The organism is Lysobacter tyrosinilyticus, assembly GCF_054779815.1.
In genome coordinates this window covers 229,684-282,632 of sequence record NZ_BAAGXN010000013.1, presented here as the reverse complement: position 1 = coordinate 282,632, position 52,949 = coordinate 229,684, and the positions used below count along the sequence as shown (strand labels likewise).

Genomic DNA, 52,949 nt, shown 5'->3' with positions numbered 1-52,949 from the left:
CACCGGCCGACCCTTCACGTTGAGCTTGAGATCGGTGCCGTTCGGATTGGTGATGTGCACTTCGCCGCCTTTCGCGATCGCCGCCTTCACCTGGTCGCCGCGCGCCTGCAGGTCGGTGTAATCGAGATTGACGCCGCTCCAGAACGTCTTGGCCAAGTCCTCCTCGCTCATGCCGTAGCGCTGTGCGCGCCACGACGTCGGATACAGATTGTTGCCAACCTCGACGGTGCGCACCTTGCGCAGGAACTTCTGCATCACCGGCTCGTCGACTTTGGCGCGCGCGGCCAGCCGCTTCGGATCGGCGCCCTCAAGCAGGTTTTCCGTGGCGTTGTTTCCGAGCGTGATACTGACGTTGGCGATATCCGCCAGTTTGCTGCCGAGCGCGTCGGCCTGCGCGTCGTACTTCTCCGGCACGTCGAAGAACATGCGCTTGCTGAGGCGATCACTGCTGTATGTGATCAGTGGGAAGCCGCCGGCCTTGCGCACGTTGACGGCGATGTTCTCCAGCAGTTCGGCATCGCTCGGTCGGCCGGAAATCAGCACCACTTCGCCTTCCTTCACCGCCGCGCTCTGGGTAACCAGGCGCTGCGCGAGTTGTTCAAGATCGGTGTAGGCGGTCTGCGTCGGCGCGGCAGCCGCCGGTGCCGCGGCGGCGGGAGCGGGCGCGCTGGCTTCCGATGGCGCGGGCTTCTGACAGGACGCCAGGGCTGCAACGATGGCGAGTGCGAGGATCGGCGATTTCATGGAAGGCTTCCAAGGCGCCCCGGGGTGGGGCGAGCACCCGGACAAACGTCGCGCTGTCGCCGTATCGGTCACCGTCCGTCAGGAGCGCGCAGTCGCGTCGCGTGAATCTCGATGGCGCTTGGCAAAAACCTCCGTGCCTACCTGATCGGGTGATATCGCCACATCCACCCCCAAAAACGACAAAGGCCCCGCAACCCGGGGCCTTTGTTTTCACAGCGTTCGCGCTCGCTTACTTGCGCTCGGCCGCGCTCGCATCGCGTGCGGCGCGGAACTCCGAATCCTGCGCCCAGTTCGGCCACTGCTTCGAATTGGCCAGACCGCTGCCCAGCGTGTAGAGGATCTGCAGGTCGCGCGCCATGCCGGTGAACGACCAGCTGGCTTCCCATTGATCCGCCGGCTGGTGGTAACGATCGCGGGTATAGACCTCGCCTGCGGCCTTGCCGGCGGCGACGCCGCCATCGACCCAATCGTCACCGGAACCGAACGAGATCGCCGGCACGCCGCGCTTGGCGAACGGGAAATGATCGGAGCGGAAGAAGTGGCCGGCTTCCGGCTTGGGATCGGGCGAGTAGCGCACGTTCCACTTCGAAGCGGTGGCGACGAGCTGGTCGATCAGGTCGAGCTTGGCGCTGCCGGAGATGTTGAAGTCGCGCGCCGGGCCGTGCGGATCCAGCGCATCGGTGTTGATCACGCCGACGGTCTTGGCGAGCGGATACACCGGGCGCGATGCGTAGTACTCCGAACCCAGCAGGCCCTTTTCTTCTGCGGTGACGGCGAGGAACACCATCGAGCGCTCCGGCTTCTTCGATGCGTGGGCGAAGGCACGGCCCATTTCGATCAGCGCCGCAGTGCCGGTCGCGTTGTCGATCGCGCCGTTGTAGATGCGGTCGCCCTTGGCATCGGGCTGACCGACGCCGAGGTGATCCCAGTGCGCGCTGTAGATCACATACTCGTCCTTGCGCTTGCTGCCTGGCAGATAGCCGACGACGTTCTGCGAGGTGATCACTTTGGAGTCGACATCGTAGTCGGCGCTCAGCATGGCGCCCTTGATCTCGACCGGGTGGAAGTCGCGCGTCTGCGCCTGCTTCTTGAGCACCTCGAAGTCGAGGCCGGCGCGCTTGAACATGTCGACCGCGACGTCGCGCTGGATCCAGCCTTCCAGCGGCGCATGCACTGCATGCGGATCGTCGCGCACCACGTCGAACATGGTGTTGGTGTTGGAGTTCTTCACCGTGGCCCAGCCGTACGAGGCGCCTTCGGTCTCGTGCACGATCAGCAGACCGGCGGCGCCCTGGCGCGCGGCTTCCTCGTACTTGTAGGTCCAGCGGCCGTAATAGGTCATGGCCTTGCCGCCGAAGTCGCCCTGCCCGGTTTCGAAGTCGGGATCGTTGATCAGGACGACGATGATCTTGCCCTTGAGGTCGACGCCCTTGAAATCATCCCAGTTGCGCTCCGGCGCCTTGACGCCATAACCGGCGAATACCAGCGGCGCGTCTTTGATGGTGACGTGCTTGTCGCCATTGAGTGCGGCGCGCACGGCGATCTGCTCGCCCTGGGTCAGCGCCTGCGCCTTGCCGCCTTCGCTGAGCGACAGCATGGGCGTACCGGTGATTTCGGCGCGCAGCAGCGGCACGGCCTGGGTCCAGGTGCGCTTGCCGTCCTTCTTGTCGCCGCCGGGCTGCAGGCCGGCGGCCTTCATCTGCGCGGAGACGTAGGCGACAGTCTTGGTCTCGCCGGCAGTGGCCGGACCACGGCCTTCGAACTCGTCCGAGGCGAGCGTCTTGACCTCTGCGGACAGACGCTTGGGATCGAAGGCCGGTGCCTTCGGCGGTGCGGCCAACACCGGTTGCAGCGCAAGCGCCACGGAAAGGGACAGCAGGGAAGCGGCAAGCGGTCGGTTCATGCGGCACCTGAAAGGAATGGGGCGAAACAGCAGCCGATGTTAGCAGCGGCGCGGTCGGCGCCAGGCGATGACTGACGGCATAGCCGTACGCCAGATTCGGCATGGTCCTTCTTGTCCCGCATCACATACTGCTGGCCACTACATCGCGCCGCTACAATCGGTCCGGGCTCGGGGAAGCCCACCCGGTTACCGGGTTCAATCGCATACAGGGGATTTCAATGATTCGTCGCATCTGGCTGGCCATCGGGCTGGCCTCGCTGTGCTTCACCGTTTCCGCCAAGCCGGCACCGCTGCCGGTACCGCTGGCGCAGGACCTGCCGGTGGAAGTGGTACTCAACCAGCACGAACTCGCGGTGGAAGTGCCCGCGACTGCCGCCGCGGTGGGCATGCAGTTCGGCCTGATCGGCGCGCTGGTCGGATCGGCGGTGCAGAACGCGCAGGTCAAGAAGGCCGAGGAGCGCGTGGTGCCGATCCGCAACGCCCTGCTCGACTACAAGTTCAACGAGCGGGTCGAGGCGGCACTGCGCGCGAAGCTTGCCTCGGAGGGCCTGTCGCCGAACCCGGTGATCAAGATCATGGCGACGCCGTGGGATGCCGTCGATGCCCAGCAGAGCAAGCAAGACATGCCGCTGCACGCGATGGTGATCGTTCCGAGCTACGCGATCGATTACGACTTCAACACGTTGTCGGTGTCTCTGCTCGCCCAGCTGGTCGATCGCACCGTCAAGCCGAATGGCAAGGTCAAGACGAAGTTCCTGGTCTCGCGCAACTACGCTTTCCGCTTCCCGCTGGCCGGTGCACTGGGCGACGACAATCCGCAGCGTTGGGCCGGCATGGGCGCAGAGCGCCTGGGCGCGTTGCTCGACCAGGGCGTCAACCAGGCCGCGGACATGCTGGTCCATGACTTCTCGCCTGCCGGCCGCGCCGATCGGGAGCAGAAGATCAAGAAGGAAAGCGCCACGGTAAAGGGCATGACCTATCCGGGCCACGCTGTCCGCCAGACCGACGAATGGGTGTGGGTGCGCACCGGCAACGGCATGTTCGCGACGCTACAGGGCTACCAGCCGACCGACCCGGGCGTCATGCCGGCAGCGAGCACGGAAACGGCGGCGACTGCCAACGCATCGGTTCCGGTTGCTCCCGCAGCCGCGACACCGGCAGCACCGGCATCGGCTCCGCAAACCGGTGGCAAGTGACATGCGTCCGAGCCGTGCTGCTGCACTGCTCGCACCGCTGCTGCTAGCGGCCTGCCACGGCAAGGTGGTGCGCGTGGACATGGACGCCGCTCGCCTCGCCGCACCACCGACGTCTGCCAGGAATGCGGTACGACTGGCCTGCCCGTACCAGTTGCAGGAAGTAACCGACGCGCGCACCGGCGGCGGCGAGTCCGGCGGACTGGGCTGGCATGCATTCAAGTTCAGCGATGCCGCGCAGGCCATCCGCAGCCAGCTGCTGGCTTCAGGCTTGTCGGATGCTGGGAATGACACCGGCGATGCGCCGGCGGTGAACGTGCGTATCGCGCAGCTCTATCTGGCGCAGAACCTGACCACCAAGATCCCGGTCGCGGTCTACAAGGTGGATGTGGGTGGCGCGCCGGAGTTCGTGGTCCGTTCGCAGTCGGCATCGATGAACTGGAACGGCACCCAGAACGAGGCCTATGCCGCCTTCGCTCGGGTGCTCGCCGACGTGAACCAGCAGCTGGTTCACGAGCTCAACGACCGCTGCAACGGCAGGAGCTGACCTCCGTCCGTGAAGCACGAAGGCCGGTCCGCAAGGACCGGCTTTTTTGCGCCCGTTCAATGCCGCCACGATCTTCTTACGGATTCGTTACGTCGCTCGCATGTCCAGCTCACGCCGTCGCCACATTGCTGAGCAAAACGCATGCAGCGCACGTTTTTTCACGAAATGTGGCCGCCGCGTCGGTCTAGGCTGCGTTGATTGCTATATGCAGCGCAACGGGATCGATCAATGCGCACGCCCGGTCCGACAATCCATTCGTCCCGCATCCTCCTGGTTGCGATCGCCCTGTGTCTGACGCCACTGCTGGCCTTCGCCCAGACCGACGGACCCACTAAGGCGCGAACACAGACCGATTCCACCCAATCGACTCCACCGGCGCCGTCCGCGCGAAGGTCCGGACCGCACAGGACCAGCCTCATGGGCATGGTGATGGCGACCCTGATCGAGTCGGCGGAGCAATCCGCACGCCAGCGCCGCGGCGCCGCGCAGCAAGCCGCCGCCCTGGATACTGCACAGCCGCAGGCAAACACCCGGGAAACCGTGCGAACAGATCCGACTTGGGCCAGACAGAACGAGGAAGCCATCCGCAAGCAACAGGTGGCTGTGCAAGCCGAAGAGCCGCTTTGACCGATCCGTTTTGATCAATCCGTTTTGGTCGGTCCGCCTGGAGCCGGCTTTACGCAGGCACTCGTCCGAACGCATGAAAGGCTTCGATGGTGCGCGCGATGCCCGCATCGTCGACATCCAAGTGTGTCACCAGGCGAACGCGCGGGGCATAGCCGATCGACAAGCGGATGCCGGCGGCCTCCATGCGCTGCTTGAGCTCCGCCAGGCGCGGCGCCGGCACGTCGAGAAACACCATGTTGGTGTGCTGCGCGACCACGCTGATCCCGGACACGTCGCGCAGACCCGCCGCCAGTTCCGCGGCGCGTCGATGATCATCGGCAAGCCGCGCGACGTGATGGTCGAGGGCATATAGGCACGCGGCGGCCAGCATGCCGGCTTGGCGCATGCCGCCACCGGCCACCTTGCGCCAGCGCCGGGCCTCATCGATCAGTGCACGCGTGCCGAGCAGCACCGAGCCCACCGGCGCGCCGAGTCCCTTCGACAGGCAGACCGAGACGCTATCGAAGTGGCGAGCGATCTCGCGCACGGCAACGCCGTCGGCCACCGCCGCGTTGTAGAGCCGCGCGCCATCCAGATGCAGCGCCAAGCCGTGGCGATCGCATAGCGCGCGCGCCTCGCCGAGATATGACCGCGGCAGCGCGCGGCCATGCCAAGTGTTTTCCAGGCATAGCAGGCGCGTACGGGCGAAGTGCGGATCTCGCGGCTTGATCGCCTGCTCGACCGTTTCCAGCGGCAAGGTGCCATCGCCGGCCTGCACGATCGGCTGCGGCTGGATCGAGCCGAACACGGCGGCGCCGCCGCCTTCGTATTTGTAGGTGTGTGCATCCATGCCGACGATGTATTCGTCGCCGCGCTGGCAGTGCGACAGCATCGCGAGCAGGTTGGCCTGGGTGCCGCTGGGCGCGAACAGGCCAGCTTCGAAGCCCAGCTCATCGGCCAGACGCTGTTGCAGCGCGTTGACCGTGGGATCTTCGCCGTAGACATCGTCGCCGACGTCGGCGCGCAGCATGGCTTCGCGCATCGCTGTGGTCGGGCGGGTCACGGTGTCGCTGCGCAGGTCAATCCAGTTCATGGGTGTGCATGTGAAGGGAACCGGCGGGCAGCATACCGGCAGGATGCGTCATGCCGTGCGTCGGTTAATGGGCGAATGCCGTCGCGATGGCGCCGGGAGGGCCTATGCTGTGCGCGCCTGGGAGATACCGATCATGAGCACCCAACGCGAATACGACCCCGACGACAACTTCGCCCGCGCCTTCGACCCGGAAGCGGATATCGACGAAGACGCCGCCATCGAAGCGTTGGCGTGGCAATTGTTGCTGCTGATCAATCCGGACGACGAGGATTCGGCGATGCAGCAGTTCGCCGCCTGCCGCGACGCGCTGGACGAAGGCACCGAGGCCGCCGAGGCCCTGCGCGACGTGATCGACTGGAAGGCCGGCTTCTATGTCGAAAACGAGGATCCGGGCGGCCTGATCGAAGTCCTCGACGAACTCGCCTCGCGCTTCAATCTGCGCATCGACTGGGGCGTGGACGACGCCAGCGACGAGGATTTCCTGTCCGACGCGGAAGTGCCGGTCCTGATCGGCACCGCGTTCGATCGTCTGCGCGAGCATCACTACACCTTGTGGACCTACGAAGCCGGCGGCGAGCACCATGCCGGCTTCATCACCCGTCAGCGCGACGACGAGTCGCTGCCGGTCGTTGCCACCGCATTGGGTCTGCACGTGCGGCCCGGCGCGGGGTGATTTGATGATCTTCTCCCCGCCTGCGGGGAGAAGATGCCCGAAGGGCAGACGCCCAAAGGAAGCACCCTTGGGGTGTGAGGGGCGGCGAGCGCAGCGAGTTGCTTTTTAGACAACGCCAAAGGCAACAGCAGCTCGCTGCGCTCGCTCCCCCTCACCCGCCCTTCGGGCCAGCCTCTCCCCGCCAGCGGGGAGAGGGACGCTGATTAGATCAACCCGCCAGCTTCGTCAACATCCGCACCCAGTGGTCGACATCATCGTCGAGTGCCTTGACCGGCAGGCGCTCGTCGCGACCGTGCGCACGCATGTCGTCAGGAACCACACCCCAGGAACCGTCGACGCCATAGATCGGAATCCCGTGCACGCGGAACGGGCGCGCATCGCTGGCACCGGTGCTCATTTCCGGGATCACCGGCGCCTTCGGGAAGTGCGCGTGCACGCTGTCGGTGTAGGCCTTGAGAATGTCCGGGCGCAACGGCGAATCCAGCGATGCCGTGTTGTCGTCCAGGCGCGCCACTTCCACCTTGGCCCCGGCGATCTGCTGCAATTCGTCGCGGATCGCATCGGGCGACACGCCAGGCAGGATCCGGCAGTTCACCGTCGCGCGCGCCAGCTGCGGCAGCGCGTTCGGCGCATGCCCACCGGTCAGCATCGTCGCCACGCAACGGGTCCGGGTGAGCCCGACCTCGCCGACATCGGCCTCGATCACATCCGCGGCGGCGCCGTCGACAGGATTCTTGAGCCAGGCGCGCATCGCGTCGCCCAGCGCACCCTGCTCTGCCTTTTGCCGCTCGCTGAAGTAGGCGCGCGTGGTCGCATTGAGCGCGGGCTCGAAGCGGTATGCGCCGAGGCGGTTCAACGCCGCGGACAACTCATAGATCGCATTGTCCGGACGCGGCTTGGAACTGTGGCCGCCGGGATTGCGCGTAGTGAAGGTGTAGTCCGCGTAAGTCTTCTCGGCAGTCTGGAAGGTGAAGCCGATCGCGCGTCCGTCCGGCGCGAAGCCACCACCGCCACCGTCGGCGTTGAGCCCGTATTCGACATCCAGCATCGGCTTCCACTCGGTCGCGCCGAGCACGGCACCCTTGCCGGTCGTCTCTTCGTCGCCGGTGAAGAACACGATGATGTCGCGCTTGGGTTTGAAGCCCTTGGCCTTGAGTTCCAGCAACGCGGTGGTCACCGCGACCACGCCCATCTTGTCGTCGCTGGTGCCGCGTCCGTAGAAGTAGCCGTCCTTCTCGATCAGCGTGAACGGATCCATCGACCAGTCTTCAGGCTTGGCTTCGACCACGTCCATGTGCGCCATCAGCATGATCGGTTTGGCCGTCGGCTTGCCTGCCGCCGGCCAGCGCACCACCAGTGCCGCCGTGGCGTTGTCTGGCGTCGCGTCGTAGGGCAACACATGGATGTCGCTATCGGCCCAACCGGCGGCCTTGTAGTGGTCGGCCAGGTAACGCGCGAGCTCGGGCACCTTGCCGCGGCCGGCGACCGTCGGGACGGCGATCGAATGCTGGAACAACTCACGAGCCTTCGCCTGCCAGGGATCTCCCTTTGCGGCAGCAATCCCGGTACTGGCTAACAGCGCGGTGGCGAGCATCACGGTACGCATTCGTCGACCTCATTCGATGGAAGGGATGCGCCACCCTGATGCGAAGGCACGAGTCGGCGCAGGCAAACCAGCCGAGTATTGCCACTGCCGCGCGCTCCACCCGTGCCGAACGTCATTCCGGCGCGACTTGCGTCTCGAATTTCCTGACACGCCGGTTCGGGCAAGGTCGCGATGAGTCGAATCGCCTGGATCCGTTCAGGTGGTGCATCATCGCGACTCCTCCATGCCGCAGGTTCCCCCATGCAATTCCTGATGCTGGTCTATACCGACGCCAACCTGATCGACACCATCCACGAAGGCGAATTCGACACGATGATGCGCGGCTGCTTCGAGCACGCCGACGAATTGCGCGCCGAAGGCAAGCTGATCGGCTCGCAGCAGCTGGAGTCCGCGACGACCGCGCGCACGATCCGCAGCCGCAACGGCCGCACCACCGTGATCGACGGTCCGTTCGCCGAGACCAAGGAAATGCTCGCCGGTTTCAACATCCTGGAAGCGGACAGCTTCGAGGAAGCGGTGCGGATCGCTTCGGAATTCCCGTGGTCGCGTTTCGGCAGCATCGAGGTGCGCCCAGTCCGCGACATGAACATGGTGCGCCAGCGCGTGGGTGCGGCGATCCCGGAGACCAGCGGGGCCTGAGCCATCGCTTCGCGACGGCACCACGTAGCGACCCCGCAAAACCGGACAACTCGCGCTTAGCCCGAGCGGGGGAGTGACAGTTCGCGGGGCGATCTTCGCAATGATTCCAGCGCAGTGCGGCTGCCTGCTGCACGCGCTTCGACTTGCGAGGTGATCGATGAATCTCATCTATTCGCATAGCTACGCCAGCGCGCGCGCCTTCGCCCTGCACCACGAATTCATGCCGGGTGACTGGAAGTGGCTGCAGGATGCAGACATCCTGCGACAGAACCCGCGCGCCGATGTGTTCAAGGTCGAGCGCTGGGAAACCAATCCGCACCGCAACCAGATCGACGAGGCATTGAAGCGGGCGCAGAAGAGCCATCGACTGGGCTCGTTGGTCGAGCCTGACGCGTACGGCGGCAGTCTGGGCGTTTCCAGCTCGTAGTAGCGCGATTCGTGCGGCGCGCACGCTGCCTGTGCGTCAGGGCTACACGATCCTGGCCTGCGTGGCGGCGTGCACCGTGGTGAAGCTGCTGCCGGGCAACGCACTGTTGTTGAAGTTCTCGCCGGTGTTCTGGCTCGAAGCGGTCGCGGTGGTGGCGTTCGGCGTGTCGTGGCTGACCAAAGACGAGGCGATCCGGACAAGTAGGCGCCGCGCCGCCTCACTAGTCACGCGGGCACAAAAAAACCCGGCCGAAGCCGGGCTTTTCGTATCTACGCATCCGCTTGGGATGCGCGGATCAGTTGGTTCAGACCGCCTGGACGGCGTCGGCCTGGAGACCCTTCTGGCCGCGGGTCACGGTGAAGCTGACCTTCTGGCCTTCCTGCAGGCTCTTGAAGCCCGTGGACTGGATCGAGCGGAAATGCACGAAGACGTCTTCGCCATTCTCACGGCTGATGAAGCCGAAGCCCTTGGCATCGTTGAACCACTTGACGGTACCGGTTTCACGGTCGGACATGTTGCTAACTCCTTGAACAATAGAAAGCGCCGCGGATGCGGCAGAAGCTGGTTGCAAGGAGAAGCGGGTACAACGATGTAGCAAACGTCCGGCGTCGAGGCCGGCACCTACAGCATCGGGCCACGATTCAGTGACCCTTACGAACTCAGCGGAGTGCAAGTTACCGGTTGGCGCGCCGCAACGCAAACAGAACGGCCCGGTATTGTTCAGTTTTTGCCTTTTCCCTTCCTGACTGGCCCGCTCGAGCCCCCCGAAGTCGGGGCCGACGCTAGCGGCAGCCGATCAGGACCCTGATGTCGGAGGCCTGAGACAGCAGGTAATTTGCCTGTGTCGCGGGGACCAGGCGGCCGCGTTGCGCCGACACCATATTGCTGAAGCCCTGGAGTGCCTGGCAGGCGCGCCCCGTGTGGCCGGCGGCCAAGGCCGCGATGGCCGCATTCAACTTCGTACGCAATGCAGCCGCGGTCACGACGCCCAGGCTGTCTAGGTCGTCGCGCAGGGCGCTGAGCGCCGTCGCGGGCGAGAACGCCTGCCGCAGCGCCAGGTTGTGATAGCCCCCGGCGGCGATCGCGCTAACGCCGCTAAGGCCCGCCGGCACGCTGGCCTGACCGTCGCTGTCGAAGCCCCAGGCCACCACGGTTCCGTCGGCGCGCAGGACCAGACAATGCTGGATGCCACCGGCAATGGCGACGACGTCGGTAAGGCCGATCGGCACCGGTCGCGGATTGTCGAAATCGCCCCAGACCACGACCGTCCCATCCGACCGCAACGCCATGCTGAGCCGGTTTCCCGCGGCGACCGCGACTACGCCGTCCAGGCCCGGCGGAATGTCCAGTTCGCCGTCGCCGTTGTCGCCCCATGCCACCACCGTGCCGTCGGACTTCAGCGCGAGGCTGTGGAAACGGCCCGCGGCGATCGCGACCACCCCAGTCAGATCGCTCGGCACCGAGCTCTGGCCAAAGACGTTGCTGCCCCAGGCGACCACGGTGCCATCGGATTTCAGCGCCAGGCTGTGCAGCGCGCCCGCGGCGATCGCCGTAGCGCCCGTGAGGCCACTCGGCACCTGGGCCTGTTGGTCGTCGTTGCCGCCCCAGGCGACCACCGTGCCGTCGGACTTAAGGGCGAGGCTGTGGAACAGCCCGCCCGCCACCGCCGTGACGCCGGAGAGTCCGGCGGGAACGTTGGCCTGGCCGAAGGTATTCGCACCGAAGACCGCGACCGTGCCATCGGTACGCACGACCAGGCTGTGCAGGTGCCCGGCGCCAACCGCGATCGCATCCATTTCGACAGGAACCCCGGTCTGGCCATCGACACCCAGACCCCATGCCACGACTCTAGCCTGCGCAAAAACGGAAGTCGGCAACAGCAGAAGACATAGTGCGAACAGCAGATGACGCCATTGCCCGATCCGACATCCGTTCACTACCAACCCCTCCGCAGACACGACGAATGGCATCGATGCCTGCCTGTTCGGCGCCCGGCAAGATTGCGGCGCTGTGATCAGGACGACGCGAGAGGCTTGCAATACCGGTCATGCGCGCGCCGACACGGAAACTGAATGCGAATTTTTCCGAGCCACGCTGCGCTTCGCTTCATCGGATATCGAATGATCCGCATCGCGTCGGACTCGCGTTGCTGCGTTCTGCGCATCGCCATTCAAACGCATTCATTGCACGGACAAACGATGGGTCGCCGCGGCTCAATTCGGATTGGCACGACGACATCGCCTCGTATCACGCCGCGCGCATGCTGATGCGGCCAAAAGATCTGGAAGCAGGTGCGCAGTCGGCGGAAGTGTGAGCACCCACACCTCCGCCGTGCGCATTGATTCACTTCGACTCGAATTACTTCTGCACGTCTTTCAGTTCGATCACCAACGTCCGCGACGTGTTCTTGCCTGTGTTTTTCGTGTCGTGGGTGACCGGATCGCTCCAGCGCACTTCGCCGGGCTTCGTATTCAGTGGTTTGGTCGAGCCGTCCGCCAGTGTCTGGATCGCCGTACCGCCGGTGATGGCTATGACCAGATTGTCACCGTGCGAGTGCATCCCCGTAGTGCCGCCGGGGGGCAGGTTCACTTCTATGACGCGCACCTTGTCATTGTCGAGCACTACCTTGGCTTTATTGCCGGCGGTGACAGCCAGGTCCTGGGCGTGGAGCGGCGCGGACGCGGCCATCGCCAGAGCGAACGCAATCAACAGGCGGGAACGGTTCATGGCGATTCCTTCTCTGCACGCGGGGACCGCAGTTAAGGCGCCCTACCGGCCTATGGGCCATCCCCCGCAAGGGGGATCGCTCCTTCATCGCTTTGTCACGAACACCCATCCCGCGCTGAAGTGATCGTCTCGTGAAGCCGGATTGTCCGCGCCGGTTCAGTGCGACCTGTGGAGACTGCGAACCCTCCCCCAAAGGGAGACCATCAAGGAGGTCACGCATGAGTTCGCATCGCATTGCTCTATCCGCTCTGCTCGCCAGCGCCCTCGCCTTCGCAGCGCCGCAGGCGCGCGCGGGCTCGGACATCGATTGCAAGCTCGATTACAACCTCACCGGTTGGTCGCTGGTGTACAAGCACACCACGGGTACCGGCCAGGTCACCTGTAACAATGGCCAATCGATGCCGGTGCGCGTGAGCGCCAAGGCCATCGGAATCACCGCCGGCAAGTGGCAGATCGACAACGGCAAGGGCCGCTTCACCGACGTGCACAACATCCGTGAGGTACTGGGTCATTACGCGCAAGCCAGCGCCAACGCCGGCGTCGTCAAATCGGGCGAAGCCCAGGTGCTGAGCAAGGGCAACGTTTCGCTGGCCCTGGCTGGCGGCGGTGAGGGTGTCAACATCGGCGTCGACATCGGCGCGTTCACGATCAAGCCGATGCGCTGAGGTGGCATGACACTCGCTTAGCAACTGCTAGTTGAAGCAGCGCACGAAGAAGGCGGCCTTGTAGCCGCCTTCTTTTTCTGCGAGCCCGTATCGGCCGTGCTGCGATGAAGGCGGTCATAGGTGACCGCCTTCTCTCGGACCTCAGTGCGCCTGTTGCCCCGGTTGCGCGGGCGCGACGTAATGCTTGCCGTCGAAGCGCCAGGTCTGCGCGGTCGTGTTATCCGACACGCACTGCGCGGATGCGCCTTCCTCGCTGTCATCATCCACCCGATGACGCGTCGCCAGCTCCAGATCCGCCAGGCCATGGCTGCGCTTGTTGCCTACACCGATGCTGGTGCTGGCCGAAGCGACGGCGTTCGGGCATTCGTCGCTCGACTCGTTATTGCTTTCGCTCACGGTCGTGGTCAGTACCGGTTCGAGCTGGTGGCCCTTGGGTAGATAGAGCACCAGCCGCGTCTCGCTGTACGCGCACTGATAGCAATGTGCGGAGTGCTCGATGCTCAGGCCGAAGGCGCGCCGGCCTAGCGCGAGCCGATAGCCGTCAGCGTCGATGCTCAGGCCTTCGAAGCGGATGGCATCGGACTCGATCGCCGCGGGCTCGTGGCGCTGGGCGAGGATGCGGTCGGTGCGCACATCCATCACCACCAGGTCTAGGTCGTAGGCGGAGTCCTCGTTCTCGGCCTGGCCGGTGACTTCCTCGCCCTTGCGATAGCTCAGCGCGACGATGGCGCGATTGCGATGCGTTGGATCCAGGCGGCAGGCCGTGTTGTCATTAGGGAACTCCGTTTCCATCGGAAACTGCAGCGCCTGCGCAGCGCGGCCGATCATGTCTTCGGGGCAGGCCAAAGGATCAACCGGTGGCAATGTGGCGATGCGTTCGCGCTCCTCTGCCACCTCTTGCGCCGCACGTTGCGCGTCGCGACGCGCCACCTCCGCGCACAGCTGCCAGGGATCATTCCGGGTCGACTTCATGGCCCGGCAGGTTTCGGCCACAGCCTTCCATGCCTCTTCGTGCAGCGGGCCATCCTGCATCAGCATCGGGGCGATCGACTCCAGCTCGCCCATGGCGTGATCGCGGCTGCGGCTCGCCGCGCGATAGCGATCCGCCAGCCGCAGTGCGTCGAAGCGCTCGCACGCGCCATGGCCCAGGCGGATGTTCTCCATCACATAGCCCTGCCAGAACGTCGCCGGGATGTGTTCCATGTCGAAGCCGGCCACCGCGCAGCCCTCGCGCTGGGCGTAGCCCGCGCCCAGGCTACGCAGCTGCGCGGCTACGCGCGGTTCGAGCCTGGCGTCGATCCATTGCCAGGGATTGCCGTAGTAGCGATCCATGCTCCAGTTCCTGCGGTACGCCTTGAGCTTCTCGATGCGCGCGAGCAACACGGTGTAGCGCGCCGCCTGCTCGAGCGTTCGTTCGAGCTCGCCGGTCGGCCACGCCGCGGGCTCTTGTAGCAGTACCGGCAGCTTCAGCGTGACGAACAGATTGCGGCGCAGCGCTTCGGTTTCCGGTGCGTACAAGGCTTGCAGCTCGCCATCCGAAGGCTCGTCGCGCGAAGGCCGGACCGGCGGCAATTCGATCGGCGCGGAAAGATCGAAGGACGGCTCCATCCGTTTCAGGAGCTCCGGCAATTGCGGATTGCGCCGATCGAGCGCGAACAATGCCTGGTAGAGCAGCATGCAGCTATCGGGGCCCGGGCGGCTGCAGCCATCGGTGAGCAGGGCGTCGGTGAACTTGCGGCGCAATACTTCCGCCATGGCCGCCAGGCCCTTTCGGTTCGGTCGCGTTTCGGAAAAGAACGCGCCTTCCGGTAGACATTCGCGGAAGCCGTCCCAGCCCGAGTAGTTCTCCCATTGCCATGGCCCCGGATTACGCATCGCCCACAGAGCGGCATCGCCCTCCGCGGCCCACACCTCACGCGGGAAGCACGCGAAGATCGTCGACAGCGCCATCGCCTCCGGCGTCCAGGTCGGATCGGGCTCGTAGCCGATGCCTTCGCTGTTGGGCGCGGCCTTCGGGTCGACGTAGTAGGCGCGCGGCCAGATGCGTTCCCATAGCGCCGCCGCGTCGGATGGGCGGCGGAACGACAGCAGGTCCCAGGTCGCCGCCTGGTTGAGCAGCACGCCGCGCGTGTGCTCGGGAATCTGCGCGAACGCCGGCATCGTCAGCATCGCCGACAACCGCGTCGGATCCAGCGTGCGCCAATGCGCCGGCAAAGGTTGGACAAAGGTTTTGCGCGGCCGGCTGCCCACCGCCGTCGCTTCCGCCACGATGGCGTCGAATTCGGCTTGTGGCAGCGCACGTACCGGCGTATCGGCGGTGAACCTCGGTGCGGCGCCTTGCGCATGCGCGGGCCACGTCGACACGTAGCCCAGCAGCAACATCAACCACAGCGAATGCATGCGGCCGCCGCAGCGGCCCGTTCCAATTGTGTCGCGACGCATCTGTCCCCTGTCTTCGCGCGGCAACAGAACCACGCGCCCCGCGTCGATGGTACGCGTCGACGTTGTCGATCAGTAGGCCTCTTGCGCCGCGCCCAAACGTGCGGCCGCTTCGGCTTCACGCCACCACGGCGTGCCCGCGTGCGGCGCCGACAGATCCAGGCGTTCGCCCATGTGCGGCGTGGCCAGCGCGATCCCGCGTTCGCTGCTCAACGCGAGCACCCGCTCGAACGGCTCGGTCCAGCCGTGCATCGCCAGATCGAAGGTGCCGTTATGCACCGGCACCAGCCAACGCCCGCGCAGATCCTGGTGCGCCTGCACGGTCTGCTCGGGTTGCATGTGGACGTATGGCCATTGCGGATCGTAGGCCCCGGTTTCGAGCAGGGTCACGTCGAACGGTCCGAAGCGGCGACCGATCTCCTTGAAGCCGTCGAAGTAGCCGGTGTCGCCGCTGAAGAACACACGTAATGCCGTTGGCTTCGTGTCATCGACGATCACCCACGACGCCCACAGCGTCTTGTTGCCATCGAACATCCCGCGTCCGGAAAAGTGCTGCGCCGGGGTCGTAGTGAACTGCACGCCGTCGATGCTGGTGCCTTCCCACCAGTCGAACTGCCGCACCTTCGCGGGATCCACGCCCCAGGCGATCAAACGGTCGCCCACGCCCAGCGGCGTGAGGAAGACCCCAGTCGTCTTCGCGAGCTGCACGACCGTGTCGCGATCCAGATGGTCGTAGTGGTCGTGCGAGAGGATCACGCCGCGCAACGGTGGCAGATCATCGAGCGCGATCGGTGGCGCGTGGAAGCGTTTGGGCCCCATCCATTGCACCGGCGAAGCGCGTTCGGCGAACACCGGATCGGTGATCCAGAAACCGCCGCGCAGCTTGAGCAGCATTGTCGAATGACCGAGGCGGAACAGGCTGCGATCGGGTGCGGCCTCCAGCTGCGCGCGGGTCAGCGCCAGCACCGGCGGCACGCTCGTCGGCGTGGTGTCGGCGGGTTTTCGGAAGAAGAAGTTCCACATGATCCGCAGGGTCTTGCCGAAGCCATCGGCCGGCTTGGGCACCGGATTGCGGAAGCGACCGGCCGCGGATTGCGGTGAGTCGGGGTAGGCGGCGACGGGCAGATTGGTCTTGGCGGCGGACAGCAGGCAGGCACTCACGATAAGGGCTCCAAACAGCAGGACGGCGCGGCACAGGCGGGCAAGAAAATGGCCGGGACGTCGGTTCATGGGCTTGTTCAGGAAAGTACACCACACAGTGTAGTTTCCATTTTCCGGAAAGTAAACTCTCCGGTGTAAACTTTCACCGTGACTACCGCGACCGCCCCTACCCGCCTGACCGACCGCAAGCGCGCGGCAATCCTCGATGCCGCCGTCGCCGAGTTCCGCCAGTCCGGTTACGAGGCCACGAGCATGGATCGCATCGCCGCCAGCGCCGGCGTGTCCAAGCGCACCGTGTACAACCACTTCCCCAGCAAGGAGGCGCTGTTCGCGCAGATCCTGCAGCAGCTGTGGGACCGCAGCGTCGACGGCCTCGATCTCGCCTACCGCGGCGACCGGCCGTTGCGTGAGCAGCTGCTGGAACTGGTGAAGCAGAAGCTGCGCCTGCTGCACGATCCCAACTTCACCGACCTGGCACGGGTGGCGATCGCTGCCGGCATTCACTCACCCGAGCGTGCGCAGGAGATGGTCGCGCGCATGGGCGATCGCGAAGAAGGCCTGACCACGTGGATACGCGCAGCGGCTTCCGATGGGCGCTTGAAGACGAAAGACCCGCTGTTCGCCTCGATGCAGCTGCAGGGCCTGGTGAAAGGCTTCGCGTTCTGGCCGCAGATCGCCATGGGCCAGCCGCCGCTCACTGCCGTGCAACAGAAGCAGGTTGCGGAAGCGGCGGTCGATATGTTCCTGGCCTACTACGGCTGAGCGCGCGCAACGCCGATCGATTCCGGCCGATTACCGTGGCTGCAACCAGGCCGGCAACAACGCCTGCGGAACGACGCTCACGCTCTCGTCGCAGCTCACGCCATGCGACTTGAGCAGTCGCTGCAGTCTTCCGTCTTTCGCGAGCTCTAGCGTTTCCGTGCAACCGCCGATGTATTCGCCGCCAACGAACACCTGCGGAATCGTACGGCTGCCGGTACGCGCAGCGAGAACCGCGCGGATCTGGCCACCGCGGTCGTCGCGCTGATAGGCCGCCGAATCCAGGTCGACCGAGCGATACGGCATACCGCACTGCGCGAACAGCTTGCGCAGCGACCAGCAGAACTCGCACCACTCCAGCGCGAACAGCACCAGCGGCTGCTCACGATCGGCGAGCAGCTGCGCGACGAAGGCCTCCACTTCGGCCGAAGCCTGGGGCGCGGCAACGCTGTCTTCCTTCGCAGCTGGTGTGGCCGACGGCGGCGCGGGCGACGGTGGCGCATCGAAACGCGCGCCCGGCGTCGAACGGGAAATGTCCCATTCCTCCGCGGACATCTCCGCACCGATGCCTTCGAACAGCGGCGTGCTGAGATAGCGTTCGCCGGTGTCCGGCAACATGCACAACACCGTGGCGCCATCGGGTGCTTCGGCGGCGATCTGTAGCGCGCCAGCGAGCGTCGCGCCCGCGGACGTGCCGACAAAGATGCCTTCGCGTTGCGCCAGTTCGCGTGACAGCCGCATCGCATCGGCGCCATTGATCGCAAGCACGCGGTCGACGTACTTCGCGGCCAGCGCGTCCTCGGTGAGCTTGGGGATGAAGTCGGGTGTCCAGCCCTGCATCAGGTGCGGGCGAAACGCGGGATGGCTTTCGCTTGGCGTGCCGTCCGCAGCGCGCGGTTGTGCGATGCCGCTGCCGAGGATCGGCGAGTTGTCCGGTTCGCATACGACGACTTGTGTGTCCGGACGCTGTGCCTTGAGCACGCGCGCGACGCCCTTGAGCGTGCCGCCGGTGCCGTAGCCGGTGACGAAGTAATCGAGCCGCTCGCCCTCGAACGCCGCGAGAATCTCCGGCGCGGTGGTGCGCGAATGCATGTCGGCGTTGGCTTCGTTCTCGAACTGCCGGCACAGGAACCAGTCGTGCGCCTGGGCCAGTTCTACCGCCTTGGCGAGCATGCCGCTGCCCTTCAGCGCGGCGGGCGTCAGCACCACCTTGGCACCGAGAAACCGCATCATCCGCCGGCGCTCGACGCTGAAGTTCTCCGCCATCGTCACCACCAGCGGATAACCCTTCACCGCGCACACCATGGCCAGGCCGATGCCGGTATTGCCGCTGGTCGCCTCGATCACGGTCTGACCGAGCTGGAGCGTGCCGCGACGCTCGGCATCCTCGATCACGCCGAGCGCGAGCCGGTCCTTGACCGACCCCATCGGATTGAACGCTTCGACCTTCACGAATACGTTCACCCGCGACGGTGCGAGCTTGTTGAGGCGCACGATCGGCGTGCGCCCGACCGTGCCAAGAATGCTGTCGAATTTCGCCGGTCCGGACACAGCTGGCATGGCCGCCTACCTCCGCATTCAGCAGGCGCCCGGAAGCCGGACGCTGCAGCGCAGCCCACCTTCCGCGCGTGTCCGCCGGCTGTCAAATCGCCGGCTTGCCGCCTCGATTTCGCCGGCTTCCACATCGCGCGAATCAACACATCATGGGCCACGCGATTTCTGCGATGATCGCGCGGTGATCTCGTTCATCGTTCCCGCGCACGACGAAGCGCTGTTGATCGGCGCTACCGTGCAGAGCCTGCACGAAGCGGCGCGCATGTTGCAGCTCGAGTACGAGGTCGTCGTGGTCGACGACGCCTCCAGCGATACCACCGCCGCGATTGCCTCATCCCTCGGCACGCGGGTGCTGCGGGTCGAGCACCGCCATATCGCCGCCACAAGAAATGCCGGGGCCGTCGCGGCACTGGGCGCGCGCTTCGTGTTTGTCGATGCGGATACGCAGGTCAACCCCAGCGTGCTCGCCGCAGCCATGCGTGCGCTCGACGCGGGCGCGGTCGGCGGTGGCTGCACGGTGCAACTGGCCGGGCCGCTGCGCTGGTACGAGCGCATGGCGATGGGGCTGGCGATGCCGACATTGCGCTGGACCCGGATCGCACCGGGCTGCTTCCAGTTCTGCACCCGTGCCGCATTCGAAGCGGCGGGCGGCTACGACGAACGCTATTTCGCCGCCGAAGACATCGTGCTGAGCCGGGCCCTCGCCCGCCAGGGGCGCTTTGTGATGCTGCGCGAATCGGTATCCACCTCCAATCGCAAGCAACACACCTACGGCGTGGCTGCGCAGGCACGCCTGCTATGGCGGTTCGCCTTGAACGGCCGCCGCATCCTGCGTTCGCGCGAACACCTCACGCTCTGGTACGGCAAGCGTCAGCACAGTCCGAAGGACCAATGACGTGCATTCACCGATCCCGCGCCGTTAGTTGTTTCGATAGTTCCGACCCATCAGCGACAGCACCAGTCCCACCACGCTGATCGCGCCGATGATCAGATGCATCGTCGCCGCGCCGGACACGCCGGCCAGTGCGAGCGGTTTCATTGCCCCGATCGCCTTGCCCCCGATGAAGTGCAGCACCGCGATGAGGTACATCAGCGGCAGCAGCGCGCGATAGCGCAACAGCACGACGAAGAAAACGAGACCGAGCAGGAACTGCTCCAGTCCCATGCGCGCCATCAAGCCGATGATGTTCTGTGCGGCGCCGGCCGGATACGTATCGAGTGGGATGGTCGAGACCGATTGCGCACCGCCATCGGCACGCACGATGTGCGCCACACCGAGCGCCAGCTTCATCAAGGCCAACGGCACAAACAGCCACAGCGCCGGTGCGTAACCACGGAAGCGGTTGTCCACCACCGCGGGAAAGATCCGAGCCAGCATCTGCCATCTCCTTCAAGCGCGCCTGCGTGGCGCCAGATGATTATTGACACATTCGCGACGCCAATCGCCTGCCAACGCTGCTTCAACTCCGGCAAAGCCGCATGAACGCCCGCACACGACCCCGGTGCTAGAGTGCCTCGTAAAGCCGGCGTCGACAGGTGGCGACGGCAGGTTCAAGGCGAGGAGGCTGCCATGTCCGCCATCCTGGGCCGCGAGGCGCCGTTCCCCGAAAGCCCGGACTCCCGCTACACCCGCGCGCTGGTCGAGCTGACCCGCGCCGTCTGGCATCCCGATTGCACGTTGCTGGATGCCTTCAGCGTGATCTGCAAAACTGCTGCGGATGCCATGCAGGTCGAGCGCGTCAACATCTGGCGCCTGCTACCGGATCCGCTGCGATTGCAATGCGTGCACGCCTACACCCGCTCCACCGGCGAGCACGCCGCGGCCGAAGCGCTGGAAAGCCTGCCGATGGACGGCGAGTACATCGACTTCCTGAAAGTCGTTCGCGCGATCGATGTCGTGGATGTACGTGTCGACCCGAGCACCGCCAGCTCGCGCGGCGCGCTGCGCGAATACCTGCACCGGCACGACATCCACTCCCTGCTCGACGCGCCCGTACGTCTGGAAGGCGAGCTCGTCGGCGTAATCTGCCATGAGCAAGTCGGCAAGATGCGCGCCTGGACGGCGGAAGAGATCGCCTTCGCCGGCAGCATGGGTGATTACGTGATCATGGCGGTCGAAATCTACCGGCGCCATCGCGCCGAAACGCGACTGGCGCACCTGCGCCTGCACGACCCGGTCACCGACCTGCCCAATCGCGACTACCTGGTCGAACGCGTGCGTGAGCGCCTGGCCCTGCAGTTCGATGTCCACCACGCGCCTGCGGTGGTGCATATCCACATCGCCCTGCCCTACGTCACCGCGATGCCGGCGAATGCGCCTACCGCCGAGGATGTAATGGCTGAAGTGGCCAGACGGCTGCGCGCGGTCATCGGCGAGCAGGGTGCGCTGGCGCGTGTCCGCGCCGACGGCTTCGCGATCCTGTCGCATCGCGATGTGCCCGAGCGCGAGGTAATCAAGATTGCCGAACGCTGTGTCGAAGCCGTGCGCAGCGTGTCCGACTGGCACGGCGTGGAAGCCAGTGCCGCAGTCGGCGTCGCCTTCGCCCGCGATCTGGAGGTCGGCGATCCGCGCGTGCTCATGCGCAACGCCGAACTAGCCAGCGAACGCGCGGGCGCACAGGGCCGCCATCGTTTCGAGGTGTTCGAGATCAGCGAGCACCGCGCGCTGGTCGAGCGCCTGCGCATGGAACGGGCGATGCGTGACGCCTTGGAGCACGAGGATTTCGAGGTCCAGTACCAGCCGGAATTCGACCTGCGTTCGGGCCGCTGGGCTGGCGCGGAAGCACTCGTGCGCTGGCGCATGCCCGAGGGATTGTTGGGTGCGGGTGAGTTCATCGATGTCGCCGAGCAATCCGGGCTGATCCTGCCGCTCGGTCGCTACGTGCTGCGACAGGCCTGCCAGGACGCGTGCGAATGGCCGACGCAGGAACCGCCGTTGACCCTGCGCGTCAATGTTTCGGCGCAGCAGTTCGAGGCGCCTGGCCTGGTCGACGACGTCGCCGATGCACTGGCCCAGTGCGGACTGCCTCCGGAACGGCTGTGTCTGGAGGTGACCGAGACCACGCTGATGCATGACATGAACGACGCGCTGCACACCATGGAGCGCCTCAAGGAACTGGGGGTCGGGCTCGCAGTCGACGACTTCGGCACCGGTTATTCGTCACTGGCGTACCTAAAGAGCTTTCCGATCGATGCGATCAAGGTCGATCGCAGTTTTGTCGCCGGCTTGCCCGATGAGCGCTTCGATGTCGCCCTGGTGACCGCGGTCCGCGAACTCGCCCACGCGCTGGACGTCGAGGTCGTCGCTGAAGGCGTGGAACGCACCGAACAACGCGATGCGTTGCGCGACCTGGGCGTGTCCCGCATCCAGGGCTGGCTGTACGCACCTTCGCTCGATCATGACGTGCTGCTGGAGACGCTGGCGCATCCGCCGGCAGCGCAGGCAAGGTCGGCGTGGCACTAGCGCCGCCGCTGTGCTGATGAAGCGTCAGCCAACGGCGCGACGCGGCAGCTTCCAGCCAGGGCGCACGAAGTGGCAGGTGTAGCCGGTGGGATAGTGCTGCAGGTAGTCCTGGTGCTCGGGCTCGGCTTCCCAGAAGTCACCGGCCGGCGTCACTTCCGTCACCGCCTTGCCGGGCCACAGGCCGGACGCATCGACGTCGGCGATGGTATCGAGCGCGGCGCGTTGCTGCTCGGGCGAGGTGTAGAAGATCGCCGATCGATAGGACGTACCGATGTCGTTGCCCTGGCGGTTGCGCGTGCTCGGGTCGTGGATCTGGAAGAAGAATTCCAGCAGCTCGCGATAGCTGATGCGCGCGGGGTCGAACACGATCTCGACCGCTTCGGCATGGCTGCCGTGGTTGCGATAGGTCGCGTTGCGCACGTCGCCGCCGCTGTAGCCCACGCGCGTGCTGATCACGCCGTCCATCTTGCGCAGCAGTTCCTGCACGCCCCAGAAGCAACCGCCTGCGAGGATTGCCTTCTCGGTAGTCATACGTCCTCCACCTGGTCGAGATACGCGCCGTAGCCGGCGGTTTCCATCTGTTCGCGCGGAATGAAACGCAGCGCTGCCGAATTGATGCAGTAACGCAATCCGCCACGATCGCGCGGACCGTCGTCGAACACGTGACCAAGATGGCTGTCGCCATGGGCCGAGCGCACTTCGATACGGATCATGCCGTGCGAGGTATCGCGCAGTTCGCTGACGTTGGCCGGCACGATCGGCTTGCTGAAGCTGGGCCAGCCGCAGCCGGATTCGAACTTCGCCGAAGAAGCGAACAACGGCTCGCCGGAAACGATGTCGACGTAGATGCCGGGTCGATCGTTGTGCAGATATTCGCCGGTGCCCGGCCGCTCGGTAGCGCTCTCCTGGGTGACGCGATACTGCTCCGGGGTGAGCCTGGCGAGCGCTTCGGGGGTCTTGCGGTAGTTGCTCATGGGGGCTCCTGTGCGATCGGACGATCGGAATGAACGCCCGGGGAGGCTTGGAAGCGGGGTACCCGATAGATGGGGCCCGATGGCGGGAAGTCCAAGGCTGGGTATCCGGCCTGGATTTGGTCCCGGGAATCGGCGTCCATTCCAATTACTGCACAAGAGGGCGGAACCGACGCCCGGGATTCGCCACGCGGGATGCGCGATTTGACGCCGTTCAGGTGTTGCGCGAGGCGTGCGCTTCTCGGCGGGAGGCAACAGTCGCGAGCGCGGCGCTATGCTGACGCCCCCTGCAGACACCGCAAGTCCATGACCGAGACGCCCGTTCTGCCCCTGCTCAATGCCGCCGAAGCGCGCGTGCTCGGCTGTCTGATCGAGAAGGAAGCCACCACGCCGGACACCTATCCGCTGACCGTCAATGCCGCGCAGGTCGCCGCAAACCAGAAGACGGCGCGCGATCCGGTGATGACGCTGGAGCCCGGCGAGGTCAACCACACCTTGCGCCAGCTGGAGACGAAGGGTCTGGCGAAGCAGGTGTTCTCTTCGCGCGCCGAGCGCTACGAGCACCGCACCGGCGCCGTCTTCAGCCTGCCCAGGCAGCAGGTCGCATTGCTGGGGTTGTTGCTGCTGCGCGGCGCGCAGACCGTGCACGAATTGCTGGCACGCAGCGAGCGCCTGGCCAAATTCGAAGACGCCGACGACGTGCGTCATCACCTCGAACGCCTGATCCAGCGGCTGCCTGCCTTGGTCGTGCAGATCCCGCGCGGCCCCGGCCAACGCGAGGATCGCTATGCGCACCTGCTGAGCGGACCGGTCGACGTGGCCGCGATCTCCGAGCGCCTGTCCCAGCGCAGCGAAGCGGAAGCGTCGCCGCTGGAAGCGCGCGTGGCCGCGCTAGAAAGCGAAGTAGCGGCATTGCGCGAGGAAATCGCGGCCTTGCGCGGATAGCGCCCTCACTCCGCGCCGCCAACGGGAATGGACTCCACTTCGACCAAGGACCGGTACTCATGAATCCCACTTCGTTGCATTTCCGCATGGCTCGCTGCGGCCTGCTGCTCGCATGCCTCGCCACCGGCATCGTCACCGCCGCGAGTCCGGGCGCTCGCCTGGAAGGCGTCGACACCTCGCACCACAACACCGCGGTGAACTGGACCACGCTGCAGGCCAACGGGGTGCGCTTCGCCTTCATCAAGGCGACGGACGGCAAGGACTACCTCGACCCCGCCTTCGCCGACAACTTCCGCGCGGCGCGCGAAGCCGGGCTGGTGCGCGGCGCCTACCACTTCTACGAAACCGACGACGACGGTGCGGCGCAGGCCGAGTGGTTCATTCGCAACGTCGACCTGCAACCGGGCGATCTACCGCCGGTGGTGGACATCGAACGCATCACCGGTCCGGTCGATGGCGACCTCGACACGCAGTTCGAAGCCTTCCTGTCCACGCTGCAGGCGCATTACGGCCAGTCGCCCATCATCTATACCGGACCCAACTTCTGGGACCACAGCATGCGTGGGCATTTTCCGAATCACCCGCTGTGGGTGGCACAGTACGGCGTGTCCGCGCCGACATTGCCCGACGGCTGGTCGGCCTGGACCTTCTGGCAGTACACCGAAACCTGGCAGCCGCCCGGCACGACGGCACCGATCGACGGCAGCTATTTCAACGGCGATCAAGCGGGTCTGCAGGCACTGCTTATTTCGTCCGCCGTGGCCACCCAGACCAGCAGCCCTGCGCCAACGGCGGACGCGCACTGAGCGCGTCGCGATTCGAGGGGCTGATTGCTCCGCTGCGTGTCGCTCAGCTGCCCGTCGGCACGATGCACGCCGTCTCGACCATCAGCACCACGGTCTTTTCCGGTGCACGCGGGCGATGCCGCAATCCCTTGGCCACGACGAAGCCCTGGCCCGGAGCGAGTTCGACCGTGCGGTCCTCCAGGTCGATCAGGAAGCGACCACTGACGACGAAGAAGAATTCGTCCTCGCGTTCGTGGTGATGCCAGTGGTACTCGCCCTGCAGCACGCCCAGGCGCACCACCGATTCATTCACCGCGCACAGCGTCTGGTTGTACCAGGGGTGGGTATTCGCCGACACCAGCGCAGGCACATCAATCACGTCGCCCGTCGGATACAGGATGTTGAGACGGGTGTCGTAGGGAGAGGGTTGCGGTTCGCTCATGACGGTGCTCGCGCGTGGGTAGCGCAGCGTACTCCGGTTTCCGTTGCCCTCGCCTGCGTCCATGAATGGCGCAATTCGGCGCGACGAACCATGCCTTGCGGCTTTCGCTTCTGCTTACCAACAACGGGATCTGGCGGAGTATCTGAAAACCTCGTGAGCAATGGCCCTCATTCTCCTCGACCTGACGCGCCATCAGCGTCGGCAGGCGAACGCGGCTTGGCCTCGCCGATACGGAAGCGGCAAACGTGGCCACCCCGCACGATGCATTCCATGTGGTGGATGCGATGCTGGGATGCGGCTTCCATGAACGCGATGTCGAAGCGGCACACGTCCGGATGCGCGCGGGCTAACGCGTGGAAGACGCAGTTGTAGGCTTCCACTTGCGTCTCGCCGCCGCGCTGGGTGGCGACAGCTTCGTAACCGAGCTGATCCATGCGTTGCGCCAATGCGTTGGCGACGTCTTCCCGGGTAGCGCCCGGCGCAGGCGCCGGCTCGGCGCGGCCGAGCCCCTGACCGAGGCCGACCAGCATCTCGCGCGCACCGTCTTCGCCGAGCTTCGCGATCACGCCCTCCATCAGCGCACCGGCGATCTGTCCGTAGTTGCGCGGGAACAGCGCGTGCGCCTCGCTGGTGAGGCGGAAGCGCGCCTCCGGTCGGCCGCCGGTGGGACGAGGGGCGATGCGTTCCACCCAACCCTTCGCGATCAACGCGGTGAGGTGCTGTCGCACCGCGTTATGGCTGATGCGCAGGCGTTCGCACAGCGCTTCCACGCCGATGCCGTCGGGCTGCTGCAGCATGTGCCGCAGCAGCGCCTGTTGCGTGGTTCCGAGGTGGCGCAGTTCAGCCATTCGTTCTCGCTCAACTCACTTTGTTCGGAAACTGCTTCGCCAGCGCACCGACCAGCGCGTCGGCGATCACGTCCATGTGCTGTTGCATCGCGGCCCAGGTCCTGGCCTCGGCGGTGCGATCGCCGCGCATCACTTCGCTGATCTGTGCGGCGTGATGCGCGCCGTGTGCGAGCAGCAGGCCGCGCACCGCGTCCTGCGGCAGGTAAGGATTGGCACCGGACAGGAACACCGCGATCTCGCTAGCGTTCTGCGTCAAGGTCGTCATCGCGGCATTGACCGCCGCGCGATTGCCGGCGTGTTCGGCATCGGTCATCGCCTTCACCGCGCCCCAATGGCCAGCGAGCAGCGCGAGCATGCGTTCGCCCGCGGGTTTGCCGTAGAAGCCGGCGACGGCATCGGCCAGTTGTTTCGCGTTCGCGACCACGGCGTTCGCCGCGGCTTCGCTGCGCTTGGCATCACCGGCCTTGACCGCGAGCGCGTAGGCACGGGTCTGTGCGACATGGCCGTGCCACAGCGCGCGCAGCGTTGCCTGCAGCTTGGGCGCAGGCACCGCCGCCGCCGGCGGAGCGGCGTGCGCGCCGTCGTGCGCCTGCACGGCCGGCGGCACCAGCAGGCCGGAGATCAAGAGAAAGGTCAGGTACTTCATGGGTATCGCTCCTGTTCGGTCGCACACCGCGACAGGGGCATTTCGATAGCGGGGGAGCTTATGCACAAGCTACATATGTGTAAAGCTATTTTTACGACACTGAAGTCGATCCCTCGCCCCGCTTGCGGGGAGAGGGACCGCGTCGCGAAGCGACGCAGGGTGAGGGGACGTAAGCGCAGAGCAAAAGCACCCCTCATCCGGCGCTTCGCGCCACCTTCTCCCCGCCGAGGCGGGGAGAAGGGCAAGAACAGTCCTGAGGCGCGCCCGCCTCAGCGCGGCTTCCTCGGCAAGCCCTGGAAGAGCACTGGCGTTGTCTGCTGCATCTTCAACAACGTGACCTGCGTGGCCCGCGCCTTCGACGCATCGATCTCGGCTTGGAACTTCGCGCCATATTCAGTGTTGATCACGCCCTGCACTGCCAGCGACGACTCGTTCGGCTTCGCCAACTGCAGCACGTTGGCTGCGACCACCATCTGGTCGGCGAGCACGGCCACCTTGTCGAGGCACGGCAGGTCCGAGCAGCGCTTTGACCAGAACTCCTGCGCAAGGATCGCCCAACCCTTGCTCGCCTTCTTGGTCAGCCGCATCTGACTTTCGTGCACCAATTTGGGAGCGGCCGCGTTCGCCTTTTCAAACCTCGGCCCCATGACCTGCGCATAGTTCGCATTGCCGTTGGTCTCGACGGTCTGCTTGCCGAACAGGGACAGGTCCGTCCGCAACAGACGGATGCCGGTCTTGCAGATGTCGTCCGCGCACTGCGTCAGCCACTCGGCATCGAACGCTTTCGTTTCGGCATCAAGCTGATTGAGGAAGGCGGCACCCGCACCCGTCGTTTCGATCGCGCCGGTGCGTGCGATGCGGTAGTTGCGCTTGCACACAGTGTCGGCATGGCAGGCGAAGTCCATGCCACCCGGCGGTAGTTCCACCGCGAGCTGCGGGAACCAGATCGGCCAGTCCCAATGATCGGACCACACTTCGATGTCGATGAAGAGTCGCGCATTGATGCCTGGCGTGACCAGGAAGCCCAGGTTGTAGACCGGCGCACCGATGGTGAAATCGCTGACCTGTTCGGCGTTCACAGTCAGTGGGACGACCTGGCCCGTGCTGGTGACAGCCGTGTCCTGGTTGTTGAGGTTGTCGTGCACCGTGAAGCGCAGCGCATCCGAGTGCAGTTCGGCCTTGATCGCGGGGAAGATCTGTCCACCCACGACACCGAAGTTGGCACGTCCACCGGCCAGGTCGAAGTCATCGAAGACCTTGGTCATCGCGGGCAGGTTCTCGCCCGGCATCGGCGCGCGGAACTGGCCATTCGTGAACGGCGCGGGCAAGCCCTCGGTGAAGTCCTTGCCGAGATCGGCGCGGGCGCTGTTGCTGCCGAAGATCGGCACCTTGAACGCCACGCCCGCATACGCACCGACCTGCGCGACCAGTTCCTTGCCGTCGAAGAGCTGCGGCGCAGGTAATCCGGCTTGCGCGTATTCGGCAGGACCACCGTTGATGGTCTGGAAATTGGTGGTCAGCGAAGCGGTGCCGTTGTCGTTGGTATACGTGCCGCCCACCGTCACCGGGAAGCGCAGGCCGAAGCCATAGTTGAAGCCGGCGAAGAGCTCGACGTAATAGGTCTTCTTGCAACCGACGACGCACCAGTTGATCGAAGTCTCCACGCGCTGGCGCCATTCGTATTCGCGCCCCAGGGTGAACCCGGTCAGGAACACGCGCGGCTCGAGTGTCTGGGTGATCTGCGACGGCGGCATCGCCGTCTCGACGGTAGGCGCGGCGGATTGGCCCGACGGCTGCGCCTTGCCGAAGTTCAAGAGCTTGCCGAAGCGGGCCTGATCCACGCTGCCGCGGGTCGGCACGAACATCACCTGCTCGATGCGAGTTTCACCGGAATTGACCACCTCGGCTTCGAGCCGCGCATCATCGAGCGCGGCCAGGCGCGCCGCTTCGGCCGCACCGACCTCGGCGTCGATCGAAGCACGCTGCGCCGGGTCGGCGAGCATCTTTCGCAGGGTGGCGATATCGCCGGTCACCTGCGCGCGCACCTGCACCGCTTTGTCTTCCGCCATGCGCACCGCGTTGGCGCGTTGCCGCGGATCGGCGACGAAATGCGGATCGGCCGGATTGGCGAACGCCGCCGCCCGCGCCTGTGGTGTCATCTGGGTGAAGCAGCGCACGCCGGTATTGGCCAGTCGGGCCGCACGGCCGCGATCGGAACAGGCGCCGGTGTGCAAGCGGTAGCCGAGGAAGCTGCGCACGACCAGTCCCTGATCTACTTCCAGTACCTGGGTTTCATCCGCGGTGACCTGGACCAACTGTGGTTCGTCGCGCAGGCGCTGCGCGACGTTGAACAGCGCGCGCGGATTCGACAGCATCGGTTTGAAGTCGACCTTGCCGGCTTGGAGGATAACGACCGGGCGCGTGCGCAGCGCCGGCAGCGCGTGCTGGCGCGTGACCCGCAGCGATTGCAGCGTCGTCGCGCTGTTGCCGGGTCGCAGCACCACCGCCGATGCCGGCACTTGTGCCGCGATGCCAGGCGGCGGCTCGATGACAGCCGGCGCCACGGCCAGTGTTGCCGTGGGTCGCACCACGCGGCGCAGTTCTGGTTGCGGCGTGCCCCGCTGCTGGGCCAGGACTGGCGGTGCCACTGCGAGCGCGACTGCCAGAGTCGCCATCCATCGCAAGCGTGAATCGATTCGAGTTCCCATTGTGTTTGTTTCTCCCCAGGATGCGGGCGATCCTAGCGGCGGAGCGATACGCGACGCCACCTTCGCGCCAGCACGGAATGGTGCAGCTACCCGAGCTTGCGGGCGCCCAGCCGCCGGTCAAAACTGGCCACCCGTCCCGCGGGAAGCACCATGCACGACCCATGGAACCTGCAACGCTTCGTCGACGCCCAGGCGTCCATCTACGCCGAGGTCGTGGACGAACTGACTCGCGGCCGCAAGAGCAGCCATTGGATGTGGTTCGTGTTTCCGCAGCTACGCGGCCTCGGGCACAGCGCGATGGCCGAGCACTTCGGTCTCGCTTCGCTGGACGAAGCGCGCGCCTATCTCGCCCATCCATTGCTCGGCACGCGCTTGCGCGAATGCGCTCTGCTCGCATTGCGCGCCGGCGGCGATGCCTACGCGGTCTTCGGCGCTCCCGATGATCTCAAGTTCCGCTCATGCATGACTCTGTTCGTGCACGCGGCGCCGGACGAACCGGTGTTCGCGGCGGCATTGCAGCAGTACTTCGACGGCCCCGACGCGCGCACCGAAGCAATGCTGCGCGCGCCCTAGCCCTCACAGGCGCGACGCCGTGATCCGGATGTCCGCATTGCGCCAGGCCTTGGCGAAACGGGCATCGACCGCGCGCGCCTCCGCTTCGCGCTTCTGCGCATGCAGGCTTTGCGCGAGGCCGTACAGCGACCAGCCGTTGTCCGGATTGCGCTGCAGTTCCTCGCGATAGGTGCGCTCCGCGGCGGCCGGCTGGCCGGCGGCCAGCAGCAGTGCACCGAGGGTTTGCCGCGTGGGTGCATGCCATCCGGGAGGCTCGTCGTAGGGAATGCGGTCTTCGATCGCGGCGGCTTCGCGCAGGGCGGCGATGGCGGCGGTGTGATTGCCGCGGGCATTGGCGAGCTCGCCGGCCAGGGTGCGTTCGGCGATGCGCACCGCATGCGACAACGAGTAGCGGTCCCACATGGTCAACGTGTCCATCACCGGATCGGCGGCGGCCTTGGCGAGCTCCTTGAGATGCTGGTCTGCGGCATCCAGCCGGTTCTGCCGCACCGCGGCCATGCCCTGCGCGTAGTGCCAGATCGCGGTGACGTAGGGCAGGTCCGGCGCGGGATTCGGTGTCGCCGCGATCTCGTCCCACTCGCCGAAGCGCACGCGATAGAACCACGGCGTGAGCCAGTACTGCTGCAGTCCGGCGAAGCCCGGCTGGCGCATCAGGTCGGGCAGATCGGTGCGCTGCGCGGTGTGTTCGGCGGCCAACTTCGCCAACGCCTTGCTGCCTTCCATGCTTGCCGCGAACCACAGGAAGTGATGGTTGTGCGGCACGTAGCCCAACGGATAGACACCCCTGGTGTTGCCACGACAGATCGCGAGATAGACATCGTCGGCCTGGATCGCGACCTGGTTGGCGAGCACCGCATCGTGCCAGCGGCCCACGCGCGAGTAGATGTGCGCGGGCATGTGCACCAGGTGGCCTGACCCCGGAATCAATGTGCGCAGATGATCGGCCGCGGCCACGCCGCGCTGCGGATCGGCCGAGGCTTCCACCGCGTGCACGTACAGGTGCAGCGCGCCGGCATGATCGGGATTGCGCCGGATCACCGACTCCAGCGTCGACACGACTTCCGCCGTGTGCCCCTTGGGCTGCAGTTTCGCGTCGTAGTAATCCCACGGCTGCGTGTCCATCATCGCTTCGGCATGAAGCGTGGCCGCGTCGAGGTCATCGGGGAGCTCCGCGACCAGTTTGCGCGTGGCTTCGACATATGTCGCATCGAGCGGCTTGCGGTCCTGCGGCGGATTCTCCGCATAGCGCGCCGCGAGCGCGCGGATGTAGGCCCGCTCGCGCGGCGTCGCCTTCGGCGCCAGCGCGATCGCCTTCTGCAGCCGTTGCCAGGCGGGCGTGTTGTTGGAGGGGTCCATCGCTGCATTGACGTGCGGCCCGAGCACCAGCGCCGCGCCCCACCAGCACATCGCGCATTCGGGATCGAGCTGCGTCGCGCGCAGGTACGAGCGCTCGGCGGCATCGTGGTTGAAGCCGTAGGTCAGCATCAGCGCCTGGTCGAACCAGCGCTGCGCTTCCGGCTTAGTTGTCGTGATCGGAAAGTGGTAATTGCCCAGGCCTTCCAGCAACGTGGCACCCACGAGTTGCGGCGGTTCGGGCGGGGGTGCCGACGCGGTAGGCGGTGCTTCGGGCCTGCGCAGGCAGGACAGGGACGCGGCAGCGGCGAACGCGAGCAGCGAGACGGCGAAGAGACGCTTCATGGCGAAACCCCGGGCCGAGAGGGCTTCGGTTCTACGCCGTCGCTGGTGGCGGGGCAATCCCGAGGCATGCGGTCGACCCTCACCCGAATGGGTGAGCATTCGTCCGCGTACCGCCTCTCCTACCGGGTTCCGACATCGCGGCTCCGAGGATCGTCGGTTCAGCCCGATGGCATTCCTCACTTATGCAGCAACCAAGGTCGTCCCCATCGCGGAGCAAGGGCGGCTACGTGCTCGCCGGCGAACGCTCGATCCCCGAGACCGCGCTCGTCGATGCGGTGCGCGACGACGCCAGCAAGGTACCGGCGATTACGCTCGGCTTCTGGATCATCAAGGTCCTGGCGACGACGCTGGGAGAGACCGGTGGCGACGCCGTGTCGATGTCGATGAACCTGGGCTACCTGGTCGGCAGCGCGATCTTCCTGGTGCTGTTCGTCGGCGCAGTGGCGCTGCAGGTGGCGGCCCTGCGGTTCCTGCCAATGCTGTACTGGTCGACGATCGTCGCCTCGACCACCGTAGGCACCACGCTCGCGGATTTCGCCGATCGCTCGCTGGGAATCGGCTATCCGGGCGGATCCGTGCTGTTGCTCGGCCTGCTCTCGACTTCGTTGTTCGTGTGGCATCGCACCTTGGGTACGGTGAATGTCGCTTCGGTGCGCACGCCGGCTGCCGAGTACTTCTACTGGGTCACGATCATGTTTTCGCAGACGCTCGGCACCGCGCTGGGCGACTGGACCGCGGACAGCGCCGGGCTGGGTTACCTCGGCGCGTCGCTGGTGTTTGGTGGCTTGCTGCTCCTGGTCGCGTGGGCGTACTGGCGCCGGTGGCGCGTGTCGCACACGGCATTGTTCTGGGCCGCCTTCATTCTCACGCGACCGCTGGGGGCCACGGTGGGCGACTTCCTCGACAAACCACAGGCGCACGGCGGATTGGCGTTGAGTCGCTACTCGGCAAGCGCGGTGCTGCTGGGATTGATCATCGTGCTTGTGCTGCTGTTGCCGCAGCGGCCGGCACGCAAGAGCCATTGAGTTCGCGGCGATCAGCTGTTCGTCGGCGCCCGTTAGACCACCACCAGCGACTGAAGCGCTGGTGCCGCCATGGTCGGTACAAACTGGATGACCTGGTAGGCAGCCACGCCATGCACGTGGAAGGGATCCTGCGCCAGGAGCAGCTCGAGTTCCTGCACCGAAGCGGCACTGGCCAGGATCACTCCGCCGTCCCTCGGTTCCTTGCGGCCCGACAGCAGGAACGTGCCGGCCTGATACATGCGCTTGAGAAACTCGCGATGTTCCGGAACGAGCGCGTCAACGGCCTCGATCGGCTGCGTGTAAGTCAGTAGCACCACGAACATGGGAATCCTCTATGTCAGCGCCCTGCGAATGTGTGGCGCGCATGATAGCGGCATGCACCGCAGCGAGTGCTGCAACCCAATCAGCCTTGCTCGATTTCCATGCCGCGCGGTTCGGCGTGCGCCGCTGACTCCGTCTTGGCCGGCACCGGGATGTCACGCAGTCGTGGCGTCGCCGACGCTCTGTCGACTTCCACCACGCCACGCGCGAGCGCGCTGTCGTCCAACTGCCACGGATGGAAGCCCGGGCGCAGATAGCTGCCGATATGGGCCAGGCTGCGCCGAACCATGTGGTGACCGGAAAACAGATGGCGTCCGAACCCGCGCCAGACGGATCGCGAAGTCAGCAAGCGATCCTGATGCAGCAGATACAGCATGCCCGCGGTCATGAGCAGGTAGAACAGCGGCAGCACCAGCGCGGCACCCAGCAGACGCAGGACATAGCTGGGCCAGAGTTGCTGCATCACATCGTAGGCGACGTGCTTGTGCTCGATCTCTTCGGCGAAGTGCCACTCGAACAGCACGCGCAGATCCGGATCCGCGCCTTCGAGCATGCGCTGGGCCAGGAATTCATGGCCGAGATAGGCGTTGACGTGCTCGACGCACGACACCATCGCCAGGCGCATCGGCAGCGGCGTTATCGGTTCGAGGAATCGGTACAGCACTGCATCGGTCCCGCGCACGAACCCGCGGAACCGATAGCCCTGAGCCTCCAGCACGGCCCAGAAGCGATGGTGCCCCGCGCCGTGTTGGCCCTCCTGCTGCAGGAACCTCATCACCATGTCGATGGCGGCGGGATCGCTCAGCCGCGGCATGCACAGCTTGAGCGAACGGATGTAGTAGCCCTCGTTGCCGGGCACCACCAGCGTGTAGGTATTGAGGATATGGGTCAGCGCCGCATCGCCGCCGCACCAGTGCCGGGGCGTCTGTTCGGAGAACGCGGCCGTGAACTTCCTTGGCTGGATTCCGTGTGCCATTCGCTTCCTCCCTGAGGCAGGAACATGGGCAGGTCCAGGAGCTCCAACACAAGTATCTACTCGCCCTGGCAGGGCGACACAAGTTCCGTTAGCGAAGCTGCCCTGGCGTAAGCGCGACTGTCGCCTTGTGATCGCCCTGTCGTCGCTGTGTGACTGTCGCGACAAGCAACAGCGGCATCTAAAAACATGGACGTTTCGCGAGCGAATGGTGACGGTCTCCGGCGGCAACCATCTTGCGCACGTGTTGATTCGACTGAGAGATCCAGCTCCAGCCGGGCACACCTGCGCAGCCTTGCTGCACTGCACGCAACTTCCCACTCAAAGCGCGCATTCCCGGGGCCCCACCCGTTTGGGTGATGCACCGCGGATATGAGGGATTTTTCCGCGGTTTTCTCGCTATTCACCGCTTGTCCACAGGCTTATCTGCAGCCTCTGTGGCCACGCAGGAGTAGCGTTCACAACCGCTGTCCGCCCCCCTCCCCCGAGGTGCCCCATGGATTGGAACACCGGTGCCAGCCGGCACTATCAAGGACCGATTGACCGCGTGTTCGTGTCGCTGCGCGAGATGCATCACGTCGACTTCTTCATCGACGAATACCTGCGTCTGCACGAACTTGACCCAAGCGACGACAACCGGCGCATGGTGGGTGAAAAGCTCGAGCTCTTCCTCGGCCGCGTGCCCTATCGCTGGGATGACCTCACCGACTATCTCGACGGCCGCTGGCGCGGCGAATCGACGGATTATTTGTAGGCGAACGTCGCGTCGTCCCGGCCGAACCATCCAGACCGGGACGGAGGCCTGATAGCCGGCGTCCGCCCGGTCGATGCGCCAGTACCGATCGCGCATCGGTGGATCTGTCGCCGACGACCTTCAATCCTGCGTCTCTCCCGATAGCGGCGTGGCTCGCATCGATGGCCGCTGCCGGAATGCATCAAACCATTCCACCAGGCGGGGACGTCCGCTTCGGAAGCTCGGCAGCTCACGAAACTCCAGCCAATCCAGCACCGTTGCCACGGCGATGTGACCTACGTGGAGCGTGCCCGCAACATCGAGCTCCTGTTCCAGCCAGTCGTAACTCTCAGCCAGTTTTTCTACGTAGCCGTCGCGCAGCGGGGCGTATCGCAACGCTTCCGGCCGTCGCACCGATTCCCAGCGCACGGCGATGCCGGCCTCGGCCATGCCCTGCGCCACCGCCTGCACGCGCAGGGCGTGCCAGCGCGCTTCGCCCGTAGCGGGAATTAGGCGCGGCCCGTCATGCAAGGTGTCGAGATAGGCACAGATGACATCCGAGTCGAAGATCGGCGACTGGCCCGGACGCAACAGAACCGGCACCTTGCCCAGCGGATTCTTCGCGAAGACATCCTCGTTGCGCCGGGTCGGGCTGGTTTCGTGATGCGCTACATCCAGGCGGTCGGCGAGGTTCGCTTCGTGGGCGAATACCAGCGCCTTGCGGGCGTAGGGCGAGTGGGTCTGATAGAGCAGCTGCATGTGAACTCCTGGACTCAACGGAAGGATGCAAGGGCGAATCGGCGCCGCGGGGATTCGCCCGCGCCGTTGTCGCGAAACTCTCGGGCTGCGTCGTGCAGCAGATGCGCCATCACCGTGGTGATGCGTTTGGCGGTCGGGATATGGAGGAACTCGTTGGGACCGTGCGCGTTGGACTTGGGGCCCAGCACGCCGGTCACGACGAACTGCGCATGCGGAAAGCGTTCGCCGAGCATGGACAGGAACGGAATGCCGCCCCCTCCCCCGAGCATCGCCATCGGTTTGGCGAAGGCACCCAATGACGCGCGCTCCAGGCTCGCTTCCAACCATGGCGCCATGCGTGGGGCATTCCAGCCGGGTGAAGTCATGTCGACCGTGAAGCACACCTCACTGCCATACGGCGGATCGCTCTCGATCAGTGCTTTCAGGTGCTGCGCGGCCGCTTGCGGGTCGAGCACCGGCGGCAGACGCAGGCTCAGTTTCAATCTGGTCGCCGGCTGCATCACCGCGGCGGCGTTGGCGACACTGGGCAGACCGTCGAAGCCGGTAATTGCCAATTGCGGCCGCCACGATCGATTCAGCGCCAGCGTCGGCAGATCGTCGGAAACCGGCTGCACCCCGGCCCGCAGTGGCAGTTGCGCGTAATAGTCCGCACCGATCGTGGTCACGGCGGCGGCCGCCTGGCGGCGACGCTCGTCCGGTATCGGTACGTGGAACGCCGATACCACGTCGCCTGTTGCCGGGTCTTCCAGTCGTGACAGCAGTTGTCGAGCGATGCGGAAGCTGGACGGCACCACGCCCGAGGCATCGCCCGAGTGCACGCCTTCCTCGAGGACACGCACGTCCAGCGTGCCCGCCACCTGGCCCCGCACCGACGTCGTCAGCCATAGCTGCTCGTAGTTGCCGCAGCCGGCATCGAGCGCGACCACGACGGACGGCACGCCGATTCTTGGCGCCAGATACTCGATGTATTCGTCCAGGCCTGCGCTGCCGGACTCTTCGCAGCCCTCGATCAGGATCACGCAGCGCGCACACGCGGCGCCCTGTGCGCGCAGGGCAAGCGCGGCGGTGATGGCGGCGAAAATCGCATAACCGTCATCGGCACCACCGCGGCCGTACAGACGGTCGCCTTCGAGCATCGGCGACCACGCTTCGCGGCCGTGAGTCCAGCCCTCCATCGCCGGTTGTTTGTCGAGGTGGCCGTAGACGAGCACCGGCGCACCGGCTTCACCGGGAATGTCGATGAAGACCAGCGGCGTGCGTCCTGGGACACGGACGATGTCCACGCTGGCGCCCGGTACATCACGCAGATGCTCCCGCGCCCAATCGCGCATCAGTTGCGCCGCCAGTTGCAGATGACCGTGCACGTCCCAGTCGGGATCGAACGCCGGCGACTCGCAGGGAATGGCCATGTAATCGAGCAGCGCCGGCAGGACATCCACCTGCCAGGCCTGTTCAATGAAGTCGTCCAGCGATTTGGAATCCATGTCATGCGCCTCGTTGCGAGGACGAAATGCTAGGCAGCCGGACGCGCATGCCCGCCGCAATGTGGGGTCAGCTGGCGCTTTTTTTCTGCGCCTTGCGCCGGCTACAGTGCCGCCATGGAACTCGACCGCTTCGATCGTCAACTGTTGAACCTGATCCAGGACGATGCCGGCCAGACCGCCGAACGCCTCGCCGATCAGGTGCCGCTGTCGCCCTCGGCCATCCAGCGCCGGTTGCGTCGCCTGCGCGAGCAGGGCGTGATCGCGCGTGATGCCGCCATAGTCGACCCGGCGAAGATCGGCCGACCCACGTTCTTCATCGTGTCGCTGCAGATCGAACGCGAACGCCCGGAGCTGCTCGCGCAGCTGCGCAAGTGGCTCGCCGCGCAGGAGCACATCCAGCAGGCGTTCTACGTGACCGGCGAAGCCGACTTCGTCCTGGTCATCACCGCGCCGGATACGGAAACCTATGACCTGCTGATGTCGCGCCTGGTCAGCGAGAATCCGAACGTCCGGCGCTTCACCACCAACGTGGCATTGAGCGTGTTGAAGCGCAGCCTCGCGATCCCGGTTCCGTTGGACCGCGACGACTGAGCCAGCGCGCCAACCGCGGGAAGCGGTCTTCGCGCAGTTTTTCCGCGCCAACGCTGCTCGGATTGCCGCCGGTCGTCGCCGAGCCGGGACCATACTGGCGACATGACCCTTCTTCGACATGAGCTGCCCGAGTTCGCCCGGCTCTGGGACGACTATCGCCCGACCCGGCTGATCGAGCTGCCTGAACTTGCGCGATTGACCGACGTCGGCCGCGTGTTCGTGAAGCTGGAATGCGAACGCCCGTTCGGCAATTTCAAGGTGTTGGGCGGCATGATCGCGGGCCTGCGGGCACTGGCCCGCGTCGTCGGCGCCGCCTCGCCGATTGATTTGCTCGAAGCGCGCGACGATCGGCATGCGCTGCCTGCACTCCTGTGCGCGAGCGATGGCAATCACGGCCTCGCCGTTGCTGCGGCCGCGCAGCGTGCCGGCACCGCTGCCTGCATCTACCTGCCCGTGGGCGTCGATCCGGTGCGCGCAGCGCGCATCGAAGCCCTGGGCGGGCGGATCGTATGGATCGACGACACCTACGACGCCGCTGTGCTTGCGGCGGTGAGCGCGGCGCAGCGCGGCGAAGGCCTGCTGATCCCCGACACTACCGCCGACTCGGACGACGTCGTGGTGCGCGACGTGATGGCGGGCTATTCGCTCATCACTACCGAGCTCGCTGACCAGCTCGCGCCGCTGCGCACGCGTCCCAGTCACGTGTTCGCGCAGGCCGGCGTGGGCGGTCTCGCCGCCGCGCTCGCCGACGGGCTGCGCGACCTGCTGCGATCACCCGCCCGCATCGTGGTCGTCGAGCCCGAATCCGCGGCGTGTGTGGCCCGCGCGTTGCAAGCCGGGCATCCGGTACAGGTCACAGGCGATCTGCATTCTTCGGCACAGATGCTGTCGTGCGGCCTGGTCTCCACACCCGCGCTGCACACGTTGCAGCGTCACGACGCCCGCGCTGTACTCGTCGACGAGGATCAGTTGGCTCGGGCCGTTACCGGCCTGCGCGCGGCCGGTGGACCGGATACGACGCCCTCGGGCGCGGCGGGCCTGGCGGGTTTGTTGACCACGGCAGCGCGACCGGATTTGCGCTCGGCGTTGCAGCTCACCTCCGGCAGCGATGTATTGCTGGTGGTTACCGAGGGGACGACGCCCAACCACGACGCGGCAACCTTCGCCTGACGAATCAGCTCACGCGCGGCCGCAGCACCGTCGAGGTCGCCATGCCGGCCCGGCGCTGCATGACCGACAGCCATTCGCGGAAGGCGGCTTCGGGCATCGGTCGGCCGTACAGATAGCCCTGGAACAGATCGCAACCGGCGTCGGTCAGTGCGGCGTGTTGGCCCTGCGTTTCCACGCCTTCGGCGACTACCGTCAGCTGCAGGTGGTGACCTGCGGCGATGATGGTCTCGACCAGTAGCTTCGCGCGTTCGCAAGGCGCTACGCAAAGGCCACCGCGATTTCGTCGTTGGCCGCCTTCAATGCGCGTGCGCGCGATTCATCGCCCATCGCCAGGCCTTCGGCACGGATGAACTGGAGATCGGTCACGCCGAGGAATCCGAACACGCTCCGCAGATAGGTCTCGTGGTGATCCATCGCCGCCATCGGCGTGTCACTCGCATAGATGCCACCGCGCGTCGATGCGATCACGACCCGCTTGCCGCCGACCAGGCCTTCCGGGCCGCTTTCGGTATAGCGGAAGGTCTTGCCGGCAACGGCGATGCGGTCGATCCACGCCTTCAGCTGGCTGGGGATGCTGAAGTTGTACATCGGCGCGCCGATGACCACCACGTCGGCCGCGAGGAAGCTTTCGAGATCGTTCGCGCCGGCGTTCACATCCTGTTGGAGTGCGGCCGATTCGGGCGTCACACCCTGCGCGGCGGCCAGATGCGCGCCAGCGAGATGGATCACGGGCTGTTCGGCCAGATCGCGATAGACGATTTCCGCATCGTCGTGGCTGGCACGTGCCGCGTCGATGAGCTTCGCCGTCAACTGGCGGCTCACGGAATGCTCTCCGAGGATGCTCGAATCGATGTGGAGGAGTTTCATGGCTGCACCTGGAAGTTGGGCGGTGATGTTCCGCGGCCAGCAATCTATTGACCGCTCCTCCAGGCCAGTAGACGGCGTGATGGGATTGCACTCGTCCATGCGCGGGAGCAATCCCTCCGCCCCGGTTTTCCGCCGGTCGCGATGCCCAGATTCCGCTTGACCGGCGCCATAGGCGGTCCCCAGGGGATTGCGGCCATTTGTGGACGGGTGAAATCCCATTGCGCTGTCTAGTGGGGCGATTGCCCGGCCCCTACATTTTCTCCACGCAACCCGCTCCGCTTCGCCGCCACGTGTGTGGCCCGCGACAAAAGGCAGGTTGGCGTGTGCGTCCACCTTCCGGCGGCGCGACGAACGCATCACCCGATCTGACCTGCCATTCAAACCATCACCTCAAACGGAGTCCTTCCATGTCCACGAATTCCCAAACGCTGGTCGCGTCGCAAACGACCGCCCTGCGCAACACCACCGAACTGCTCGGACGCGTCCTGCTTGCGACCCTGTTCCTGATGTCCGGTCTCGGCAAGATCGCGGGCTATGCTGCGACGGCCGGTTACATGGCTTCGGTCGGCGTCCCCGGCATGCTGTTGCCGCTGGTGATCCTTGCCGAGGTGGGCGGCGGCCTCGCCATCATGGCGGGTTGGAAGACCCGGATCGTTTCGCTCCTGCTGGCCGGCTTCACCCTGATTGCGGCGCTGCTGTTCCACAACAATTTCGCCGATCAGATGCAGATGATCATGTTCATGAAGAACGTGGCCATCACCGGCGCGTTCCTGATCCTCGCCGCGAACGGAGCAGGCCGTTACAGCCTGGATGCGCGCGCGGCCAAGTGATCGACGCATGCGCGCCCTGGATGCCCTCGAGATCTTTGCGCCCTTAGTGTCGACGCGGCGCTCTCGACGGCTACCGGATGCGAGCGTCCTCCGTCTCGGAGACAATGCCCTTGTCTCCGGGACAACGGAGGCTCCCGCCCGGAGGCAGCGCATGGTCGATCTCAACGATGTCGCCCTGTTCGTGCAGGTGGTGAAGGCGGGCAGTTTTGCCGAGGCCGCACGCCGCGCCGGCATGCCTTCGAACACGGCCAGCCGGCGCATCCAGCAGCTCGAAGAGCAGCTCGGGCTGCGCCTGCTGCATCGTTCGACCCGACGCCTGACCCTGACCGATGCCGGCGAAGCGCTGTACGCACGCAGCGCGGATCAGGTCGAAGCCCTGTCGGAGGCCACGCTGGAGCTTGCCGAAGGCAGCCAGGTCCCGAGCGGCAAGGTGCGCGTGGCCGCACCGGCAGATCTGTTCAACTGGTTCGAACTCGCGTGGGTGAAGGAATTCCTTGTCGCCCATCCCAAGGTGCGGCTGGAGTTCGTGCTCAACGACGCCCGCGCCGATCTGGTCGCGGAAGGCATCGACGTCGCCATTCGTGCCGGCGCGATGACCGAACCGACGCTGATCGCGCGTCGCGTCGGCTCCAACCGGGCGCGCCTGATGGCCAGCCCCGCCTATCTGGCCACGCATGGCACGCCGCAATTACTCGAAGAGCTGGCGACACACGAGTGCATCGGCGTGCCGCCGGTCTCCGGTCGCGTGGTGTGGCATCTCGATGGTCCCGAGGGACCGGTCGACGTCGAAGTTCGTGGACGCTTCCATGCGAATACGGCGCTCGCGCTGCTCAAGGCGTGCGTGGCCGACATGGGCATTGCGCTGCTGCCCGACATCGCGACCGCCCAACACCTGCGTGACGGGCAACTGGTGCAGGTCTTGCCGGACTACGGCGTCGATGGCCTCGAGCTGTTTCTCGTGTACCAGAGTCGCCGGCAGATGCCGCGTGCACTGAGCGCATTCATCGAATTCGTGATGAACCGGATCGTGTCCGCGGGGCTGGTGGACGCCGCGGCTCCGGATTCGCGGTCGCGTCAGAGCGCGTAGTCGCGAATCCGCGGTTCGCCTTCGAATCACTCTGTCATTCGGAGGCGAGTTTCATGGAGCTCGGATCTTGCAGGGTGATATGCATGCTTGGCTTTCTGGAAAAGCCGCGCAGCTACTGATAGCTGCGCTCCAAATTCATTAGGGCATCGCTACGGGCGTCGGATAGACTTCGGCCCTCCGCGACCTCGATCCCCCATGAACACGCTCCACTCCAAGGAAGCCGTCGGCTCGGCCTTCGACCTCGAGCTCATGCGCCACGCAAGTGAGCAATCCTGGCGCGCGGTGCGCGTAATGTCCGAAGCGTTTCGCCCCGGCCTGCGCGAGTCGGAAGCCAAGCAGATGGCGATGGACATCCTCCACGACCTCGGCATGGAACGGATCTGGCATCCCGTGCATGTGCGCTTCGGCGCCAACACCTTGAAGATGTTCAATCAGAAGTCCGATGGCGACCCGGTACTGGGCGAGAACGACATCTACTTCATCGATATCGGCCCGGTGTTCCGTGGCCACGAGGGCGACGTCGGCGCGACATTCACCACGGGCAACGATCCCGACATGGCCGCTTGTGCCGTCGCGGCGAAGTCACTCTTCGATGACGTTCGCGACGCCTGGCGCAATCGCGCACTCACTGGCCCGGCGCTGTACGACTATGCGGCGCAACGGGCGGATGAGTTGGGCTGGGTGCTCAACATGGATATCCGGGGTCACCGCGTCAGCGACTTCCCGCATGCGATTCATCGCGGCGGCGACCTCGGTGAGTTCGAAGGGATACCCGTGCCTGGCGTGTGGGTACTGGAGATCCAGATCGCCAATCGTGACGGCACCTACGGCGCATTCCATGAGGACGTGCTGATCTGACGTATGTCAGCTGCGTCGCGCGTGCGACCTATTTGTACGCCACCCCGGCACTCGCCGGCCCGCCCAGCGGAATGACCTGCGTGCGGCTGAAGCCCGCTTCACGACACCAGCCGGCGAAGTCCGCGCCGGTGTAGTCGAAGGCATCGCCGAACTCGATCAGCATGTTGAGCGACATCAGCAGGCCGAAGGCGTTTTCGCGGCGGGCATCGTCGATCAGGTTCTCGATCACGACAAATGCGCCGCCGGCCGGCAGCGCCGCGTAGGCCGCGCGGATGAGATGTCGCTTCTTCTCCAGGTTCCAGTCGTGCAGGATCATGCCCATCGTGATCACGTCGGCGCGCGGCAGCGGATCGTTGAAGAAGTCGAGCGACTGCGCCGCGACGCGGTCCGACAAGCCCGCTGCGGCGATCTCGCGTTGCGCGATCGCGGTGACCTCGGGCAGGTCCGCGCTGATGCAGCGCATATGCGGATGGCGCCGGGCAACGAACATGGACAGTTGCCCCGTCGCTCCACCGACGTCGCACAACGTGGTGTAGCGCGAGAAATCGAACTTGTCGGCGAAGGCCTGGAAGTTGCCGGCGGAAATGCCGCTCATCGCCCGCATGAACTGTTCCAGGCGCTGCGGATCGCGATACAGCTCGACGAACATCGGCGCGCCGGTGCGCTTGATCTCGTTCTGCGGCAGGCCGGTGCGCAGCGCTTCGCTCAGATCGCCCCAGAACGGATACAGGCGCGCATTGGCCATCTCGAGGAAGCCACCGACATAGCGCGGACTGGCGCGATCGAGGAACGCCGCGGTCTCTGCGGTATTGCGATAGCGCGCACCCGGCCCGTCCCCGTCCCGCTCAAGGAAGCCCAACGCGACCAGCGCGTCGAAGAAGTCGGGATTGGCGCGCGGATGCAGCACGAGCGCCGCCTGGAGCTCATCACCCGTGTGCGCGCCGGAGCCCAACCGCGTGAAGACGCCCAGCTCCACGGCGGACAGCAGCGTCTTGGCGGGCCAGAAACCCATGCCGACTTCAGCGATGCGAGCGGGGGACAAGTCGTTCATGGCGGACGTTCCTGTTGCTGGAGTCGGCCACCAGATAACGCGGTCGATCCGTCGCCGCGGCCACACCGGCGGCTTCGATGCCCCGGTCGAACGCATGTCACGCAAGACGTCCTCCCGCCTTGATCCGGCCGTGCCAGCGTCGTGCGCATACTCGCGACATCGAACGCGACCTGAAGGCCATGGCCCTTACCCGACCGCAAACCGACGCACGACTGCAGGCGATCGAAGCACGCGTACCGGCGTTGCTGCAGGACCGCAACAGCTTTCCGCCCGAATTCGAGGATGAAGCCGAGCGCCTGCTGGCAGAGGTGTCCGACCGGGATCGGGACTATGCCCTGACCCAACTGGAGGCCATCGTTGAGCGGTCCGGCTTCAATCGCTAGCCGGCGCCGCAAGCGGCTTCCCCGCGCCTTCTACAGTCGCGACCCGCGCGTGGTCGCGCCCGAGTTGTTGAACAAGATCCTGCTGCGCGACGACGGTCGCGCGGGACGCATCGTGGAAGTGGAAGCGTACGCCGGCGCGGAAGACCCGGCCGCGCATTCGTATCGCGGCAAGACCGCGCGCAACGCCACGATGTTCGGTCCCGGCGGGCATTTGTACGTGTACTTCACCTACGGCATGCACTGGTGCGCCAATGCCGTGTGCGGCAAGCCAGGCGAAGGCGTCGGCGTGCTGTTGCGTGCGATGGAACCGCTGGATGGTCTGGAACTCATGCTGCAGGCCCGCAACTTCCCCACGCGCCTGCGTGACATTGCGAGCGGGCCCGGACGCCTGGCGCAGGCGATGGGCATCGACCACAGCTTCGATGGTGCCAACCTGGTGAGCAGCGACCGTGGCATCAGCATCGTCTCCGATGGCATGCCACCACCCGAGTATCCGGTCGCTGGCCCGCGCATCGGGATTCGCCATGCCATCGAACATCCATGGCGCTGGCATGTGCCGGATCACGCGCATGTGTCGAAGGCGCGGCCGGGATTGCCACCATTGCGCAATCCACGCCCGTAATCGAAGCGCTGTTTCGACGGCCGATGGCCCGCCACCCATGCGATGGATTGACGGTCACTCTGCCGAATGGCGAACCTTGGCAACGCAAGGGAGTGCACGCTGCTGGTCAAACCGAAAGGTCGCCATGAACGTCCCTCATTCCAGACCGAAGCAGTGGGTTGCTCCCATCGACCCCGTCTGCGGACGCCCGATCGAGCCCATTCCGATCGCCTACAGTGCGTGTCACGCGGATCACGACTACTACTTCTGCTCGGTCCAATGCTTGGAAGCATTCAAGAGCTATCCGTCGAAGTTTGTACGTCAGCACGCCCTGCCGAGCCGGATCACCCAGCCCACCGCCTATCCGACCTCAAGCTGAGTCAGATAGAGGCGCAGATCGAACTCCAGCTGGTGGTAGTCCGGCTCCATGTGCGCGCATAGCTGGTAGAACGCCTTGTTGTGTTCGGCTTCCTTCAGGTGCGCCAGCTCGTGCACCACGATCATCTTCAGGAACTCGGCGGGCGCATCGCGGAATACGGTGGCGATGCGAATCTCGCGACTGGCCTTGAGCCTGCCGCCATGTACGCGAGAGATGGCCGTGTGAGTGCCGAGCGCGTGCTTCATCACCTGCAACTTGCTGTCGTAAACCACCTTGCCCAGCGGCACCGACTTGCGCAGGTGAAGATCCTTCAGTCCCTGGACGTAGTCGTAGAGCTGGCTGTCGTTGCGCACGGCATGGGGCTGGGCATACCTCTCGGCCAGTATTGCGCCCAGCCGACCCTGCGCGATCAGCTCGTGCACCCGCGCCTGCAGGTGGGGTGGGTAGCCGGTGAGGTACTTCAAGGGTTGCATCGGCGGAAGCGGATGAAGGCGGGCTGTGCGGACGCTCGGTATGATGGGCCGTAAGTACTCAACATGAAACTGCAACATGGCGAAGGCGAATCCGCTCCAGGAACAACTACTCAAGGCGGGCCTGGTCAAGAAGTCCAAGGTGGCCGAGGCGGCGCGTGAGCAGAACAAGGCCCGTCATGCCAAGGGACCGGCCGCGCCCAGCGAGATCCAGCTGGAAGCCGAACGGGCGCGGGCCGACAAGGCCGAGCGCGACCGCGCCCTCGCGGCAGAGCAAAAAGCCCAGGCACGCACCGCTGAACTTCGCGCCCAGGCCCGGCAGATCATCGAAGACCGGAAGGTGCCCCGCTCGGGTGAGAGCGAGTACCGCTTCACCGCCGACGGCTCCATCCGCGCCCTGCTGGTCAACGACGATCTGCGCAAGCAGTTGGCGACCGGAGCGCTGGTGATCGTCCGTGTGGGCGAACGCTATGAGCTGTTGCCGCGTGTGGCGGCGGAAAAGGTGCGTGAACGCGACGCCAGCATGATCGTGCTCGATCATGGGCAGAAGACGGACGCCGAGCCCGCCGTCACAACCTCCGAAGACGATGCGTATTACGCACAGTTCCAGGTGCCTGACGACTTGATCTGGTAGCCGTCCTGTTTGTTTCTCACCGCATCCACGATGTCGGCAAGGACCATTTAGGCGGTCATCACCAAAGCTCAAAGCAATCTGGGCTGTCGCTCGCCGCAGATGGATGACTTCGACAGAGGCGCACCACGTTGGTCGACGAACCAACGTGGTGCCGACAGGCCGAACTAAAGCCCCCTCAAATCAGGAGCCTGAGTGGGCTCTCCCACTTCGAGTGTCATGTAGGTAAGCCGAGCGCCGCGGGGCACGCGGCACTTCACTTCCACGTCTTCGTGGCCCACGCGCAGCCGTCCGTTGACGAGCAGTGCATTGCCGCTGCTCTTGTGCGAGGCGGCCCACTGGTAAGTGGTATAGCCCTTCCCGACGAAGTAGGCCTCGGCTTCCAAGCGACAGGGATCGACGAGCTCACTTGCCTCATATACGACGATATCGTCGCGGCGAGCGGACGGCGGCAGCGAAACAACGGTTAGCAGTACGACCAGCGCAACGCTCATAAAGCCTCCATGCGGATAACGCCCGGGGAGCCGTGCCGCGAAGCGGCTTCGGCCAAATGAAATCGAGCCTCACGCCTCTCGCCACTGACCACAGCGGGGCCTGAGGTTGCCCGGACTCTACGGCAGCCTCCATGCCGCGGGCCAGTGAAACACACCCGATGATGCGCCTGTCCCGCCGTGCGATGCAGCGCCCATTCAGTCTTTCGCTAATGCCCGCTCACCGTGCGCGTTACGGCGCTAACGTCCCACCTACTACACCAGCTTCGGACGCAGCAACAGCTCGCGCTGCGGCGAAACCGCCGGGCTGCCCTTCCACTTCCACAGCGCCAGCAGCACGCCTAGATCGACCACCACGGCGAACACCGTCGACTCCGGTCCGAAGGCGCCGCCCGTCATCCATGCGGGCCGGTCCAGCAACTGCGGCAGGAACCAGCCGGGCAGATCGACGCCGCTAACATCGAAGCCCAGCACATGGCCCTGCATCCAGTTCCAGCCCAGGTGCAAGCCGAAGGGCAAGGCGAGGCTGCGCGTGCGCAGATAGGCCATGCCCAACATGAGTGCCGCGATCGCGATATCGAGCGAGGCCCAGACCTTGGTGGCGCCGTGCATGTCCGGGTTGCCCCAGTGCGCGGTCGCGAACAGCAGCGCAAGTGCGATCTGCGCGACCCACACCCCCGCGCCGTCGACCAGGCGCTGGAACAGGAATCCGCGGAACAGCGCTTCCTCGAACAACGCCACGAACACGAACACGTAGAGTCCCACGCCGAGCGCGCCGACGCTGCGGGCCGGATCGAGTTGCAGACGCACCGAGCCGGTTGCCCACATCAGCGCGACTACGAGCGCCATCGAGCCCATGCCTAGCAACATTCCCCACGCGGCTTCCTTCGCCCAGCGCCGGTCCAGATGAAAGCCGACGCTGGCCAGTGGCTCGCGACGCAGCCGCGTGCACGCCCAGGTCGCCAGCAGGATGAAGAGGAACCCAAGCGGCTCCAGCCAGTGCTTGGCGATCCCCAGGCCCCTCAACGCATGCGCCAGCGGCGTGTAGGCGAAGCGGGTGACGAAGACGACGCCGAGGAACAGCAGCATCCACCAGCCATTGCGCAAGCGTCGCTCGCGATTGAAAAAGAAATGCCGCAAGACAGGGCTCCGTGAGCGCGTGGATTCGATGCATTGTCGACGGCGGTGTCGCGCGCTCGGAATATGCAGAAGGTCACCGTGTCGCGAGGCACTGCCGCGTCACGGGACGCTGGGTCGATAGGGCCAGCCCAGCCTATGGTCCTGCGTTGTCAGCAGGTGGACTTTCACGTTCGGCGAACGTGAGCCAGGAAGGCTCCTCGGAGCGCGTCTCCCTTGCCAGGAGTCAGGGAACTTCCTGGCGAAGCTGAAAGACATTGCCCTCTGGGTCGTAGCCGTTGCACACGCGCATGCCTGCTGCCTGCCACTCCCGGTGGGCGGGATCGAGGTGCCCCCCCAAGAGCGACGCTACTGATCGCGCCTGGGTGAGACTGGGGACCGGAAAGAGCAGCTTGATGGCCTGCTCTTCCCTAACTATTGGCGGCACCGAGATGGCGATCGAACTGGCGATGTGCTCGGGGATCGCGTGGATGATCAATTGGAAGTTGCCCGATTCCAGAACGACATGATCACTCTCCGCGTGGACCACTGAGAGCGCGAGGAGCTTCTCGTAGAACGCTGCAACCTGCCCGAGATTCTTGGCAAAGATCAGGGCGCCCGGAGTGGGTGGGTTTCGCATTGCTGTTCGCCTCCAATGTGACCCGGATCAATAAAGAGACAGGGGCCGAGTACCGATTCCAAAAATGCACTCTGACAGACACCAACCACCCCTGGATATCGGCGCCCAACCCGCGTCGCCATCGCTACCCGGCAGATCTGGTACGCGACCGGCCTGCCGATTTCTCTCGCCGTTGCGCGGCATGGTATGAGCCGCCTACGGCGTCCGGATGAGCTTCCCCACCTTGTTCGACCCCAACTCCGTGAACCAGATGTTGCCGTCCGGGCCCTGGAGAATCCGGTGCATCACCGTCTGCGTCGTGGGCACCGTGTAATAGGTGATCGGCACGTTGGACAGATCGCCCGGCGTGGCGGTGAGCAACGCCCTGTCGATCTTGATGATGTGATCGCTACCCGGCGGACTGGGATTGCTCGGCGTGGGATTGTTCTGATCGACGTACTGCTGCACCCACAGGTTGTGGTCTGCGTCGAACGCGAGCGCCGCGAGGATGACATTCGACTGCGACATCGGCAGCTGGAATTCCGTGATCGTGCACTGCGTCGCGGTGCAATCGCCTGGGATGCGGCCGATGCGGTTTCCGGCCTCTTCGGTGAACCACATGGCGTTGCTGCCTGGTTCGGGCACGATGGCAATGGGCCGACTGTTGTTGGTAGGAATCTTGAACTCATCGACGGTGCCGTCCGGCTTGATGCGTGCGATCGCGTTGCCGACCAGCTCAGTGACCCACATCGAACCATCGTTGCCGGGGCGCACGTAGATCGGCACGCTGCCGACCGTCTTGAGCGGATAGTGGGTGACCTTGCCGTCCTGGGTCAGCTTGCCCACGGTGCCGGTGGCTTTGCCGGTGAACCAGATCGTCTTTCCATCGGGACCGAACCACATCCCGTGCGGATGGGTGTTCAACTTGCCGCCCACACAGGCCGGACAATCGATTTGCACGTCGAAGGTGCGATCGGGCTTGCCGTTCGCATCGAGGCGGACGATCTTGCCGGCGAATTCGAGCGTCACCCACAGCCGGTGCTCCGTATCGAACTCGATGCCGTGCGGACCGCTGCCGACGGGCATCGGATAGAACTTGGTCTCGCCCGACTCAGTGACCCTAACGACCTGGTCGTAGTTCTGTCCGGTAATCCAGAGCGTATTGCCGCCCTTCGCGTCGAAAGTAATCTCATGCGTCGAACCGGCCGGCGCAGGATGGCAGGCGCCGGTTTTCACCGTCGGCGCATTCGGGTAGGCAATCGGGAATTCGACGATGCTGCCCGGCATTTGCGCCTTCGCGGGCGTCGACAGGACGACGCCTAGCGCAAGGGCAACGATGATGTTTCCGTGCATGGTTGTTTCTCCTCCGTGAGTGAGCCGTAAGGTGGCCGGCTCCATCGTAAGCGTGGCGTTGGACCGTCTGAAATGACAACCAAAGCGGCTTCATCCAGCTTATGGAGCGGTCCCTGACACTTCCGACACACTCATCGACTACGGCAGCAACAGCACCTTGCCCACGCTGCCACGTCCCTCCAGCAATGCATGCGCCTGCGCGCCATCGCGCAAGGCGAACCGCGCGGCGATCGCGACCTTCAACTGCCCGGCGCGCACCACGGCAAACAGGCGATCGGCGCGCTGCTGGCGTTCGCTGGCGGTGGTCAGCACGTTCCACAGATCGCCGCCGGTCAGAGTCAGCGATCGGTCCATGAGCACGCGCGGATCGACCGGGTCGGGATCGCCCGCGGCCATGCCATAGAACACGACGGTGCCGCCGACACGCGCGAGCGCGAGGCTGTCGCCCAGCGTGCGTCCCACCGAGTCGTAGACCGCATCGACACCGTCGGGCGCGAGTGCGCGCACGCGCTCCACCCAACCGGCGCCCGAGTCCACCGCATGGGTCGCGCCGGCAGCCAGCGCGGCGTGGCGCTTGTCCTCGCTCGATGCCAGCGCGATCACGCGCGCGCCCTTGGCGTGAGCCAGTTGCACCAGCAGCTGGCCAACGCCGCCACCGGCGGCATGCACCAACAGCGTCTCGCCCGCGCGTACGGCGTGGCTGTCCTCGAGCAGGAACTGCGCGGTCAGTCCCTGCAGCAGCAGCGCGGCCGCGGTATCGCTGCCGATGTCGTCTGGCAACGCGATCAGCTTGTCCAGTGGCACCGCCACCTGCTCCGCGTTGGCGAACGGGCTGTCGGCGAACGCCACGCGCTGGCCGAGGCGAAACACCCGCCCACCGCTCGTACCGTTCGCATCATCCGGGTGCAAGGCGATGATTTCGCCCGCGCCCTCGTAACCCGCAATCCACGGCGGGGAACCAACGAGGTGATAGCGGCCCTGCCGGCGATACACGTCGGCGAAGTTGAGTCCGATCGCCTGCGTTCGCACCACAGCGACACCCGGTGCGGGGACGGGATCGGGCACGGCGGTCCATTCCAGAACCTCGGGCCCACCGAAGCGGGAGAAGGTCAGTGCATGCATGGGGCTGTGTTCTCGATTGCGGATGCAGGTCAGCTGCGTGTCGGCGCGACGCCGGTCGTCTCCATCATCAGCCCGACGGCCTCTTCCGGAACGCACGAACGACGGCGCAGGCCTCGCACGCCGCGGGGAGGCAGCCTACCCCGATTCGCATGGCGTCCTGATCTAGGATTGGAACAGAGACGGTTTATGCCTGCACTGGCCGGGGGTGGCGCCCAGGGTTCGCGAAGCTTTGCGCGAAGACCCGCCGCGCGGCCGAGCGCGAACCGGCGTGAACTGACCCCGCCATCGCCAACACGAACGCGGCGCGGCCGCGTTCTTCTGCCTGGCAGATCCGGCTGCACGCCCGGTCTCGCCGGGCTTTTTGATGTCCGGCGTCCTCACGTTCGCCGATCCTTCCCGAAGGATGCGAAGGCCTTCACCAGTGACGGCGAGTCCATCCGGAAGGATGTTTCGGCCTTCGGCCAGGGCTCGCGAGCCTTGGCGCTGAGGCTTTAAGCCTTGAGGCCAGGACTCGGAATCCTTCCCGCAGCGGAGTTTGGCCTCGGCCCCTTGGGAACGGTTGACCGTGAAAGCCACGTGATTTCGTTCCAAGAAGCGCAGTAACTGGAATCCACGGAAGGGAGCGCTATGGATCTCAAAGAGTTGTCAGTGACGGACCGGACCCTGGTGGAGACGCTCGCCGAGATTGCGCAGGCCGAGTCCACTGAGCACAGCTGGTCCGAGATCGAGCCCATGCTGGAGTATTGCTGGCAGAAGAGTGATCACACGTCAGCCTTGGACTGGGAGGAAATCGCGCCCTTGATCCGCTCGGCCTGCAATCGGACGCATTGAATCCATCAGCGTTCGAACCAGCGCCTCGTTTGACGAAAGCGCTGGCATCCAGAATGAATCGTGGAGGTGGTCTGCATGGAACCGCTATGGGAAGAATCCGAAGCGTCACGCATGCGCGAACTGTTGGCTCGACTTGATCGCGTCGCGACGGTCAATCGCGGCTACCGGGCCGGCCTGCACCTGGATGATCGGGCGCTGTTGGATCAGTACGTCACGATCCTCACCGCTTGGCAGAACGAATGTCTGGGCCTAGCGCTTGGTTCGGCGTAGCGGGCTTTGCATCAGGCCACCGATAGAAATCGCTGCCGCCGCCCGGGTTACGGCAGCTTGCCGATCGTGAGTGTTCGGAAGTAGAAGCAACGCCGCTTCGTGACAGGTCACTCATGGGCGCACGCGAATTTCGCTCCCATATGTCTTAGCTCCTGAGACAGGGCAATGTTTTAGTCAAAGCTCACGGGGACGCCGTGGCTTAGAGTCAACATGCACCGCTCGTGTGGTCGCCGGCGCATGCCCCCATCTGAGCACCCCATACGATCAGCTGTGACCATGTCCTACGTCGATCCAAAACTCGTTTTCGCCTGGCAAGCCGCGCATTCCGTCGCGCGGAGCTCCCCGCCCCCGGTTCACGATCGCGGGGGCTTCCGAGTAGATACCCACTCGGAAAAGGAAGTGAAACGCTGGGTATTCCCACAGCTATGCGATGGGCTGCGCGCAATTGCACATGACATTACCGCCCCGCGCCATTACTTGAAGCTGTGCGGCCCTGGCGAGGAGCTGCGAAGTGCACTGCCAGCTCGCTGGGAGGTTCAGCCAGCGAACTATTTCATGAGCACGGCGGCGGCAATCCTCGACACAAAGCCTCTACCGAACGGATACCGGATGGAGCTTCATCAAGCCGGGCCTGTCGCCCGAGCTTGCATCATCGCGCCGGATGGTGATCTGGCCGCTAGCGGATGCGCGGCGGAAACTACGGATGTCTTCATTTACGATCGAATCGAAACTGCGCAGGACCACCGGCGAAAAGGATTGGGTGTCGCGGTGATGATCGCGCTTGGAACTGCGAGAAAATCCCTCGAAAGTCCACAGCTTCTGGTCGCGACAGGAGACGGCCGCAACCTCTATGCGCGCCTTGGTTGGACGGTGCTCGCACCCTTCGCTACTGCAGCCATTCCGGAAGGTTGAACCAATACGCGGACTGATCTTTCAGACCAGCCACGCTCACTTCCAGGTAGAAGCATTGGACTCGCCGCGTGCTCAGGCCGCGGTGGGTGGTCATTGCCGGCCTCTCGAGGGTGACTCAACAGTTCAGCGCCCCATCGGGTTCGATCGGTCCCGTCTGCCAGCGCAGGTACCTGAGCAGCTTTTCGTGAGATGCATCACGAAGATGTG

General features: G+C 65.3%; 59 protein-coding genes and 1 pseudogene (1 of these 60 running past the window's edge). 27 read left to right on the top strand and 33 right to left on the bottom strand.

Features of this window, described 5'->3' with window-relative positions; genetic code table 11:
- A protein-coding gene (locus ACYVGK_RS15960) for an aminopeptidase (RefSeq protein ID WP_460735481.1) crosses the window boundary here: on the bottom strand, positions 1-744 show its 5' portion. It extends 498 nt beyond the left edge of the window; only the first 744 of its 1,242 coding nucleotides appear in the window; it begins with the start codon at positions 742-744; its stop codon lies beyond the left edge, outside the window.
- Positions 745-973: 229 nt separating this feature from the next.
- On the bottom strand, positions 974-2,647 hold the full coding sequence (locus ACYVGK_RS15955) for a M28 family metallopeptidase (RefSeq protein WP_460735479.1): 1,674 nt from the start codon (positions 2,645-2,647) through the stop codon (positions 974-976).
- Between the two features lie 218 nt (positions 2,648-2,865).
- Here ACYVGK_RS15955 and ACYVGK_RS15950 point away from each other — a divergent pair, with 218 nt between their 5' ends.
- The 3 genes from ACYVGK_RS15950 (at position 2,866) to ACYVGK_RS15940 (ending at position 5,014) form a co-directional block, all read left to right on the top strand.
- Positions 2,866-3,843 carry a hypothetical protein gene (locus ACYVGK_RS15950; RefSeq protein ID WP_460735477.1) on the top strand — a complete coding sequence of 326 codons (978 nt, stop codon included), beginning with the start codon at positions 2,866-2,868 and terminating at the stop codon, positions 3,841-3,843.
- A gap of 1 nt (position 3,844) precedes the next feature.
- The gene (locus ACYVGK_RS15945) at positions 3,845-4,387 is read left to right on the top strand and encodes a hypothetical protein (RefSeq protein ID WP_460735475.1); all 543 of its coding nucleotides are present in this window, start codon (positions 3,845-3,847) and stop codon (positions 4,385-4,387) included.
- A 417-nt stretch (positions 4,388-4,804) separates the two neighbouring features.
- On the top strand, positions 4,805-5,014 hold the full coding sequence (locus tag ACYVGK_RS15940; RefSeq protein WP_460735473.1) for a hypothetical protein: 210 nt from the start codon (positions 4,805-4,807) through the stop codon (positions 5,012-5,014).
- A 49-nt stretch (positions 5,015-5,063) separates the two neighbouring features.
- Here the strand turns inward: ACYVGK_RS15940 and ltaE are convergent, their stop codons facing one another.
- Positions 5,064-6,086, bottom strand: coding sequence for a low-specificity L-threonine aldolase (gene ltaE / locus ACYVGK_RS15935; RefSeq protein WP_460735471.1), 1,023 nt, complete (start codon positions 6,084-6,086; stop codon positions 5,064-5,066).
- 133 nt (positions 6,087-6,219) lie between these two features.
- Here ltaE and ACYVGK_RS15930 point away from each other — a divergent pair, with 133 nt between their 5' ends.
- Complete coding sequence (locus ACYVGK_RS15930; RefSeq protein WP_460735469.1) at positions 6,220-6,759, top strand: DUF6630 family protein; 540 nt, start codon at positions 6,220-6,222, stop codon at positions 6,757-6,759.
- Positions 6,760-6,967: 208 nt separating this feature from the next.
- On the opposite strand, the gene ACYVGK_RS15925 is transcribed toward ACYVGK_RS15930, so the two are convergent.
- The gene (locus tag ACYVGK_RS15925) at positions 6,968-8,365 is read right to left on the bottom strand and encodes a M20/M25/M40 family metallo-hydrolase (protein WP_460735467.1); all 1,398 of its coding nucleotides are present in this window, start codon (positions 8,363-8,365) and stop codon (positions 6,968-6,970) included.
- Between the two features lie 240 nt (positions 8,366-8,605).
- Between ACYVGK_RS15925 and ACYVGK_RS15920 the strand changes: the two genes are divergently transcribed.
- Together ACYVGK_RS15920 and ACYVGK_RS15915 are read left to right on the top strand one after the other, a co-directional pair.
- A complete protein-coding gene (locus ACYVGK_RS15920; protein WP_460735465.1) occupies positions 8,606-9,004 on the top strand; it encodes a YciI family protein in 399 nt (132 codons plus the stop codon).
- A 157-nt stretch (positions 9,005-9,161) separates the two neighbouring features.
- Complete coding sequence (locus ACYVGK_RS15915) at positions 9,162-9,431, top strand: hypothetical protein (protein WP_460735463.1); 270 nt, start codon at positions 9,162-9,164, stop codon at positions 9,429-9,431.
- A gap of 42 nt (positions 9,432-9,473) precedes the next feature.
- Here the strand turns inward: ACYVGK_RS15915 and ACYVGK_RS15910 are convergent, their stop codons facing one another.
- The 3 genes from ACYVGK_RS15910 to ACYVGK_RS15900 form a co-directional block, all read right to left on the bottom strand.
- Entirely contained in the window at positions 9,474-9,611 is a 138-nt protein-coding gene (locus tag ACYVGK_RS15910) for a hypothetical protein (RefSeq protein ID WP_460735461.1), read from the bottom strand.
- Between the two features lie 124 nt (positions 9,612-9,735).
- Positions 9,736-9,945 carry a cold-shock protein gene (locus ACYVGK_RS15905; RefSeq protein WP_460735459.1) on the bottom strand — a complete coding sequence of 70 codons (210 nt, stop codon included), beginning with the start codon at positions 9,943-9,945 and terminating at the stop codon, positions 9,736-9,738.
- Positions 9,946-10,213: 268 nt separating this feature from the next.
- Complete coding sequence (locus ACYVGK_RS15900; RefSeq protein WP_460735457.1) at positions 10,214-11,275, bottom strand: RCC1 domain-containing protein; 1,062 nt, start codon at positions 11,273-11,275, stop codon at positions 10,214-10,216.
- 203 nt (positions 11,276-11,478) lie between these two features.
- Here ACYVGK_RS15900 and ACYVGK_RS15895 point away from each other — a divergent pair, with 203 nt between their 5' ends.
- A complete protein-coding gene (locus ACYVGK_RS15895) occupies positions 11,479-11,745 on the top strand; it encodes a hypothetical protein (protein ID WP_460735455.1) in 267 nt (88 codons plus the stop codon).
- A 44-nt stretch (positions 11,746-11,789) separates the two neighbouring features.
- On the opposite strand, the gene ACYVGK_RS15890 is transcribed toward ACYVGK_RS15895, so the two are convergent.
- Positions 11,790-12,158 (bottom strand): cupin domain-containing protein, encoded by a 369-nt coding sequence (locus tag ACYVGK_RS15890; protein WP_460735453.1) that lies wholly within the window; start codon positions 12,156-12,158, stop codon positions 11,790-11,792.
- 218 nt (positions 12,159-12,376) lie between these two features.
- On the opposite strand from ACYVGK_RS15890, the gene ACYVGK_RS15885 reads away from it, so the two are divergent.
- The gene (locus ACYVGK_RS15885; RefSeq protein ID WP_460735451.1) at positions 12,377-12,823 is read left to right on the top strand and encodes a hypothetical protein; all 447 of its coding nucleotides are present in this window, start codon (positions 12,377-12,379) and stop codon (positions 12,821-12,823) included.
- 141 nt (positions 12,824-12,964) lie between these two features.
- Here the strand turns inward: ACYVGK_RS15885 and ACYVGK_RS15880 are convergent, their stop codons facing one another.
- Both ACYVGK_RS15880 and ACYVGK_RS15875 read right to left on the bottom strand, forming a co-directional pair.
- A complete protein-coding gene (locus ACYVGK_RS15880; protein ID WP_460735449.1) occupies positions 12,965-15,265 on the bottom strand; it encodes a PA3715 family protein in 2,301 nt (766 codons plus the stop codon).
- A gap of 69 nt (positions 15,266-15,334) precedes the next feature.
- Positions 15,335-16,492 carry an MBL fold metallo-hydrolase gene (locus tag ACYVGK_RS15875; protein WP_460735447.1) on the bottom strand — a complete coding sequence of 386 codons (1,158 nt, stop codon included), beginning with the start codon at positions 16,490-16,492 and terminating at the stop codon, positions 15,335-15,337.
- A gap of 78 nt (positions 16,493-16,570) precedes the next feature.
- Here ACYVGK_RS15875 and ACYVGK_RS15870 point away from each other — a divergent pair, with 78 nt between their 5' ends.
- On the top strand, positions 16,571-17,185 hold the full coding sequence (locus ACYVGK_RS15870; protein WP_460735445.1) for a TetR/AcrR family transcriptional regulator: 615 nt from the start codon (positions 16,571-16,573) through the stop codon (positions 17,183-17,185).
- Positions 17,186-17,215: 30 nt separating this feature from the next.
- On the opposite strand, the gene ACYVGK_RS15865 is transcribed toward ACYVGK_RS15870, so the two are convergent.
- Together ACYVGK_RS15865 and cysK are read right to left on the bottom strand one after the other, a co-directional pair.
- Complete coding sequence (locus ACYVGK_RS15865; RefSeq protein ID WP_460735636.1) at positions 17,216-17,737, bottom strand: glutaredoxin domain-containing protein; 522 nt, start codon at positions 17,735-17,737, stop codon at positions 17,216-17,218.
- A pseudogene (gene cysK / locus ACYVGK_RS15860) lies at positions 17,720-18,742 on the bottom strand (cysteine synthase A); the annotation flags it as partial. The pseudogene cysK and the gene ACYVGK_RS15865, both read right to left, overlap by 18 nt.
- 175 nt (positions 18,743-18,917) lie before the next feature.
- Between cysK and ACYVGK_RS15855 the strand changes: the two are divergent.
- On the top strand, positions 18,918-19,631 hold the full coding sequence (locus tag ACYVGK_RS15855) for a glycosyltransferase (RefSeq protein ID WP_460735443.1): 714 nt from the start codon (positions 18,918-18,920) through the stop codon (positions 19,629-19,631).
- Positions 19,632-19,655: 24 nt separating this feature from the next.
- Here ACYVGK_RS15855 and ACYVGK_RS15850 read toward each other — a convergent pair whose 3' ends face one another.
- Positions 19,656-20,114, bottom strand: a complete 459-nt coding sequence (locus tag ACYVGK_RS15850; RefSeq protein ID WP_460735441.1) for a hypothetical protein — start codon at positions 20,112-20,114, stop codon at positions 19,656-19,658.
- Between the two features lie 192 nt (positions 20,115-20,306).
- Between ACYVGK_RS15850 and ACYVGK_RS15845 the strand changes: the two genes are divergently transcribed.
- Entirely contained in the window at positions 20,307-22,199 is a 1,893-nt protein-coding gene (locus ACYVGK_RS15845; RefSeq protein WP_460735439.1) for a putative bifunctional diguanylate cyclase/phosphodiesterase, read from the top strand.
- 24 nt (positions 22,200-22,223) lie between these two features.
- Here the strand turns inward: ACYVGK_RS15845 and msrA are convergent, their stop codons facing one another.
- Both msrA and msrB read right to left on the bottom strand, forming a co-directional pair.
- Positions 22,224-22,730 carry a peptide-methionine (S)-S-oxide reductase MsrA gene (gene msrA / locus ACYVGK_RS15840; RefSeq protein ID WP_460735437.1) on the bottom strand — a complete coding sequence of 169 codons (507 nt, stop codon included), beginning with the start codon at positions 22,728-22,730 and terminating at the stop codon, positions 22,224-22,226.
- Positions 22,727-23,173 (bottom strand): peptide-methionine (R)-S-oxide reductase MsrB, encoded by a 447-nt coding sequence (msrB, locus tag ACYVGK_RS15835; protein WP_460735435.1) that lies wholly within the window; start codon positions 23,171-23,173, stop codon positions 22,727-22,729. The genes msrA and msrB overlap by 4 nt, the downstream gene beginning before the upstream one ends.
- 303 nt (positions 23,174-23,476) lie before the next feature.
- Between msrB and ACYVGK_RS15830 the strand changes: the two genes are divergently transcribed.
- Both ACYVGK_RS15830 and ACYVGK_RS15825 read left to right on the top strand, forming a co-directional pair.
- Positions 23,477-24,115, top strand: coding sequence for a YceH family protein (locus ACYVGK_RS15830; RefSeq protein WP_460735433.1), 639 nt, complete (start codon positions 23,477-23,479; stop codon positions 24,113-24,115).
- Positions 24,116-24,174: 59 nt separating this feature from the next.
- Positions 24,175-24,921, top strand: coding sequence for a glycoside hydrolase family 25 protein (locus ACYVGK_RS15825; RefSeq protein ID WP_460735431.1), 747 nt, complete (start codon positions 24,175-24,177; stop codon positions 24,919-24,921).
- 43 nt (positions 24,922-24,964) lie between these two features.
- Here the strand turns inward: ACYVGK_RS15825 and ACYVGK_RS15820 are convergent, their stop codons facing one another.
- The 4 genes from ACYVGK_RS15820 to ACYVGK_RS15805 all read right to left on the bottom strand — a co-directional run bounded on the left by ACYVGK_RS15820 (position 24,965) and on the right by ACYVGK_RS15805 (position 29,511).
- A complete protein-coding gene (locus ACYVGK_RS15820; protein ID WP_460735429.1) occupies positions 24,965-25,342 on the bottom strand; it encodes a cupin domain-containing protein in 378 nt (125 codons plus the stop codon).
- Positions 25,343-25,509: 167 nt separating this feature from the next.
- On the bottom strand, positions 25,510-26,190 hold the full coding sequence (locus ACYVGK_RS15815) for a helix-turn-helix transcriptional regulator (protein ID WP_460735427.1): 681 nt from the start codon (positions 26,188-26,190) through the stop codon (positions 25,510-25,512).
- A 10-nt stretch (positions 26,191-26,200) separates the two neighbouring features.
- Positions 26,201-26,836: a hypothetical protein gene (locus tag ACYVGK_RS15810; RefSeq protein ID WP_460735425.1), complete on the bottom strand. Its 636-nt coding sequence runs from the start codon at positions 26,834-26,836 to the stop codon at positions 26,201-26,203.
- Positions 26,837-27,105: 269 nt separating this feature from the next.
- Entirely contained in the window at positions 27,106-29,511 is a 2,406-nt protein-coding gene (locus tag ACYVGK_RS15805) for a hypothetical protein (RefSeq protein ID WP_460735423.1), read from the bottom strand.
- 183 nt (positions 29,512-29,694) lie between these two features.
- On the opposite strand from ACYVGK_RS15805, the gene ACYVGK_RS15800 reads away from it, so the two are divergent.
- Positions 29,695-30,117, top strand: a complete 423-nt coding sequence (locus ACYVGK_RS15800) for a DUF1810 domain-containing protein (protein WP_460735422.1) — start codon at positions 29,695-29,697, stop codon at positions 30,115-30,117.
- A gap of 3 nt (positions 30,118-30,120) precedes the next feature.
- Here ACYVGK_RS15800 and ACYVGK_RS15795 read toward each other — a convergent pair whose 3' ends face one another.
- Complete coding sequence (locus ACYVGK_RS15795) at positions 30,121-31,815, bottom strand: tetratricopeptide repeat protein (protein ID WP_460735420.1); 1,695 nt, start codon at positions 31,813-31,815, stop codon at positions 30,121-30,123.
- Positions 31,816-31,997: 182 nt separating this feature from the next.
- On the opposite strand from ACYVGK_RS15795, the gene ACYVGK_RS15790 reads away from it, so the two are divergent.
- Positions 31,998-32,840 carry a COG4705 family protein gene (locus ACYVGK_RS15790; protein ID WP_460735418.1) on the top strand — a complete coding sequence of 281 codons (843 nt, stop codon included), beginning with the start codon at positions 31,998-32,000 and terminating at the stop codon, positions 32,838-32,840.
- Positions 32,841-32,872: 32 nt separating this feature from the next.
- Here ACYVGK_RS15790 and ACYVGK_RS15785 read toward each other — a convergent pair whose 3' ends face one another.
- The gene (locus ACYVGK_RS15785) at positions 32,873-33,163 is read right to left on the bottom strand and encodes a YciI family protein (RefSeq protein WP_460735417.1); all 291 of its coding nucleotides are present in this window, start codon (positions 33,161-33,163) and stop codon (positions 32,873-32,875) included.
- 80 nt (positions 33,164-33,243) lie between these two features.
- On the bottom strand, positions 33,244-34,137 hold the full coding sequence (locus tag ACYVGK_RS15780) for a metal-dependent hydrolase (protein ID WP_460735415.1): 894 nt from the start codon (positions 34,135-34,137) through the stop codon (positions 33,244-33,246).
- Positions 34,138-34,630: 493 nt separating this feature from the next.
- On the opposite strand from ACYVGK_RS15780, the gene ACYVGK_RS15775 reads away from it, so the two are divergent.
- Complete coding sequence (locus ACYVGK_RS15775; protein WP_460735413.1) at positions 34,631-34,888, top strand: hypothetical protein; 258 nt, start codon at positions 34,631-34,633, stop codon at positions 34,886-34,888.
- A 120-nt stretch (positions 34,889-35,008) separates the two neighbouring features.
- Here ACYVGK_RS15775 and ACYVGK_RS15770 read toward each other — a convergent pair whose 3' ends face one another.
- Both ACYVGK_RS15770 and ACYVGK_RS15765 read right to left on the bottom strand, forming a co-directional pair.
- Positions 35,009-35,626 carry a glutathione S-transferase family protein gene (locus tag ACYVGK_RS15770; protein WP_460735411.1) on the bottom strand — a complete coding sequence of 206 codons (618 nt, stop codon included), beginning with the start codon at positions 35,624-35,626 and terminating at the stop codon, positions 35,009-35,011.
- 14 nt (positions 35,627-35,640) lie between these two features.
- Complete coding sequence (locus ACYVGK_RS15765; RefSeq protein WP_460735409.1) at positions 35,641-37,110, bottom strand: M20/M25/M40 family metallo-hydrolase; 1,470 nt, start codon at positions 37,108-37,110, stop codon at positions 35,641-35,643.
- Between the two features lie 114 nt (positions 37,111-37,224).
- On the opposite strand from ACYVGK_RS15765, the gene ACYVGK_RS15760 reads away from it, so the two are divergent.
- Positions 37,225-37,701, top strand: coding sequence for an Lrp/AsnC family transcriptional regulator (locus ACYVGK_RS15760; protein WP_460735407.1), 477 nt, complete (start codon positions 37,225-37,227; stop codon positions 37,699-37,701).
- 102 nt (positions 37,702-37,803) lie between these two features.
- Positions 37,804-38,871: a pyridoxal-phosphate dependent enzyme gene (locus tag ACYVGK_RS15755; protein WP_460735405.1), complete on the top strand. Its 1,068-nt coding sequence runs from the start codon at positions 37,804-37,806 to the stop codon at positions 38,869-38,871.
- 4 nt (positions 38,872-38,875) lie between these two features.
- Here ACYVGK_RS15755 and ACYVGK_RS15750 read toward each other — a convergent pair whose 3' ends face one another.
- Both ACYVGK_RS15750 and ACYVGK_RS15745 read right to left on the bottom strand, forming a co-directional pair.
- Positions 38,876-39,172 carry an EAL domain-containing protein gene (locus ACYVGK_RS15750; protein WP_460735634.1) on the bottom strand — a complete coding sequence of 99 codons (297 nt, stop codon included), beginning with the start codon at positions 39,170-39,172 and terminating at the stop codon, positions 38,876-38,878.
- On the bottom strand, positions 39,130-39,738 hold the full coding sequence (locus tag ACYVGK_RS15745; protein WP_460735403.1) for an FMN-dependent NADH-azoreductase: 609 nt from the start codon (positions 39,736-39,738) through the stop codon (positions 39,130-39,132). The genes ACYVGK_RS15750 and ACYVGK_RS15745 overlap by 43 nt, the downstream gene beginning before the upstream one ends.
- Before the next feature lie 407 nt (positions 39,739-40,145).
- Between ACYVGK_RS15745 and ACYVGK_RS15740 the strand changes: the two genes are divergently transcribed.
- The 3 genes from ACYVGK_RS15740 (at position 40,146) to ACYVGK_RS15730 (ending at position 42,513) form a co-directional block, all read left to right on the top strand.
- Complete coding sequence (locus tag ACYVGK_RS15740) at positions 40,146-40,568, top strand: DoxX family protein (RefSeq protein WP_460735401.1); 423 nt, start codon at positions 40,146-40,148, stop codon at positions 40,566-40,568.
- Between the two features lie 151 nt (positions 40,569-40,719).
- A complete protein-coding gene (locus tag ACYVGK_RS15735; RefSeq protein WP_460735399.1) occupies positions 40,720-41,655 on the top strand; it encodes a LysR family transcriptional regulator in 936 nt (311 codons plus the stop codon).
- Between the two features lie 195 nt (positions 41,656-41,850).
- Positions 41,851-42,513, top strand: a complete 663-nt coding sequence (locus ACYVGK_RS15730) for a M24 family metallopeptidase (protein ID WP_460735397.1) — start codon at positions 41,851-41,853, stop codon at positions 42,511-42,513.
- Between the two features lie 28 nt (positions 42,514-42,541).
- Here ACYVGK_RS15730 and ACYVGK_RS15725 read toward each other — a convergent pair whose 3' ends face one another.
- Positions 42,542-43,564 (bottom strand): methyltransferase, encoded by a 1,023-nt coding sequence (locus ACYVGK_RS15725; RefSeq protein WP_460735395.1) that lies wholly within the window; start codon positions 43,562-43,564, stop codon positions 42,542-42,544.
- A gap of 179 nt (positions 43,565-43,743) precedes the next feature.
- On the opposite strand from ACYVGK_RS15725, the gene ACYVGK_RS15720 reads away from it, so the two are divergent.
- Positions 43,744-43,947, top strand: coding sequence for a hypothetical protein (locus tag ACYVGK_RS15720; RefSeq protein WP_460735393.1), 204 nt, complete (start codon positions 43,744-43,746; stop codon positions 43,945-43,947).
- Positions 43,940-44,569 carry a DNA-3-methyladenine glycosylase gene (locus ACYVGK_RS15715; RefSeq protein WP_460735632.1) on the top strand — a complete coding sequence of 210 codons (630 nt, stop codon included), beginning with the start codon at positions 43,940-43,942 and terminating at the stop codon, positions 44,567-44,569. Before ACYVGK_RS15720 ends, ACYVGK_RS15715 begins: the two co-directional genes overlap by 8 nt.
- A 339-nt stretch (positions 44,570-44,908) precedes the next feature.
- Here the strand turns inward: ACYVGK_RS15715 and ACYVGK_RS15710 are convergent, their stop codons facing one another.
- On the bottom strand, positions 44,909-45,400 hold the full coding sequence (locus ACYVGK_RS15710) for a M48 metallopeptidase family protein (protein WP_460735391.1): 492 nt from the start codon (positions 45,398-45,400) through the stop codon (positions 44,909-44,911).
- 76 nt (positions 45,401-45,476) lie between these two features.
- Between ACYVGK_RS15710 and ACYVGK_RS15705 the strand changes: the two genes are divergently transcribed.
- Positions 45,477-46,031, top strand: a complete 555-nt coding sequence (locus ACYVGK_RS15705) for a DUF2058 domain-containing protein (protein ID WP_460735389.1) — start codon at positions 45,477-45,479, stop codon at positions 46,029-46,031.
- Positions 46,032-46,195: 164 nt separating this feature from the next.
- On the opposite strand, the gene ACYVGK_RS15700 is transcribed toward ACYVGK_RS15705, so the two are convergent.
- The 5 genes from ACYVGK_RS15700 to ACYVGK_RS15680 form a co-directional block, all read right to left on the bottom strand.
- Positions 46,196-46,522: a hypothetical protein gene (locus ACYVGK_RS15700; RefSeq protein WP_460735387.1), complete on the bottom strand. Its 327-nt coding sequence runs from the start codon at positions 46,520-46,522 to the stop codon at positions 46,196-46,198.
- Positions 46,523-46,774: 252 nt separating this feature from the next.
- Positions 46,775-47,659, bottom strand: coding sequence for a lysostaphin resistance A-like protein (locus tag ACYVGK_RS15695; protein ID WP_460735385.1), 885 nt, complete (start codon positions 47,657-47,659; stop codon positions 46,775-46,777).
- 223 nt (positions 47,660-47,882) lie between these two features.
- Positions 47,883-48,275 (bottom strand): VOC family protein, encoded by a 393-nt coding sequence (locus tag ACYVGK_RS15690; RefSeq protein WP_460735383.1) that lies wholly within the window; start codon positions 48,273-48,275, stop codon positions 47,883-47,885.
- Between the two features lie 195 nt (positions 48,276-48,470).
- Positions 48,471-49,607 carry a Vgb family protein gene (locus tag ACYVGK_RS15685; protein ID WP_460735381.1) on the bottom strand — a complete coding sequence of 379 codons (1,137 nt, stop codon included), beginning with the start codon at positions 49,605-49,607 and terminating at the stop codon, positions 48,471-48,473.
- A 138-nt stretch (positions 49,608-49,745) separates the two neighbouring features.
- Positions 49,746-50,729 carry a quinone oxidoreductase family protein gene (locus ACYVGK_RS15680; protein ID WP_460735379.1) on the bottom strand — a complete coding sequence of 328 codons (984 nt, stop codon included), beginning with the start codon at positions 50,727-50,729 and terminating at the stop codon, positions 49,746-49,748.
- 627 nt (positions 50,730-51,356) lie between these two features.
- Here ACYVGK_RS15680 and ACYVGK_RS15675 point away from each other — a divergent pair.
- From ACYVGK_RS15675 to ACYVGK_RS15665, 3 genes are all read left to right on the top strand, one after another.
- Positions 51,357-51,560, top strand: coding sequence for a hypothetical protein (locus tag ACYVGK_RS15675; RefSeq protein ID WP_460735377.1), 204 nt, complete (start codon positions 51,357-51,359; stop codon positions 51,558-51,560).
- A 75-nt stretch (positions 51,561-51,635) separates the two neighbouring features.
- Positions 51,636-51,830 carry a hypothetical protein gene (locus tag ACYVGK_RS15670; RefSeq protein ID WP_460735375.1) on the top strand — a complete coding sequence of 65 codons (195 nt, stop codon included), beginning with the start codon at positions 51,636-51,638 and terminating at the stop codon, positions 51,828-51,830.
- Positions 51,831-52,106: 276 nt separating this feature from the next.
- Complete coding sequence (locus ACYVGK_RS15665; RefSeq protein WP_460735373.1) at positions 52,107-52,742, top strand: GNAT family N-acetyltransferase; 636 nt, start codon at positions 52,107-52,109, stop codon at positions 52,740-52,742.
- Positions 52,743-52,949: the final 207 nt, after the last annotated feature.

Bases quoted from the DNA above. Each gene is read 5' to 3' on its own strand.
- ACYVGK_RS15875 (WP_460735447.1), bottom strand. From the start codon at position 16,492: ATGAACCGACGTCCCGGCCATTTTCTTGCCCGCCTGTGCCGCGCCGTC.
- ACYVGK_RS15890 (WP_460735453.1), bottom strand. From the start codon at position 12,158: ATGAACCGTTCCCGCCTGTTGATTGCGTTCGCTCTGGCGATGGCCGCG.
- ACYVGK_RS15790 (WP_460735418.1), top strand. From the start codon at position 31,998: ATGCAGCAACCAAGGTCGTCCCCATCGCGGAGCAAGGGCGGCTACGTG.
- ACYVGK_RS15915 (WP_460735463.1), top strand. From the start codon at position 9,162: ATGAATCTCATCTATTCGCATAGCTACGCCAGCGCGCGCGCCTTCGCC.
- ACYVGK_RS15805 (WP_460735423.1), bottom strand. From the start codon at position 29,511: ATGGCGACTCTGGCAGTCGCGCTCGCAGTGGCACCGCCAGTCCTGGCC.
- ACYVGK_RS15825 (WP_460735431.1), top strand. From the start codon at position 24,175: ATGAATCCCACTTCGTTGCATTTCCGCATGGCTCGCTGCGGCCTGCTG.
- ACYVGK_RS15945 (WP_460735475.1), top strand. From the start codon at position 3,845: ATGCGTCCGAGCCGTGCTGCTGCACTGCTCGCACCGCTGCTGCTAGCG.
- ACYVGK_RS15880 (WP_460735449.1), bottom strand. From the start codon at position 15,265: ATGCGTCGCGACACAATTGGAACGGGCCGCTGCGGCGGCCGCATGCAT.
- ACYVGK_RS15830 (WP_460735433.1), top strand. From the start codon at position 23,477: ATGACCGAGACGCCCGTTCTGCCCCTGCTCAATGCCGCCGAAGCGCGC.
- ACYVGK_RS15810 (WP_460735425.1), bottom strand. From the start codon at position 26,836: ATGAAGTACCTGACCTTTCTCTTGATCTCCGGCCTGCTGGTGCCGCCG.
- ACYVGK_RS15670 (WP_460735375.1), top strand. From the start codon at position 51,636: ATGGAACCGCTATGGGAAGAATCCGAAGCGTCACGCATGCGCGAACTG.
- ACYVGK_RS15770 (WP_460735411.1), bottom strand. From the start codon at position 35,626: ATGCAGCTGCTCTATCAGACCCACTCGCCCTACGCCCGCAAGGCGCTG.
- ACYVGK_RS15885 (WP_460735451.1), top strand. From the start codon at position 12,377: ATGAGTTCGCATCGCATTGCTCTATCCGCTCTGCTCGCCAGCGCCCTC.
- ACYVGK_RS15755 (WP_460735405.1), top strand. From the start codon at position 37,804: ATGACCCTTCTTCGACATGAGCTGCCCGAGTTCGCCCGGCTCTGGGAC.
- ACYVGK_RS15955 (WP_460735479.1), bottom strand. From the start codon at position 2,647: ATGAACCGACCGCTTGCCGCTTCCCTGCTGTCCCTTTCCGTGGCGCTT.
- ACYVGK_RS15775 (WP_460735413.1), top strand. From the start codon at position 34,631: ATGGATTGGAACACCGGTGCCAGCCGGCACTATCAAGGACCGATTGAC.
- ACYVGK_RS15675 (WP_460735377.1), top strand. From the start codon at position 51,357: ATGGATCTCAAAGAGTTGTCAGTGACGGACCGGACCCTGGTGGAGACG.
- ACYVGK_RS15850 (WP_460735441.1), bottom strand. From the start codon at position 20,114: ATGCTGGCTCGGATCTTTCCCGCGGTGGTGGACAACCGCTTCCGTGGT.
- ACYVGK_RS15800 (WP_460735422.1), top strand. From the start codon at position 29,695: ATGCACGACCCATGGAACCTGCAACGCTTCGTCGACGCCCAGGCGTCC.
- ACYVGK_RS15730 (WP_460735397.1), top strand. From the start codon at position 41,851: ATGAACACGCTCCACTCCAAGGAAGCCGTCGGCTCGGCCTTCGACCTC.
- ACYVGK_RS15685 (WP_460735381.1), bottom strand. From the start codon at position 49,607: ATGCACGGAAACATCATCGTTGCCCTTGCGCTAGGCGTCGTCCTGTCG.
- msrB (WP_460735435.1), bottom strand. From the start codon at position 23,173: ATGAGCAACTACCGCAAGACCCCCGAAGCGCTCGCCAGGCTCACCCCG.
- ACYVGK_RS15680 (WP_460735379.1), bottom strand. From the start codon at position 50,729: ATGCATGCACTGACCTTCTCCCGCTTCGGTGGGCCCGAGGTTCTGGAA.
- ACYVGK_RS15820 (WP_460735429.1), bottom strand. From the start codon at position 25,342: ATGAGCGAACCGCAACCCTCTCCCTACGACACCCGTCTCAACATCCTG.
- ACYVGK_RS15720 (WP_460735393.1), top strand. From the start codon at position 43,744: ATGGCCCTTACCCGACCGCAAACCGACGCACGACTGCAGGCGATCGAA.
- ACYVGK_RS15785 (WP_460735417.1), bottom strand. From the start codon at position 33,163: ATGTTCGTGGTGCTACTGACTTACACGCAGCCGATCGAGGCCGTTGAC.
- ACYVGK_RS15665 (WP_460735373.1), top strand. From the start codon at position 52,107: ATGTCCTACGTCGATCCAAAACTCGTTTTCGCCTGGCAAGCCGCGCAT.
- ACYVGK_RS15865 (WP_460735636.1), bottom strand. From the start codon at position 17,737: ATGTCCGCGGAGGAATGGGACATTTCCCGTTCGACGCCGGGCGCGCGT.
- ACYVGK_RS15690 (WP_460735383.1), bottom strand. From the start codon at position 48,275: ATGCGAAACCCACCCACTCCGGGCGCCCTGATCTTTGCCAAGAATCTC.
- ACYVGK_RS15740 (WP_460735401.1), top strand. From the start codon at position 40,146: ATGTCCACGAATTCCCAAACGCTGGTCGCGTCGCAAACGACCGCCCTG.
- ACYVGK_RS15700 (WP_460735387.1), bottom strand. From the start codon at position 46,522: ATGAGCGTTGCGCTGGTCGTACTGCTAACCGTTGTTTCGCTGCCGCCG.
- ACYVGK_RS15710 (WP_460735391.1), bottom strand. From the start codon at position 45,400: ATGCAACCCTTGAAGTACCTCACCGGCTACCCACCCCACCTGCAGGCG.
- ACYVGK_RS15705 (WP_460735389.1), top strand. From the start codon at position 45,477: ATGGCGAAGGCGAATCCGCTCCAGGAACAACTACTCAAGGCGGGCCTG.
- ACYVGK_RS15845 (WP_460735439.1), top strand. From the start codon at position 20,307: ATGTCCGCCATCCTGGGCCGCGAGGCGCCGTTCCCCGAAAGCCCGGAC.
- msrA (WP_460735437.1), bottom strand. From the start codon at position 22,730: ATGACTACCGAGAAGGCAATCCTCGCAGGCGGTTGCTTCTGGGGCGTG.
- ACYVGK_RS15815 (WP_460735427.1), bottom strand. From the start codon at position 26,190: ATGGCTGAACTGCGCCACCTCGGAACCACGCAACAGGCGCTGCTGCGG.
- ACYVGK_RS15725 (WP_460735395.1), bottom strand. From the start codon at position 43,564: ATGAACGACTTGTCCCCCGCTCGCATCGCTGAAGTCGGCATGGGTTTC.
- ACYVGK_RS15780 (WP_460735415.1), bottom strand. From the start codon at position 34,137: ATGGCACACGGAATCCAGCCAAGGAAGTTCACGGCCGCGTTCTCCGAA.
- ACYVGK_RS15920 (WP_460735465.1), top strand. From the start codon at position 8,606: ATGCAATTCCTGATGCTGGTCTATACCGACGCCAACCTGATCGACACC.
- ACYVGK_RS15930 (WP_460735469.1), top strand. From the start codon at position 6,220: ATGAGCACCCAACGCGAATACGACCCCGACGACAACTTCGCCCGCGCC.
- ACYVGK_RS15745 (WP_460735403.1), bottom strand. From the start codon at position 39,738: ATGAAACTCCTCCACATCGATTCGAGCATCCTCGGAGAGCATTCCGTG.
- ACYVGK_RS15940 (WP_460735473.1), top strand. From the start codon at position 4,805: ATGGGCATGGTGATGGCGACCCTGATCGAGTCGGCGGAGCAATCCGCA.
- ACYVGK_RS15760 (WP_460735407.1), top strand. From the start codon at position 37,225: ATGGAACTCGACCGCTTCGATCGTCAACTGTTGAACCTGATCCAGGAC.
- ACYVGK_RS15905 (WP_460735459.1), bottom strand. From the start codon at position 9,945: ATGTCCGACCGTGAAACCGGTACCGTCAAGTGGTTCAACGATGCCAAG.
- ACYVGK_RS15735 (WP_460735399.1), top strand. From the start codon at position 40,720: ATGGTCGATCTCAACGATGTCGCCCTGTTCGTGCAGGTGGTGAAGGCG.
- ACYVGK_RS15950 (WP_460735477.1), top strand. From the start codon at position 2,866: ATGATTCGTCGCATCTGGCTGGCCATCGGGCTGGCCTCGCTGTGCTTC.
- ltaE (WP_460735471.1), bottom strand. From the start codon at position 6,086: ATGAACTGGATTGACCTGCGCAGCGACACCGTGACCCGCCCGACCACA.
- ACYVGK_RS15925 (WP_460735467.1), bottom strand. From the start codon at position 8,365: ATGCGTACCGTGATGCTCGCCACCGCGCTGTTAGCCAGTACCGGGATT.
- ACYVGK_RS15795 (WP_460735420.1), bottom strand. From the start codon at position 31,815: ATGAAGCGTCTCTTCGCCGTCTCGCTGCTCGCGTTCGCCGCTGCCGCG.
- ACYVGK_RS15765 (WP_460735409.1), bottom strand. From the start codon at position 37,110: ATGGATTCCAAATCGCTGGACGACTTCATTGAACAGGCCTGGCAGGTG.
- ACYVGK_RS15895 (WP_460735455.1), top strand. From the start codon at position 11,479: ATGCGCGCGCCGACACGGAAACTGAATGCGAATTTTTCCGAGCCACGC.